The following is a 57,671-nucleotide window of genomic DNA, read 5'->3' as shown; positions in this document are numbered from 1 at the left end:
TGTGTCTCCCGAATTTGTCAGAGATGAGGTAGCAAGCGGCCGGGCGATCATTCCTTCAAATATTAATCATCCTGAAAGCGAACCGATGATTATCGGCCGGAATTTTCATGTGAAGATTAATGCGAATATCGGGAATTCAGCGGTTACGTCATCTATAGAAGAAGAAGTGGAAAAAATGACGTGGGCCATTCGCTGGGGAGCGGATACGATGATGGATCTTTCTACCGGAAAAGACATTCATACGACGCGTGAATGGATTATCCGCAATTGCCCCGTGCCTGTGGGAACTGTTCCAATTTATCAGGCGCTTGAAAAGGTAAACGGCATAGCGGAGGATTTAACTTGGGAGATTTATCGTGATACGCTGATCGAGCAGGCAGAGCAGGGAGTGGATTATTTTACGATTCACGCGGGTGTTTTGCTGCGATATGTGCCGTTAACCGCCAAACGGACAACGGGAATCGTGTCACGCGGGGGAGCGATTATGGCACAGTGGTGTCTGGCTCATCATCAGGAAAGCTTTTTGTATACTCATTTTGAAGAAATCTGTGAAATCATGAAAGCGTATGATATTGCTTTCTCTCTAGGGGATGGGCTTCGCCCCGGATCAATCGCTGATGCCAATGACGAAGCGCAGTTTGCTGAATTGGAGACTCTCGGAGAATTGACGCAAATTGCCTGGAAGCATGATGTTCAGGTGATGATTGAGGGACCAGGGCATGTGCCGATGCATAAAATTAAAGAGAACGTCGATAAACAAATGGACATTTGTAAAGAAGCGCCTTTTTACACCTTGGGACCGCTGACGACAGATATTGCGCCGGGCTATGACCATATTACTTCAGCGATTGGAGCGGCGATGATCGGCTGGTATGGAACAGCCATGCTTTGTTATGTAACGCCGAAGGAGCATTTGGGGCTGCCTAATCGTGATGATGTACGTGAAGGAGTCATTACATATAAAATTGCTGCACATGCCGCTGATCTTGCCAAAGGGCATCCCGGAGCGCAAAAACGGGATGACGCTTTATCGAAAGCCCGCTTTGAATTCCGCTGGCGTGACCAGTTTCATCTATCTCTTGATCCGGAAAGAGCCCTTGAATACCATGATGAAACCTTGCCGGCAGAAGGAGCGAAAACCGCTCATTTCTGTTCAATGTGCGGTCCGAAGTTTTGCAGCATGAGAATTTCTCAGGATATTCGGGACTATGCGAAGGACAAAGAGCTTAGTGAATGGGATGCCATCGAAGAAGGGATGAAAGAAAAAGCAGAAGAATTTGTGAATCAAGGCAGCCAGCTTTACAAATAAAAGATTGCCAGCGAACTAATTACAGCATTTCTGATCGAGGCACCGAAGGCCCTTATCTTTTAGATAAGGGCCTTTTTTTGTATTAATGGAAATAAGATTTTGTCGTTTAAGCTCTGATTTTGAAAACAAACGAGAGGTTATGAAGTGCGATGCTCATGGAGGAAATTGATATGAAGCATACGAAGTGCGTAACTAAATAAAAAACCCGCTAATTGCACAGCGGGTTTTTGCATCTCTATTAAGCATCTTTTTTAATCGGCAATCCAAGGCCTTCTGCCACGCGTTTTCCGTATTCAGGATCGGCTTTGCAGAAATGCTCGATTTGGCGAAGTTTGATTTCTTCTTTTTCTACCGGCTTCATGGCGTTTACGATATTTTTAACGAGGCGGGCACGCTCATCCTCGCTCATCAAACGGTAGAGGTCACCGGCTTGTGTGTAGTGATCGTTGTGATCATAGCTTACGCTGTCAGCGATTCCTTCTACCGGATATGCTGCTTGTTTATCCTCAGGTGACTCTTTCGGGCCGCCGAAGCTGTTAGGCTCGTAATATACAGATCCGCCGCCGTTGTTATCAAAACGCATTTGTCCGTCACGCTGATAATTGTTCACTTCGTTGCGTGCGCGGTTGATTGGCAGCGCTTGATGGTTTGCGCCAACACGGTAGCGGTGTGCATCATGATAAGCAAACAGCCGGCCTTGAAGCATTTTATCCGGAGAAACATCAATGCCAGGCACAAGTGTTCCAGGTGAGAATGTCGCTTGTTCTACTTCTGCAAAGTAGTTTTCCGGATTTCTGTCGAGAACCATGCGTCCGACTTCGATTAACGGATAGTCTTTTTGAGACCAAACTTTTGTGACATCAAACGGGTCGAAGCGATACGTATTTGCATCTTCTAAAGGCATGATTTGCACATATAGTTTCCATGCGGGGAAATCACCGTTTTCGATCGCGTTGAAAAGATCTTCTGTATGATAATCTGGGTTTTCACCGGCAATTTTTGCAGCGGTACTAACATCAAGGTTTTTCACGCCTTGTTCTGTTTTAAAGTGATATTTAATCCATACGCCTTCGCCTTCGGCATTGGTCCATTTGAATGTATGGCTTCCGAAGCCGTGCATGTGGCGAAGTGTCGCAGGAATCCCGCGGTCAGACATCAGAATCGACACTTGGTGAAGCGATTCTGGTGAAAGTGACCAGAAATCCCATACAGCTGTAGGGTTTTTTAAGTGTGTTTTTGGATCTCTTTTTTGTGTATGGATGAAATCAGGGAACTTAATCGCATCGCGGATAAAGAATACCGGTGTATTGTTACCGACGATGTCATAGTTTCCTTCTTCAGTATAAAATTTAACGGCAAATCCGCGCGGGTCGCGAACTGTGTCAGCCGAGCCAAGTTCACCGGCAACTGTTGAGAAACGGATGAACAACGGTGTGCGTTTGCCGACTTCAGAAAGGAAAGCGGCTTTCGTGTATTTTGTTACATCGTTTGTTACTTCAAAATATCCGTGAGCGCCTGCTCCTTTGGCGTGAACAACACGCTCAGGAACACGTTCTCTGTTGAAATGGGCCAATTTTTCGAGTAAATGTACATCTTGGATTAAAGTTGGTCCGCGAGAACCGGCAGTCATTGAATTTTGGTTATCTCCAACCGGAGCGCCCCAGCTAGTTGTCAGTTTATTTGAACTCATGTGATCACCTCTTGGAATTTATAAGAACATAATATCATCTCTAATTAAAAAGTCAATATTATTTTATAATTATTATAAAATAGTTATCTGTATTAAGCGATATCTAGTATTGAAAATGATGATAAACCCCTGTCATAACAGGCTTTAAAACAATGAAAATTTGTGTATAATGATTTTTTCTTTTCTATTTGCGAAACAAGCAGAGTAAGTGATAAACAGGCAGACAAAATCTCGCTTAAATAGAGTTGGTTTATGACCGGTATCCTCACTTAGAAAAGTGTTTATTTTGCAGACTTGGCTTTTGCTTCTGCCATTTGAAAATGAGCGAACGAGAAAGCTTTAGAACAAAAGGGGATAAGGCGCCGGTTTAAGTAAAACACAGCCCTTGAACACATGGTATGATATGTAAAGAAGGGAGCTGATTTTCTGAAAACATTGATAAGCACAACAATCATTTGCCTGATTGCTATGCTGTCAGCATGCGAAGATACAAAACAAATGGAAATCAAAGAGGCGGATATGTCAGATCTCGAAAAAAATAGAATGGATGTTGCAGCCTCGCAAACCTTCACTGCCGAGGTCGCAAATATCAGCGATAGCATTTCTGGAGCTGAAATGTATATAGAGCATTATCAAAATGGAAAGCTTGTTGAAACCATTGGACCGGTAAGTGCAGATTACTCGGAGGAAAAACCCGATTCATTACAATTTGTTTGCTTTGAGAATGAGGAGGGAGAAGGTAAGAATAAACTGAGCACCGCTCATTTTGGAATAGTGGATAAACAAGGAAATATTGCGGCTGATTCGTCGTTTCGGCGTGATGATAGCGCGGCACAGGAAGTGACTCAGAAGATTTCGTCGGCTGAACCGATTTCTTTCGAAAAACCTGTATTGATCGGCAGCAGTATTAAAGGGACTGACGAACCAATGCACACCTCTGAACACAAAAAAGAGCTCATTAAGCATCAAGATGCGCTACTGTATTATGTGGAATTGCATCATTAGAAACGGGCGGCTTCAGGCCGTCTGTTTTACAAAGCGGTATACTTGCTTTTTTGAATCGTGCGTGATAAATTTTAAATCGTAATAATTTCGATTTGAAAAGGAGGCTATGTGACTTGGCTAAAAAATCAAAAGTGGCAAAAGAGTTAAAACGCCAGCAGCTTGTTGAACAATACGCTGATATTAGACGCGAGCTGAAAGAAAAAGGAGATTACGAGGCACTCAGCAAGCTGCCGAGAGATTCAGCACCGGGAAGGCTCCACAATCGCTGCATGGTAACAGGGCGCCCGAGAGGATATATGAGGAAGTTTAAAATGTCCAGAATCGCTTTCAGGGAGCTGGCTCATAAAGGCCAGATTCCGGGTGTGAAAAAAGCAAGCTGGTAAGAAAAACTCCGGCCGATTACAGCGCGCCGGAGTTTTTTTCGTTTTTCTTGAAAGCGATGACGTAGGATAGGTGCTGGATGATCATGATGATAAACACAATAATAATAGGGAAAAACGGAATATGCGATTGAAAAAGCGGATAAAAAATGAGAAGAACCGCTGCGGCAGGAAGCGAGAAATAGACGGCGATATAAGACGCGCGGCATGCTTTTGCCGTCATCATCTGCTCTCTTTCATCCTGCTCTTCAAATTCATCAGGCAGGAGAAGCTGCTTTCTGGCAGGGCGGCTTTTCTTATGCAAGTACATATAAACCGCAGCCGCCGCAATAAACAGAATAAAGGGAGTGAGGTTTAATTCAAACACCATCTCGCCGCTCTTTGTACGGGAAAAGGCCGCTATGCCTTCAGAGGCTTTAAAGTATGAAATCAGCGTCCAGCATGCAAGGCCAAACAAAACTAGTTGAAAAGCTGCTTTTGTTTTCATGCTCATCTTAGTATTCCTCCTCTAACCAAAAGACATCCTCCATTTTCATGGAGAAAGCTTTGCAGATTTTTAGTGCTAACAACAGTGAGGGAACATAGTCGCCTTTTTCGATAGCTGCCACCGTTTGTCTTGTGACGCCGACTGTTTCTCCGAGTTTTTCCTGAGAATAGCCCAAACGTGCCCTCAGCTCTTTCACTTTATTTTTCATCATGACGTCTGTCCCCTTCACAATCTCATTTGATTATATTGTATAGTATACTTAACATTATGTAAATGCAACTTAACAACTTTGCAAAAGAAAACATTTTTTCGACAAAATTTTCATACTCCCTTGACGAAAAATCAATAAACGTGTAATATAAAAAAAGTCAGAGCAATACTGTTACTGACTATCACAAATGCGGGTGTAGTTTAGTGGTAAAACCTCAGCCTTCCAAGCTGATGTCGTGAGTTCGATTCTCATCACCCGCTCCATACATACGTTATTAACGCAGTGTTTCGTTTCTTAGATAAACGAAGTATTGCGTTTTTTTATGTAAAAAAGAACACATTATCTGTGTTCTTTTACGTAAGCCAATGTACTGTATGGGCGCCGCCATGAATTTGTTCAAACATTTTCGTTAATGATGATAAGAGTTTAACAGCGCTGCTTTTTTTTATGGATGGCGGGAAAAAGATGATTTGCAGCATGTTTTTGGTCTCGTTAGTAACGGGAAAGCGATTGACGCTGTTTTTTAAATCGCCAAATATGCCGTTTTCATCAGAGAAAAGCAGGATGTTTTCTTTTTCTCCCAATGAGATTCGGACTGGCTCATGAAGCTTTCCGGCGTCATAAATCATAATGGGCAGAGAATATTTTAATGCGAAAAAATCGATGGTGTCATGGGCTGAATCCTTGCTTTCCAGGAATTGTTCTTTGGATATCGGGATCAGCATGTCCTCTATTGGAGTTGTTTCTCCCTCAAATGAAGGGGTGAGCTGTTTAAAGAGTTCTCGCCATTCCTTGACGAAGGGTTCATCGGATATTCCGCCGTCCGCATAATCAAAAAACAAGGATTCTTGAAATAGGCGAAGCCTGCCTTTCAGCATTTGCGGAGAGGAACCAACTTCGATATTCTCATAAATCACAGCCGCCGCATGTAAGCCGGCCGCACGTTCAGTAATAACAGAATCAAGTTTGATAGTCACAAGCATTCACTCCAGATACGGGATATCAACTTATTATAAACGCTGTATCGTTTTATCACAAAGAAAGGAGGCTGTGCAAAACATGAACATTTATCAGCTCAAAGAAGAATTAATTGCATACGCGAAAAGCATTGGCGTGGACAAGATTGGTTTTACGACCGCTGATACTTTTGACAGTTTAAAAGACCGTTTGATTCTTCAAGAATCACTCGGCTATCTCTCCGGCTTTGAAGAGCCGGATATCGAGAAAAGGGTGACGCCGAAGCTGCTTTTGCCAAAAGCGAAATCAATTGTGGCGATTGCCCTCGCATATCCTTCCAGAATGAAGGATGCGCCGAGAAGCACGAGAACTGAGCGCAGGGGCATTTTTTGCAGAGCCTCCTGGGGCAAAGACTATCACGATGTGCTAAGGGAAAAGCTCGATCTGCTGGAGGAATTTCTGAGAAGCAAGCATGAGGATATCCGAACGAAGTCAATGGTCGATACAGGTGAATTATCTGATCGGGCGGTTGCAGAGCGGGCGGGTATCGGATTCAGCGCGAAAAACTGTATGATCACAACGCCTGAGTATGGTTCTTATGTGTATTTAGCGGAAATGATCACAAATATACCTTTTGAACCCGATGTGCCGATTGAAGACATGTGCGGCTCCTGCACGAAATGTCTGGACGCCTGCCCGACGGGAGCACTGGTCAATCCGGGACAGCTGAATGCGCAGCGCTGCATCTCTTTTCTGACCCAGACGAAAGGATTTTTGCCTGATGAATTCCGTACAAAGATCGGAAACCGTCTGTATGGGTGCGATACGTGTCAAACGGTGTGTCCTCTTAATAAAGGGAAGGACTTTCATCTTCATCCGGAAATGGAGCCTGATCCTGAGATTGCTAAGCCGTTATTGAAGCCGCTCTTAACCATCAGCAACCGGGAATTTAAGGAGAAATTCGGGCATGTCTCAGGTTCTTGGCGCGGGAAGAAACCGATTCAGCGAAACGCTATTCTCGCCCTTGCCCATTTCAAAGATGCTTCCGCATTGCCTGAATTGACTGAACTGATGCATAAGGACCCGCGTCCTGTTATCAGAGGAACAGCTGCATGGGCGATCGGTAAAATCGGAGACCATTCATACGCGGAAGAGCTTGAAAAAGCGCTGGAAAAAGAGAAGGATGAAGAGGCAAAGCTGGAAATTGAAAAAGGAATTGAGTTGCTAAAAGCTTCTGACATGACTAAACAAGGCCTGTCCTGACATACGTATAGAACAGAAGGCAAAAACACTTGAGATGCATCCAAGTGTTTTTTCTCTATAAAAAAGTATGGCGGGTGGGGTGAGCTTGAAGCACATTTTAGAACAATTAGCGGAGGAGCGGCTGAGCTATCTGGTTAACGGGCATGCTATGAGACAGGAGTCTGAAGTCGGAGACCTTGAAGTTATGGAGCGAAAGAAGAAGCTTCTGGAAAAGCGTAAAGTTGAAATCGTAAAAGCGAAAGCGAAGGCCGTCATCGGTCATGCGCGGGTTGAGGATGACGGAACGACCTGCATGACGTATACCATCCATTATGAATACGTGTGTAAGGAGCAGGACGACAGCTTGTATATAGAAGAACACATAGAGGAGCGGGTGGCTTTCCTTTATGATCACATGTTAATTAGTGATCAGGAAATTGAGAAAAAGCCGGCTGGATTTCATGAAGGGACCAGCATTATTGACTATTCTCAAGAGGAAAGAGAAGCGTTTGGCAGGGCCTTTCAATACGATCGTCTCGGTGCTGTGCAATATGCCGAGAAATTTTGGAACAAGCGCAACCCGGCTTATAAAAATTTCAGCGATAACTGCACGAATTTTATTTCTCAGTGTCTTCATGCGGGAGACGCACCGATGCGCGGCCATCCAAACAGAGGGTCAGGCTGGTGGATGAAACAAAGTTCATGGAGCTACAGCTGGACGGTGGCTCATTCTATGAAAATGTTTTTGTCGAATTCAAAGGCCGGCCTGCGTGCGGTGCGGGTGAAATCAGCGGAAGAACTGATGCCGGGTGATGTGATTTGCTATGACTTTGAAGGAGACGGCCGGTTTAATCATACAACAATTGTCGTGGCGAAGGACAAAGGCAATATGCCGCTTGTTAACGCCCAGTCGTATGACAGCCGGATGAGATTTTGGTCGTATGAGGATTCTACGGCATACACGCCGTCAATACGATATGCCTTTTTTCATATCGTTGATGATACGACAAAAGCGTAATTAATGATATAATGATGGGCGGATAAGAAAAACAGAGGTGAACATTGTGGCATTACATGTCGTTTTATATCAACCAGAAATTCCCGCTAACACAGGGAATATTGCACGTACTTGTGCAGCAACCAATACAACGCTCCACCTGATTCGTCCGCTCGGCTTTTCAACAGATGATAAAATGCTGAAGCGTGCTGGGCTCGATTATTGGGAGTTTGTTAACGTTGTCTATCATGATTCGTTGGAAGAATTGTTTGAGGCATATCAAAAAGGCCAGTTTTTCTTTATTACGAAATTCGGCCAGCAGCCTCATACATCATTTGATTACACTGAGCTTGACGAAGATTATTTCTTCGTGTTCGGAAGAGAAACAAGCGGTTTGCCAAAGGATTTAATTCAAAATAATATGGACCGCTGCCTGCGTCTTCCGATGACAGAGCACGTCAGATCATTAAACCTGTCCAATACCGCGGCGATTCTTATTTATGAAGCGTTGCGCCAGCAAAATTACCGTGATTTGAAATAGAAGTAAATCCGCTCATTCATATGGGCGGATTTTTTTGCTGTGAGAGATGCTATGTTTTGTTTTTTTGGGCTTAACAACGTAACAGTGTTATGTTACAATGTACCCATCAAAGGAGCTGGACTTATGGAAGAACAATTAATCTCTAAAAAAGAATTACTTGAAAGAACATCGATTTCATACGGTCAGCTGTATCGGTGGAAGCGGAAAAACTTAATTCCTGAGGAATGGTTTATTCGCAAATCCACATTTACAGGGCAAGAGACGTTTTTTCCGAGGGAGGATATATTACAACGTATTTCTATGATTCAAAAGATGAAGGAAAATTTGTCTCTGGATGAAATGAGGGAAATGCTGTCGCCAAAAATGAAGGCTGTCAGCATGACCGCTGATGAATTGCTTCATAAAGGTTTGATTTCAAGGCCTGCGCTTGATGTCTTTTCGGAAGGAAGAGAAGATTCGGTTTATTCTTCTCGCGATCTGCTTTCGCTGTATGTGCTTGAAGGGCTGCTGAAGTCTGGGAATGTCAGCTTGGCGGAAGCCAAAATGGCGGCAGAGGTGTTAAAACGGCATGATACGGAAGAGATCAAGAAACAGACAGAGCTGATTATGCTGCGGAAGCTCGGTGTCACAACTTGTTTTATAGCGGCCGCGGCGGACAGCATTCTATTTGAGTCATCCGTCAAGGTTGTGGAACGGGTAGATTTAGCTAAGGCGTCAGAGGAATTAAAAACAACATATATGCAGGAGGTCCATCAATGGATGTAATGGAAAAGCTGGTGATAAACGGATCAGGAAGTTCAAAGGGAGGAACGTTTCAATCAGTTGAGATTAACGGCAGCGGAACAGTGGCAGGGGACGTGGAGTGTGAGACTTTTTCTTTTAACGGAACTGGAAAAGCTGACGGCAGCGTCAAGGCGAAAGCGGTAACCATCAGCGGTTCAGGAAAGATACATGGAGACGTTGACACAGAATCTATTCGAATAAACGGAACAGGTTTTATTCAAGGAGATGTATCTACAAAACAATTGAATATCGCTGGATCATCGACATTTGGCGGCACAGTCAAGGCTGACGGTATTGTCATTAGCGGAAAAGCGGTCATGGAAGCCGATTGTGAAACGGAAACCTTTCAATCGGAAGGGAAATGCAAAATCAGCGGGCTTTTAAACGCTGACCAAGTGATGATTAAGCTTTCTGCCGGGGAAAGTGATGTGCGTGAGATTGGCTGCCGCCATCTTCAAGTGACTGGCAGAAAAGGTATGCTTACCTTGCTCAGACTGTTGCCGCAGCCTGTTTTAACGGCTGAACTAATTGAAGGTGACGTCATTGAGCTGACAAATACAAAGGCGAAAACCGTGCGAGGAAATAAAGTGATCATCGGTCCGGATTGCCAGATTGAAACAGTCGAATACAGCGGGGACTACACTTGTGATCCGAGCGCATCGGTAAAGACTTGCACGAAGATGTGAGGGGGACCATAATGGAGAAAACAAAAATTGGAAATTTAAAATTGTATGGCGCTGGACACGCTGCAGGAGGCGCATATCACCGTGTCAGCATCAAAGGTGAAGGCGTGGTCAGTGAAGGGCTGTCTGCTGCGGGCTGCCGCATATTCGGAACAGGCTGTTTTCTCGGGAAAGCAGAGACTGAGCGTCTGCGTGTGTTTGGAGAAAGTGAATTTAAAGACAATCTGACAGCCGGCAGAATCAATATATATGGCACAATGAAAGTCAGCGGTTCACTTCAATTTGATCGATTTAATTTGAAAGGCCTGACTGAAATTTGCGGGAATATGGCTGGAGAATTGTGCGATGTGAAGGGGAAGCTTAGCGTCAAAGGCAACTGTGAAACGGAAAGATTTCATGTTACAGGCTGCGTTGATGTATCTGGTTTATTAAATGCGGGTGATATCAAGCTCGAGTTGAGCCATGATTTGAGCCATGTGCGGGAAATCGGCGGAACATCAATTACAGTGAAAAGACGCGCAAGTTTTTTTAACCGGAAGAAAGTGAAACTGATTGCCGATCTCATTGAAGGGGATCAAGTTTATTTAGAGAATACCGAAGCGGCAGTTGTCCGGGGGAAAGAAGTGATGATCGGTCCGGGATGCAGCATTGGAACAATTGAGTACAAAAACAAATGCGAATGTGATGATCATTCAAAGGTTGAAGAAAAAACTAAAATATAAAACATTGTTCTGTTACAAGGGTGCTCTTGTCAGGAGCACCCTTTTTTATTCTTTCCCCGGCTTGCTTTCGTACCCTGCGGTAAAAATTGATACTAAAAAAGTGACAATGACACCCATCATGATGATTGTATTCACCGTCTCTCCCCCTCTTCAATTTTTCCGTGCTGCCTGAGTCTGGATGATTCTGTTATTTTCTTTATTATGAACGGTCGCGGTCTGCCTTGTCAACGCCCGTGTAAGTATCTTTATTTTAAGAAACCAAAGCATGTATCACGAGATGGCGGCATAGATTGTATCAAAGTACCTTATTTGTATAGCGCATCAAACATGATGGAGGAGGTCCTTATGGATATATTAAAGAAAATTGAACAGTACAGAGAGGAAGAGCAGCGGCTGAAATGGGAAGGAACATTCGCCGATTATTTGGAGATTATTAAAGAAAATCCAATGGTCGCGCAATCTGCTCATTCTCGTGTTTTTAATATGATAAAAGACAGCGGGATAGAGGAGGTTGACGGGCGGAAGAAGTACAGCTTTTTTGACCGTGAGCTGTTCGGGCTTGAGGAATCACTGGAGCGTCTTGTGGAAGAGTATTTTCATCCGGCCGCGAAACGGCTTGATGTCAGAAAGCGGATTCTATTGCTGATGGGGCCTGTGAGCGGCGGTAAATCAACGCTGGTCACGATGCTTAAAAAAGGTCTCGAAGCGTACACCCTGACGGATAATGGGGCTGTCTATGCGATTAAAGGCTGCCCGATGCACGAGGACCCTCTACATTTAATCCCCCATCATTTGCGTGATGACTTTTACAGAGAATACGGCATTAGAATAGAAGGAAGTCTTTCTCCGCTAAATGTCATGAGGCTGGAGGAAGAGTACGGAGGAAGAATTGAGGATGTGAAGGTGGAACGCATCTTCTTTTCGGAAGATAAGCGTACAGGAATTGGAACATTCAGTCCGTCAGATCCGAAATCTCAAGATATTGCCGATTTGACGGGGAGTATTGATTTCTCAACAATTGCCGAGTACGGTTCTGAATCGGATCCGCGCGCTTATCGGTTTGACGGGGAGCTGAATAAAGCGAACCGCGGGATGATGGAGTTTCAGGAGATGCTGAAATGTGATGAGAAATTTCTCTGGCATTTGCTTTCATTGACACAGGAAGGGAATTTTAAAGCCGGGCGATTTGCGTTAATTTCTGCTGATGAGCTGATCGTGGCTCACACGAATGAAACGGAGTATCGCTCATTTATTTCTAATAAGAAGAATGAAGCCCTTCACTCAAGAATCATTGTGATGCCGGTCCCTTATAATTTGAAAGTGTCTGAGGAAGAGAGAATTTATGAAAAAATGATCGCGGAGAGTGATGTGTCGGATGTTCATATTGCTCCGCATACGTTGAAGGTCGCTGCAATGTTCTCGATTCTCACCCGATTAAAAGAGCCTAAAAGGTCGGATATTGATCTGGTTAAAAAAATGAGACTGTATGATGGAGAAAGTGTGGAAGGATATAATTCTGTCGACGTTGAGGACATGAAAAAAGAATATCATGATGAAGGCATGAGCGGCATTGATCCGCGGTACGTGATCAATCGGATTTCTTCAACGATTATCAGAAAAAATATGGAATCGATTAATTCACTTGATGTTCTCCGTTCCTTAAAAGAAGGTCTTGATCAGCATCCTTCGATTTCAAGCGAGGACAGGGAGAGATTTTTGAATTTTATTTCTGCCGCCCGCAAGGAATATGACGACATTGCGAAAAAGGAAGTTCAAAAAGCGTTTGTGTATTCATATGAAGAATCAGCAAAAACACTTATGGACAATTACCTTGATAACGTAGAGGCTTATTGCAATAAAAACAAGCTGCGTGATCCTTTGACGGGAGAAGAAATGAACCCTGATGAAAAGCTGATGAGATCAATCGAAGAGCAGATCGGCATTTCGGAAAACGCCAAAAAAGCGTTCCGTGAAGAAATCTTAATTCGCATCTCGGCCTATGCGAGAAAAGGAAAGCGGTTTGATTACAATTCTCATGAAAGACTGCGTGAAGCGATTCAGAAAAAGTTGTTTGCTGATCTGAAGGATGTCGTTAAAATTACGACTTCAACCAAAACGCCGGATGAGCAGCAGCTGAAAAAGGTAAATGAAGTCGTGGCCCGTTTAATTGATGAGCACGGCTACAACTCGACGAGCGCCAATGAACTGCTGAAATATGTCGGCAGTCTGCTGAACCGATAAGCAACGTGACCCGTCCGAATAGGGCGGGTTATTTTGTCCCATTTTCTAAATAGTTTGTCAATTAACGTGCTTTTGTGCATATGATGAATATAAATCTTTTCGAAAGACTTGTTTCATAATCCCGCACAAGCAGGAATACGTATGTATCACGACCACAAATGGTTAAGGAGGGGAATTCATGTCCCAAAATGACAGCGGCCATTTTTTGATTTCTGAGGAAAACTGGTCCCTCCATCGCAAAGGCTTTGATGACCAGCAGCGTCACCAGAAAAAAGTGCAGGAAGCGATCAAAAACAATCTTCCGGACCTTGTGACTGAGGAAAGCATTATTATGTCCAACGGAAAAGATGTAGTGAAGATCCCGATCCGTTCACTGGATGAGTATAAAATTCGTTATAACTATGATAAAAATAAACACGTAGGCCAAGGAGAAGGCGACAGCCAGGTTGGAGATGTCGTGGCCCGGGATGGATCAGACAAAAAACAGGGACCTGGAAAAGGGCAGGGCGCCGGTGACCAGGCAGGCGAAGATTATTATGAAGCAGAAGTTTCATTAATGGATTTAGAAGAAGCGCTTTTTAAGGAATTAGAACTCCCAAATCTCCAGCAAAAAGAGCGGGACAATATCATTCATACAGATATTGAGTTTAATGATATCCGTAAGACAGGGTTAACCGGTAATATAGATAAGAAAAGAACAATGATGTCAGCTTTTAAACGAAACGCGATGTCAGGAAAGCCGTCGTTCTATCCGATTTACCCGGAGGACTTGAAGTATAAGACATGGAATGACATAACAAAGCCCCAGTCAAAGGCTGTCGTCTTAGCGATGATGGATACAAGCGGCAGTATGGGTGTTTGGGAAAAATACATGGCCAGAAGCTTCTTTTTCTGGATGACCCGTTTTTTGCGGACAAAATATGAGACTGTAGAAATTGAATTTATTGCCCATCATACAGAAGCGAGAGTCGTTTCGGAAGAGGACTTTTTCTCAAAGGGAGAAAGCGGCGGAACAATCTGTTCTTCCGTATATCGAAAGTCGCTTGAGCTGATTGATGAAAAGTACAATCCCGCCCGCTATAATATTTACCCGTTTCATTTTTCTGACGGTGACAACCTGACATCTGATAACGCGCGCTGTGTGAAATTGGTCAATGATATTATGAAGAAAGCGAATCTTTTCTGCTACGGCGAAGTCAATCAGTACAACAGGCATTCAACGTTAATGTCTGCATACAAAAATGTGAAAGACGATAAATTTAAGTACTATATTTTAAAACAGAAGTCTGACGTTTTTCAGGCCTTGAAGAACTTTTTCAAAAATGAAGAATCTGGCGTAAGCCACCAATTTTCGTAATGAAAAGCCCATTTAAGGGCTTTTTTTAATTTAATAAAAGTAAGAAAACGGTTGCGGAAAAAATACGAGAAAAAAAGATATTTTTCCTTTGACAAATCTCCTTTCATTTATTAATATTTTATCTTGTGAACTATTATTGAGGATTGAGGTGAAAAGGAGTTGACTGAATCAGAACGTGCTTTGCTCACTTTTGAACAGCTCTTCGATACGTCTCGGGCAATATATAAAAAACAGAAGAAGATATTGGAGATTGTGCTTGAGCCTTTTGATATTACAGTCCTTCAATACTTGCTGATGTTTAAAATTCATCAAAGCGGAAGCACCCCGTTAAGCAAGCTGGCAATGTCGCTTGATCTTAAGCCTGCTTCTGTGACGCGGATGACGGATATTCTGTATAAGCGCCAATTGATGAATCGATATGACAGTCCTGATGACCGCCGTATCGTCATGATTCAGTTAACCGAAGAGGGGGAAGAACTGCTAGAAAAAGCCGCTGTACATTATGCGAAAATGGGTGCGGGGTTGTACCAAAAGCTTGATACATCCCAGCTTCAATATTTGCGTAAGCTTGCCGGAAGCTTAACGAAGATTGCTGAAGGCTGTTCAGAAAAGCGGTAATGAAAAACTTCTCACATATTTTCACCACCATTCCGCAAAATGATAGAGGATGAAACGAAAGGAGAAAACAAAATGAACAGAGGACGTTTAATTCTGACCAACATTATCGGTTTGATTGTTGTTCTTGCAATTATAGGCGGAGGTGCTTATTACTATTATCAAAGCACTAACTTTATAAAAACAGACGAAGCGAAAGTAGCCGGCGATATGGCTGCTATTACAGCTCCAGCAGCAGGCAAAGTATCTGACTGGGATCTTGAAGAAGGAAAAACAGTCAAAAAAGGCGACACAGTTGCAAAAATCAAAGGTGAACAATCTGTTGACGTAAAATCCATCATGGATGGAACAATTGTGAAAAACGAAGTGAAAAACGGACAAACTGTACAAGCTGGCACAACAATTGCCCAAACCATTGACATGGATCACCTGTACATCACTGCGAATATTAAAGAAACAGATATTGCGGATGTTGAAGTAGGCAATAGTGTAGACGTTGTCGTTGATGGAGAACCTAACACAACATTTGACGGTACTGTAGAAGAAATCGGTTATGCGACAAATTCAACTTTTGATATGCTTCCATCTACAAATTCAAGCGGTAACTATACAAAAGTAACGCAAAAAGTTCCAGTGAAAATTTCAATCAAAAACCCATCTGATAAGGTGCTTCCTGGTATGAATGCATCTGTTAAAATTTCTGAGTAAAACAGATCAGTCATCAAACCATGAAAGGAGGTTGTCTTAGATGGCCACAGGCAAAGAAAATAATGCAAAAAGCCCCATGTCATTGCTAATTGTGCTAATGGCGGGTTTATTTCTGGCAATATTAAACCAAACATTGCTTAACGTCGCAATGCCGCACTTAATGACTGAATTTGGTGTAAGTGCCACGACGATTCAGTGGCTCACAACAGGTTACATGCTTGTTAACGGCGTTTTGATCCCGTTATCCGCCTTCCTGATCACACGGTTTGGCCAACGGAGTCTCTTTCTCGTCGCCATGTTCTGTTTCACACTCGGTACGTTAGTCTGCGGTATCGCACCTAACTTCTCCACAATGCTGATCGGCCGTTTGATTCAGGCTGTGGGCGGAGGAATCTTGCAGCCGCTCGTTATGACAACTATTCTGTTTATCTTCCCGCCTGAAAGCAGGGGGAAAGGAATGGGGATCTTCGGACTCGCGATGATGTTTGCTCCAGCGGTCGGCCCGACTCTTTCCGGGTGGATCATTGAGAATTATACATGGCGCATTATGTTTTACGGCCTTGTGCCGATCGGTGCCATTATTATTATTGTGGCTTTCTTCATCTTTAAAAACATGGTGGAGCCGCAAAAAATCAAACTCGATACATTTGGAGCGATTCTTTCCATTGTCGGATTCGCCTCCTTATTATATGGAGTCAGTGAGGCTGGTTCTGACGGCTGGACTGACCCGATTGTCCTGTCTACAGTTATTATTGGTGTCATTGCAATTGTTGCTTTTGTTGTTCAGCAATTGCGTCATGACGATCCGATGCTTGATTTCAGAGTGTTTAAATACGACATTTTCTCACTATCAAGTGTCATTAATATCATTATTACAGTAGCGCTGTACACTGGTATGTTCCTGTTGCCGATTTACCTGCAAAATCTGGTCGGCTTTACGGCATTGCAATCCGGGCTGCTTCTGCTTCCGGGTGCGATCGTTATGCTGATTATGTCACCGATCTCTGGTATTTTGTTTGATAAATTCGGTCCGAGACCGCTCGCGATTATCGGGCTTCTCGTGACAGTGGTGACAACATACCAATATACGCAATTAACGATTGATACATCATATACGCATATCATGCTGATTTACGCAATTCGTGCCTTCGGTATGTCGCTCTTAATGATGCCGGTGATGACAGCGGGGATGAACCAGCTTCCTGCCCGTCTGAACAGCCACGGTACGGCGATGAGCAACACGCTTCGCCAAATCAGCGGGTCAATTGGCACAAGCTTAATTACGACGATTTATACAAACCGTACGACATTCCATTATTCACAAATTGCAGATAAAACGAGCACGGCGGACCCGAACTTCCTTCATGCGTTCCAAAATGCGGTTTCGAATATAATGGTGAATATGAATGTATCCTACGAAACAGCGAAAACGTATGTTTACTCTCATATTTATAAACACGCAACCCTCGACTCAAACGTTATGGGGATTAATGACGCTTTTATGTGGGCAACATTGTTCTGTGTGGCAGGTTTAATTCTAAGTCTGTTCCTGCGTGACGTTAGAAAAGATAAATTGCGTAAAAAGAGAAAAGAGGAGCTTTCATTACTCCCGGCTCCTAAAGAAGTGAAGGAATCTTAATCTGTGTAAGGAGGTTTCCTGAATGAAAATTTATGTAGTGTATGACAGTGAAGGTGAACATACAAAAGTTCTTGCGGAAGCGATTGCTGAAGGTGCGAGAGAAAACGAGGCGGCTGAGGTACTGATCGACCATGTCGATCAGGCTGATATCCGCAAACTGAAAGAGATGGATGCGATTATTTGGGGGTGCCCTGGGCATTTCGGAACAATCAGCTCCGGTCTCAAAGCTTGGATCGACAGACTTGGCTATTTGTGGGCTGAAGGCGAGCTGATCAACAAAGTCGGCGCTGTTTTCTGCACAACGGCAACAACACACGGCGGTTTAGAAATGACAATGCACAACCTAATCACGCCGATGTTCCACCAAGGCATGATCGTTGTCGGCCTGCCTGGCAACGTGCCTGAAAACGCACTGTACGGCTCCTATTACGGGGCAGGCGTCACTTGTCCGGTTGACAGTGATGAGTTAATGTCTGAGGAAGGTATTCAGCTTGGCCGCGCCTTAGGAAGACGCGTCAGCCAAGTTACAGGAAACCTAACAGCAGGACAGTAAGGAGAGGTTGAAATGGCCATTATTATAGCAATTATTGCTGCTGTCATTGTCATCGCGGGTCTTATTGCATTTAACGTCCGTAACGCCTCTCCTGGACCTGAGAAGAAAGAAACAACCGAAAGAATCGCACCTCCAGAAGAGGAAAAAAACGAAGCGAAATACCCTGCTGAAGCAAGGGCGGCCGAGCATATGCCAGCTGTTGTGAAAAACGATTCCCCAAAAGAGAAACGTGACGCAATGGGTGATGATATCTACAGGCAGGCGCTGCAAAAATTTAAGCATTCTGATACAGATCAGGCAGAGGAAGAGGTCACTGGGGAAAGTGACAAAATGCAGGACAGCAGCTATCGTGATGCGCTGCTCTCCATGAAAAGTAAGAATAAGTAATAAAAAGGCAAATCCGTTTACTCATGGCGGATTTGCCTTTTTTATGCTGTTTGCATGTGAGTATGATGTTTTTTTATCTAATAAACCCATGGAATATGTTGTATTCAGGTTTGATCTAGTGTACTATGGTACTCATACACCGAAGAGGCTTCCGGGAGGGAAAGACATGGATTCTTTTTTAGGTCTGTTAAAGAAAGATATAAAGCTTTCGAGAATATGGTTGCTAGTATGGATTTGCGGAATCATTTTCTGTTTGGTGACAGGTCATATCATAGCTTCTCGTACGAAAGAACCACTTGTCATTTTTGGTTTCTTTGTTGCAGTTGCTGTTTTTCTGCTGTTCTTAACCCCTGTTTTTGTGTTTTATCATCTTCACAAAGAGGGGAAATCACAGCTTTGGCTGTATAATCCAAATGGCGGTTTCAGGCTGCTTTCTTCCAAATTGGCAGCGTCTTTGCTCTATCAATTTCTGATTCAATTGGCATTAACCGCTTATGGCATATGGATTCATCATATGCTCTTTGTAAAAAACCTGCTGGAGCATCAAATTGATTTAACAAATACAGCGGTTTTGCTGAATATATATGGGCTTATTTCCTCGTTATATATGTCAGTGACAGTAGTTGTATTCTGGACTGTTTATCACTCTGTAAGGAATTGGCGCGGAATGCGATGGACTGCGATGGGGCTGCTGGCCACAGTGTGGTTCTTTCTCGATAAATACCTCATAAGCCCATTATTAGAATCTCAAAAGCATTTCTGGCCTGTAACAGTTTATTGTAATTTTGATTTTCACTTCCGTGACGTTTGGAGATTGGAATTAAAACCGATACATCTATCTGTGCTTGGGTTTCCTATCGCTATTGTCATCACAATCATGCTGCTTATCGCGGCTTCAAAACTGCTTGATCGTAAAGTAGAGGTGTGAAGATGGACAATCATTTCCAATCCTCAAAACCAATTTATCTGCAGATTGCTGACCAGATCTTCTATCGGCTGGTCAGGAAGGAACTGCTTCCGGGAGACAAGCTTCCTTCTGTAAGAGAAATGGCGATTCAAACCAAGGTAAATCCCAATACAATTCAAAGAACATACAGTGAGATGGAAAGGCTGGGTATTGTGGAGACAAGAAGAGGTCAAGGGACGTTTATTGCGGAGAAAGCAGCCATCGTAGATGAGCTGAAAGACAGGCTGACACGAGAAGTGTTGGAAGGCTTTGTGAAGCAAATGACAGAGCTGGGGTTAACGAAAGAAGAAATGGTTGAAGGGATTAAAACATTCACTGAGGGAGGCTGAAATGGAAATCACTTTAGAATGTGTATCAAAAAAATACGGCAGCCACACGGCCGTTCAAGATGTATCGATCTCCTTATCAACCGGACGGATTTATGGTCTGATCGGTCCGAACGGCAGCGGCAAATCAACGATTTTAAAAATGATGGCCGGCCTTCTGTTTCCTACATCAGGGTTGGTTAAAGCGGATGAAAAGCAGGTTACGAGAGATATGGTGCGCCACACGGCTTATCTTACAGAGCTTGATATGTTTTATCCGCATTTTACTGTAAAAGACATGGTGAAGTTCTATCAGTCTCAATTTTCTGATTTTCAAGAAGACCAAGCTTATAAGCTGTTGAATGAGATGCAGCTCGATCCGGAAAAAAAGATCAAAAAGCTGTCAAAAGGAAATCGGGGCAGGCTGAAAATCGTTCTTGCTTTAGCAAGAAGGGCATCCGTCATCTTGCTGGATGAACCCTTTTCCGGGCTTGATCCGATGGTGAGGGATTCCATCGTAAACAGCTTGGTTTCGTACATTGATTTTGAGCAGCAAATTGTCGTGATCGCTACGCACGAGATTGATGAAATAGAAACCTTGCTTGACGAAGTCATCGTGCTTGCAAATGGTGCGAAGGTTGCGCAGCGTGACGTGGAGGATATTCGTGAGCGGGAAGGCATGTCTGTTTTGCAATGGTTTAAATCGAAAATGGAAGTTTACTAGAAAAGAAAGAGGAGGAACATGATGAAGACTGTGTTGGAATTGAAAAATGTGACAAAGAACATCAGAGGGCGAACGATCATTGATCATCTTAGTTTTACAATTCGAGAAGGCGAAGTATTCGGTTTTTTAGGACCGAACGGAGCAGGGAAAACGACAACTATCAGAATGATGGTAGGTTTAATAAAACTGTCAAAAGGTGATGTGCTCATTTGCGGCCAATCGATCACGAAAGAGTATGCCAAGGCGATTAAGCATATTGGGGCGATCGTAGAAAACCCAGAGCTGTATAAATTCTTAAGTGGATATAAAAATCTCCAGCAATATGCAAGGATGGTCAAGGGCGTCACGAAGGAAAAAATTGATGAAGTCATTGAACTAGTCGGTTTAACAGACAGAATCCATGACAAGGTGAAAACATATTCTCTTGGGATGAGACAGCGTCTCGGCTTGGCACAATGCCTTCTGCACGATCCGAAAGTGCTGATTTTGGATGAACCGACAAACGGCCTTGACCCGGCGGGAATCAGGGAAATCAGAGATCATTTAAAAAAGCTGACGCGAGAAAGAGGAATGGCTGTCATTGTTTCAAGCCACCTGCTCTCAGAAATGGAACTGATGTGTGACCGAATTGCGATTTTACAAAAAGGGAAGCTTATCGATATTCAAAATGTAAAAGATGAAATCACTGATGAAAAAGATACATATTTCTTTAACGTTGAGCAGCCGAATGAAGCCGCTTCTGTTCTAAAGGAGTATGATGTGGTGGGCAAGACAAACGGTGTAGAAGTCAAGCTGTCTAAAGACGAAGTCCCTGCGGCCATTGAATTGCTGGTGATGCAGCAAATCCGGATTTATGAAGTAAAAGTAATGGCAAAATCATTAGAGGACCGTTTCTTAGAAGTAACAGGTGAAGCAAAAGAGGAGGTTCAACATGCTTAATTTGATTTATAATGAATGGGTCAAAATTTTCAGCCGTGCCGGAACATGGGTGATGATCGGGATTCTGGCTTTGACCATGATTGGCTGGGCGTTCTTAACAAACCATTTTACGCCCGATGAAGCAAATCCGAAATGGAAACAAACGCTTCAAGCGGAAAATGCCGCATTGAAGAAAGAAATCAAAGAAGATCCTTCACTGAAAGATGGCTATGAAGAAACTATTACAGTCAACAACTATCGTATTGAACATAACATCCCCGATGACACTGGGTATACTGTATGGTCTTATGTAACAGATTCAGCGAATTTTACGATCCTGACCGGTCTATTCACCATTATTATCGCAGCTGGAATTGTCGCGAACGAATTTAATTGGGGGACGATTAAGCTGTTAATGATCCGCCCGCTCAGCCGTTTTCAGATTTTGCTCTCTAAATATATTACAGTTCTCCTGTTTGGGTTCTTATTGCTGTTTATTTTATTTATGGGGTCTGCTTTATTAGGATTAATCTTTTTCGGGACAGGCGGTGACACTGCTGCGAATGTTCATTTAATCTACAAGGATGGCCATATCTTTGAACAAAATATGATGGGATATTTGGCAAAAACATATCTCTCGGAATCTGTTGCAGCTTTAATGATCGCAACGATGGCATTTATGCTGTCGGCTGTCTTTAGAAACAGCTCGCTGGCAGTAGGTTTTTCCATCTTTTTATTGGTAACGGGTACGACAGCCACTGCATTTATTGCGATGAAGTTTGACTGGGCAAAGTATATTTTATTTGCCAATGTCAGCTTAATGCAATATGTAGAGGGATCACCGTTGGTAGAAGGGATGACGATGACTTTCTCCGTTGTTATGCTGGCAGTTTACTTTGTTGTCTTCCTGTTGCTGGCTTTCGGAATCTTTATGAAACGGGATATTGCGAACTAATGTAAAAAGCTGTTTTGCTTAAGCAAAACAGCTTTTTTATCGAAAAAAACTGCAGGCGCAAACCTGCAGTTTTTCATATCAATTTATGCTTACGCTTCTTTAGTAACGTTAGCAGCTTGTGGTCCACGGTTGCCTTCAACGATTTCGAAAGAAACTGATTGGCCTTCTTCTAAAGTTTTGAAGCCTTCGCCTTGAATAGCAGAGAAATGAACGAATACATCGTCTTGACCTTCTACTTCGATGAATCCGAAACCTTTTTCAGAGTTGAACCATTTTACTTTACCTTCTAACATGAAATTTCCTCCTAAAGCGATCATAACGCTTAAATTCACTATTCTTGCTCTTAACAAACTTTCAAGACGAAAACTCTTACAAAACTTTCTTCTTAAAGATAGTTCGAACAAAAATAATTACCTTTACTCTACCAGTAATCTTCAGAAAAAACAACTGCTAAACGAAATTTTTTCGTGAAATACCATATTTATTTTTCAATTTGATATTTATTCACTGAAATTCATCTGCTTTCTCGATACGTGATCATACGTTTGCCTGAGATATTCCTTCTTTTAGGGAAGAGAATATAATAGGAATTGACAACCCTACTGGATATGAGTAAGGTAAAACTTATCAATATTACAAATGACAATGTTTATCAACTAAAGAGAGCGTTTGATTTTTATGTCTATTATTGCTTGCATGCTCTAATACATAGATAGGAGTATGGTCACAATGAAAAAGTGGCTTATATGCAGTTTTGTTTTTATTCTACTCGTTTCATTCACTGCATGCTCACCGTCGGCAGAACATGAGTCGATAAAAATCGGAATTGCTGAGTCTGACGAGGCAATATGGAACTATATTGCTGAAAAGGCAGAAGAGACGGGGCTGGATATTCAACTGATTCTTTTTTCTGATTATGCGGAGTCTGATATCGCGCTTGCAAATAAAGAAATTGATGCCAACGCCGTGCAAACCATTTCATATTTTCAGTCGTTCACTGAAAAATACAAACATAAGCTGGCGCCGCTCGGTACGACATACATAACGCCTATGGGCATTTATTCAAAACGATATGACCGAATCCAAGATATACCGCGAGGAGCTATTGTTTCCGTTCCAGATAAAGTGTTTGATTTTGGAAGGGCGCTTACGATGCTTCAGGAGGCGGGGTTGCTAACGCTGAAAAACGGATTTAACGGAACAGGTTCAGTCGATATGATCAAAGACAATCCGAGACACCTGAAATTGAAAGCAGTCCGGCAACAGGGTGCTGTGAGAGGCGCCGACGTGTTTGTCATGAAACCTTCTGAAGCAAAAAAAGCGGGGCTGAGCCCGGAAAAACATGCCATAAAGAGCGGCGGGCTCATGTCCAAGGAAGAGATGAATTTGATTGTTGTCAGAGCGGAGGATCAAGATCGGGAGGCACTGCAAACTATTATCGAGCTCTATCAAGCTGATGATACAGCGGCATTTATAGAAAATAAGTATCGGGGAGACCTTGTCCCGGCTTTTCTGCCTTTGAAACGTCTTTCAGATTGGAAGAATGAATTCGAACATTGAATTCATTCTTTTTTTTCTGAAAAACACACTTTGTTCCGTCCCGCTTCTTTCGCCTTGTACAACATTTGATCGGCAAGAATCGGCAAAGATTCTGGATGCTCTGTATTATTGGGATAATGAGCAGCCCCCAGTGATATCGTAACTGACAGCTCTTCGCCGTTTGTTAATGCAATCGGTGTATCACTGACAGCGCGCCTGATCCGTTCCGCGATTTGGGCTGCTTTATCAAGCGTACAGTTTGGCAGGAACACGGCAAATTCTTCACCGCCAATCCGTGCGGCAGGATCAGAATTTCGGATGCTCTGCTTCAGCCGTGAACCCAGCTCTTTCAGCACCTGATCACCTTCATGATGTCCGTACTGGTCATTGATGGTTTTAAAATGGTCGATATCTATATAAATCAGTGCGAATTGGAAATGCGGGGTATTGGCCGCCTGTTGATACAGGGCTTGTGAGATTTCTTCAAATTTTCTTCGGTTATAAATGCCTGTTAAAAAGTCAAAGTGCGCCTGAAACTTATATTGTTTAAAAAGAAGATGTGCATTTGTTTCATGATCAATGATATATAAACTGAGCATGCCGCCCGCTAATGAGGTGGCCCAAAAATACAAGTGAAGTTCAAAGGAATGTAAATCTATAAGAAAATAAAAGGAAAAGGAAATCATACTGTTTGTGATCATTAAAAGATAGAAAGCATGTTTTAATTGAACTTTTTTTCTTCTGGAAACAATGAGTGACGGGATGGCAGCGATACAAATGATAATAACCGAGTATATTGCAGATGTGTTCATCGTAATCAGCATGCGGCCTGCGGTAATCATAATCAAGGCCGTTGCCGTTGAAACCCATCCTCCATAAAGAGCGGCAATCATAATAGGAATATTTCGAAGATCAATGATTGAATGCTGATAGATCAATCCGAAAAACATCAGAATAACCCCGAGCAAACCGCAGGCCAGTCCTTTAACAGCTTGGAAGGGCATGCTGTCTTTTTTATGCACTAACCTTTCTTTAAACAGGTGGGTGAAGAGATAATTGAATGTGATTAAAATGGTCAAGTTTACAAACAGTTCTTTCAGCAAATGTTATCACCTTTATATAAGGTACTAAAGATGGAAGAGAAAGAAAAGAACAAAAAAGGGATTATATAAGGTTTTTTTACTGGAATCATAAGCTGGAATAATTCGCACTTGACCTATCGGAATTAGTGTAATATAGTAAAAAAGAAAATTTGAAGGGAGAGTTTACCTGCTTTGGAGACTTTACTAGTCGTATTACACGTATTTATTTTATTGTTACTTATCTTAGGGCTTTTTGCTATGCAGAAAAAACACGTTTCCTTCTCCAAACGTGTATTTACTGCGCTGGGGCTGGGGATTGTATTCGGATTTGCGCTTCAGCTGATTTACGGCCCGACTTCAAATATAGTCATTCAAACAGCCGACTGGTTTAATATTGCCGGGGGCGGATATGTCAAATTGCTTCAAATGGTTGTTATGCCGCTCGTCTTTATTTCAATTCTCGGTGCATTTACAAAGCTGAAGCTGACAAAAAATCTTGGGAAAATCAGCGGTTTAATTATCGGGATTTTAGTTGCAACAACAGCTGTAGCTGCAGCTGTCGGTATTGCGTCCGCGCTCTCTTTTGATTTACAGGCGATCCAAGTCGACCAAGGAGATACTGAACTTTCGCGGGGACAGGAGCTTGAGCAGAAATCAGAGGATATGGCAGCTAAAACATTGCCGCAGCAGATTGTTGAACTGCTGCCGGGAAACCCGTTTTTAGATTTTACAGGAGCTAGACCGACTTCAACGATCGCTGTCGTTATTTTTGCCGCTTTCCTTGGAATGGCATTCCTCGGCGTAAAACGTAAACAGCCGGAACAGGCGGAAACATTTAAAAAGCTTGTTGATGCTGTTTATGCCATTGTCATGCGTGTCGTCACCCTCATTTTGCGGCTGACGCCTTATGGAGTGCTGGCGATTATGACCAAAACGATCGCGACGAGTGATATTGACAGCATTTTAAAACTAGGTATGTTTGTGATTGCTTCATATGCCGCGTTAATCGCAATGTTTATCATTCATTTGCTGATGCTGACGCTCAGCGGCTTGAACCCGATCGTTTATTTGAAAAAAGCACTCCCTGTACTTATCTTTGCGTTTACATCACGATCCAGCGCGGGTGCTTTGCCGCTGAATATTAAAACACAGAGAAGTTTGGGTGTGTCGGAAGGAATCGCTAACTTTGCAGGTTCGTTCGGTCTTTCGATCGGCCAAAATGGATGCGCCGGCATTTATCCTGCGATGCTTGCGATGATGATTGCTCCGACGATCGGCCAGAATCCGTTTGATCCGGTGTTTCTCATCACAGTTATCGCAGTCGTTGCCATCAGCTCCTTCGGTGTTGCCGGAGTTGGCGGCGGAGCGACATTCGCGGCGCTTCTTGTTTTATCATCATTAAATATGCCTGTCGCGCTCGCCGGTTTATTAATCTCAATCGAACCGTTAATCGACATGGGGCGTACTGCTCTGAATGTCAGCGGCAGCATGACATCAGGTCTTATTACGAGTAAGATCACAAAGGAAATTGATTCAAATGTATTCAATGATCAATCCAGAGTGATTGAAGCTGAAGAAGCGTAACAGCGTGTAACCCGCTTCGTTTTGATGTTCATTTCAATAAAAGACCCATGAACCCTGTAATGTAAAGGTTTCATGGGTTCTTTTTTATGCTTTTATTCCACTGTCCAAAAGTAACTGGGTTCAGAAGGATTTCCTCTTGACCATGATCAAGACATTCTTGAAGAGGCTTTCGGCGATATGTTGTAATTTCTAAATTTCGGCCACGAATGAAAGAAAAGCGCCTGACTGTGGTAAATACATGTCCTCATTATTTTTCTTTTAACATTAAATACTTTCGATACGCTTTATAGAAACTGATGGCAAAGAAAGCAAACATAAGGGCGGGAAGCGACCTCAAAAGAGCAAATGGAGTTTCAAATAAAAATGCTTTCCAAAACCATGCACCTTTCATACTCCAAAGACCTTCAGTTAAATATAAACCTGAATCCTTGTAAATCATATAAGAAAAAAACAAACACAGTAAACCTAAACCAGAAGTATAATTCATCAATCTTTTATAATAATGACACTTTGATTGGCGATCCGAGAAGATTTCATTTTGACCATCATCCTCTTTTTGCCAATATCGTATTCCGCTAAGCCAGGATCCATTTATATACATCCAACCGAAGTCTTCATATATCCCTTTGTAATCTTTGAACTTTTTCTTTAATAAAATATCTTGATAATCCAGTCGCATCACATAGCTCTTGTCAGTTTTTTCGAAAGTGTATATGCCTAATCCACTAATATTGGTACAACGATAACCCTTTTGTAATTGCTCGTTCAGCCATTGCTCCTCTTTTTCAATATCAAAAAACATCTTAATTTTCTTCATTCGATTCACTTCCTTCGTACAGGGATAAAATATGCAATAACCTGTTTTGTTCCATTTTCAAAATGGTGCTTCCTTCCGCAGTGATCATATAAACTTTTCTCCGGCCTGACTCTCCAACAGGTTCAATCCAACCATGTTTATTCAAGTTTTCAATCGCACCGTATAGTGTACCGGCTGCTAACATAACAGTCCCGTTACTTATCTTTTCTATTTTCTGCATTACGGCATAGCCATGGAGTGGTTCACGCAGAGCTAATAAAATATAATGCATCGTTTCAGACAACGGTAATAATTTATGTTTCATACCCTCACCCTCTCTTCAGTTTAACTGTATAGTTCAACTTAATAACAACATAATACAGTTCAACTGAATAGTCAACACATTTTCAAAAAGTAAAAAGCTTGATACTAAGGGGGATTCAATCTAAAAAGTCGCTTTCCTTACGTAAGGGAAAGCGACTTTTTGTATGAATTATTTAGCGGGCATATGTATATTTTGATTCAATGAAAATGAATGAAAATTTAGAATGCGATTGAAGTGCGCAGTTTTTCATCAGAAACAGGACTTCCAACGTCAAGTGAATATTATATATTGAGTGTTGAAGCAAGAAACAACATAAAAAAGGACAGATTATTAATGAACAGACGGGTTATATTAGCAGTAACAGTGTTAACTAGTTTCTTGCTTCACCTTTTGATGTGGGGAGTAACATCAATCAATAAAGATTGCTTTGGATTCAGTGGCAGCATAAATAAAAAATCCTTCAAACGTTCATTTCACGCAAGAAGGATTTTTAAGTGCTACCAATTGTACTCCAAAACAGGCAGAAAAATAAAAAACAAGAAAAATGAAAAGCAAAATTAACCATTTGAACCATTATGCAATCCATCTTGGATGACACGTTGTTTTAACGGCCAGGTTCTAAGTCCTCCAGGATTCCCATCATGGTGTTATCATCCATAACGTTCATTGCGCTTTGGTCAAAATGAATGGGTTCAGCATAATGAGACTGTCTTTTTTTCGCAGCTGACTCGGTTTGACTCGTTTGAGACTGTGTGTGCTGGTGCTGTGTTTTTTGCTGTTCGGCATGCTGATGCTGCCGGCCATTTTGCTGCTGGCTTTGATGTTGTGAACGTTGCTGTTTATCGCCGCCGCCCAATACTTGTTTGACCATGTTTCCTACATTAGAAGCATCAAACATCTTATTATCAGAATTCCGTCTGTTCATTTGTCCTGTGATAAACCCGCTGAATCTTTTGCGGATCTGAGGCGATAAAGCAGCAATAAGCATAGTTGAGCCTATCACCAATGCTGCGGGACTGATTCCTTTTCGCTGATTGAACAACATAATCCCTCCTTCTTAGTGTATTCATATTTTCCCCCTCATTAGACAAATTAACCGTTTTATTTCCCGGGAAAGCATTTCCTTCAGATTTACATGCATATTTAAAGCTATTTAGAAAAACCTATAGGTAAAGTGATAAAGGAGGAATTCACATGCTTGGAAAAAAACAAGTCCTTGCGTCCATGCTTCTTGTCCCTTTGCTTATGACTGGCTGCGGTATGGCCAATCAGGGTGAGGGCAGACGTGATAATGCAAATCCAGAAAACGTTAACTACCGCAATCCAGTGAACGATAACGGCAGAGGAAATATTAACGACGTCAATAACAATCGCGACAATGTCGATAATAATGTAACCGATAATGGCAATAACAATGGTAATGAGAATCAACAATTAGAAGTTGCTGACGATGCTGCTGATAAAATTTCTGATATGAAAGAAGTAGAGCAAGCAAATGTGATCGTTGCAGGAAATCAAGCGTATGTTGCAGTTGTATTGAAAAATGGAAAAGAAGATGTTGGACAGGATCTGAAAAAGAAAATTTCCGATAAAGTAAAAGACACTGATAAAAATATGGATAATGTTTATGTTTCTGCCAATCCAGACTTTGTTGACCGAATGCAGGGATATGGCGATCGGATTCAAAATGGCGATCCGGTTGCAGGATTCTTTGATGAATTCAGTGAAACTGTACAGCGTATATTCCCGCAAGCCGAATAAGGATGAACAAAGCAGCCGCACAATTTGTGCGGCTTTTTTGGCGTTAATGGCACACCGCAAACTCTTGCTGCATAGAGTGAAAATAAAAGGTACAAGACGGACCGGCTCAGGGAGGGAGACGTTTGCGGGGTGGCATAGAAAAGCGTGCGGCATCCGCTCTATTCCTGTGCGGAGTCCTTGTGATGCTGGCTGTAAGCTCGGCCATCGTATCCAGCACGTTGTATATACTGTCTTTGCCAGGGCAGGCATCTGGTATAACGAAAGAACAAGTGACGAAGCACATGAAGAAAGAGTCATTCAAACAAACCGATATTTATTACACTTCCAAGGAAAAGCCCTTACTGCCATTGACGAAAGAAACGCTTGAATATGCGGTCAGTATTAATCAGATAATGATTGGATATTCGAATCAAAAGCCTGTTGATATTATTTTTTTTCCTAATGAAAAACAGATGGAGGATTACTCAGGTTTATTGGATGTCGTCGGTTTTTATTCTGAACGGGAGCAGCTGATCGGATTGTTGCCTGAAGAAAAAAAGAAGCTTTTAGAAGGTGACGAGGTAGCGGTTTATTTGTATCAGAGATTGTTGATCCATGAATATACGCACCATGCGTTTCACCAAAAATTGAAGGAGCTTGAGGCAGATCCTGCTGAGTTTCCGTTATGGTTTCATGAAGGGTTAAGCGAGTGGGTCGCGAACTATGAATTGCTCATAGATCCGGTCACGTTTTCTGTCGTGCCCTTTGACCGTTTGCAGACAGATCAAGACTGGCAGGAAGCACGAGTCGAATATGACACTGATGTCTATTTGCAAAGCTTTTATATGATCAATGAGCTGACGGGCAAATACGGGGAAGGCGTTATCTCAAAAATGATAAAGGAAACGGCAAAAAAAGGAGACTTTACAGAAGGGTTTAAATCGGCAACAAAGGAAAGTCTTGATCAATTTGAAAAAGATTTTAAGAAAACATTTGATGAAAACAGTGAGGCATTGGATAGATCCTATCCAATGCCTTTGTTATTAATGAAGTCCTTGCTGGCCCATACCGCCTTGAGTTGGAGGCATTTGTCCTTGTGCCGGAGCAAATGAATTTTTCATTTGTTCCATGTCCTGCGCATCTAGCTGAGGAACTTGGTAATAGCCGTGTTTGTTTTGGTATAGGAAAATTTCGAAAGCCATTTCAACATATTGTTGAATCTGCGCTGACAATACGCGTCTTACGGCTGGATTCGTCATTTCCAGAGAAGCCATCGTCAGCATAGAAGCTTGTGCTTTAACAGTGCAAAGCATTTGTCGGCTGATAATGCTGTCATCAATATCATTCATGGATTGAACAGGTTTTTTAGGCTGTGATGGCTGCATGCCGTAAACAGTCTGATTGTCCTCCTTCATCATATAAGTTGCTGTTTTTTGTGAAGGCTCGTTTCCTGTTTTAAAGCATTCAGCAGTTAAGTTATATTGAGACGCAATGAATTGATGTTGTCGATCAAGGATGTTTACTAATTCCTGATCCTTACAAAATTGTTTTAGCATCGTAAACTGGTCAAGGACATTAAGTGTTCCTGAAAGCACCTCATGCATATCAAACATTTCATGTCCGCCGTGGTTTTTATGCGGTTTGCCAGGGATGCCTTTGTTCATTTGGGATTGCTGCTGCTGATTTAACTGATCCAAACCGAATTCCTCCTTTTTTTTCAGATCAGCTGTATTTTGTATCAGTCTGCCGCGTTTTATGCAGAAGCCTGAAAGGAATTATATGGTGCCTGTCGAAATGATAAGCTGTAATGTGTTTATTAAGGGAGGAAAAATGATGAGGCGTATTCTGCATATAGTGTTAGTCGCGGCATTGATGTTCTTAAATGTGATGTACACGTGCGAAGCTGTAAAGGCGGCTGATCCGCAACATCCGATATCGGTTGATATGGCGGTACAGCAAAAAGAAGGACAGGCGCTTGTTGAAGGATATGCTGTCGGCCAGGCTGTTTCCCCGCAGCGGTATAAACTGACAAGCCCTTTTTCAAATGATTATAATGTTGCGCTGGCGGACAGTAAAAATGAGGCATCGCCGGAACACATCCTTCCTGTGCAAATCCCCTCCGACTTTAGGAGCCAATTTGGGCTGCAAACCAATCCGCTTCTTCTTGGAAAAAAGATAACTGTTCAAGGACAGCTTGAAGAATACTTTAACACGACAGGACTTAAGAACGTTCAGTCGATGAACTTAACTGATGACATGAAAACGCCGCCGGCTGAACAGCTGGTGACGATAAATGAAGCGCGGGGTCGTCTGAATAAAGAAGTAACAATAAAAGGGATCGTCACTGCTGATCAAAGCTCGGTCGGAGGCGGGAAGCTGTCGACCTTTATGCAGGATGAAACCGGAGGCATTAACATTTATTCGTCTTCCCCTGAACTGTTTCCCGAGTTAAAAGAAGGCATGGATATCACGGTAAAAGGAAAAATCACGACATACCAAGGGCTGACAGAAATCGTTCCAAACTCATCAGGCATCAAAATCAACCAGTCAAACCAATCTCTCCCCGCTCCCATACATTCAACAATCAATGAACTGGTTAACAGCAGTCTGGGTGATCAGTTTGAAGGCCGGCTTGTGACACTAAAAGCGTTTGTTTCCTCAATTCCAAATTCTCCAGCCGGCGGCGGCTATAATGTAACGATGATTGATGGAGACCACCATGCTATGATACTTCGGGTTATGAATGAAACAGGGGCCATAGGCGAACTTGATGAGGGAAAATGGTATGAATTTACCGGTGTGTTAAGCAGGTACCAATCCCTTCAGCTGCTTCCGCGAAAATCGTCTGACCTGAAGCTGCTCGAAGAACAGCCAGCTCCTCCGTCTGCGGAGGGTGAATATGAAGGTATTGTTGATCGGGTTGTTGACGGTGATACCATTCATCTCAAATCTCCGATACTTGGAACGACAAAAATCCGGTTTGTAAATGTAGATACACCTGAAACGTATCACACACCAAAAAATGAAGCAGACGAAAATCAATTAAGGTTTGGCAAAAAAGCATCTGACTATCTAAAAACAATTTTGTCTCCGGGAGATGACATTACTGTTAAAGTCGGAAGTGAAGCCAAGGACAGCTATGGCAGACTTCTCGGGCAGGTCATAACAAAGCCGGGTTCAAATGTGAACTTAGAGCTTGTCAAAAATGGCTATGCCCCGACGTATTTTATTTGGCCTGTAGACAATGAAGAGGATTATCAGCAGTTTCAGGCTGCCGCAGCCGCTGCGAAAAAAGCACAAAAAGGATTATGGAATGAAAACGACCCCCTTATGGAAATGCCGTTTGAGTTTAGAGCCAGAGAGCAGGGGAAAGGCCTGACAAGATATGTGGGAGATTCGTCAAATAAAACGTATGTGGAGCCGGCTGAATGGAAGCGGGTGGCTGTGGAAAACAGAATTTTCTTCTCCTCAGCAAGTGAAGCGGAAAGTGCAGGATATAAAAAGAGGCAAACGGCACCGCAAGAACATGTGTCGCTTAGTATTCTCAGTATGAACGACTTGCATGGCAAGATTGATCAGCAATATGAGCTTGACCTTGATGGAAACGGAACTGCAGACGGCGTCTTTGGACGCATGGACTATGCGGCTGCATATTTGAAAGAAAAAAAGGCTGAAAAGAAAAACATGCTGATTGTTCACGCTGGTGATATGATCGGAGGCAGCTCTCCAGTTTCATCTCTACTACAAGATGAACCAACTGTAGAATTGATGGAGGATATCGGATTTGATGTCGGAACTGTCGGCAATCATGAGTTCGATGAAGGTGCGGATGAACTGCTGAGGATTTTAAACGGCGGAGATCACCCGAAAGGCACAAGCGGATATGATGGACAGAACTTTCCCCTTGTGTGCGCAAATTGTAAGATGAAATCGACTGGAGAGCCCTTTTTGCCGGCATATGACATCATAAATGTGGAGGGCATACCGGTTGCTTTTATCGGGGTTGTCACACAGTCGGCAGCGGGTATGGTCATGCCTGAGGGAATAAAAAACATCGAATTTACCGATGAAGTGACAGCGGTGAATGAGGCGGCCGAAGAGCTGAAGAAAAAAGGCGTGAAGGCCATCGCGGTTCTCGCACATATGTCAGCTGAACAAAATGGCACTGCAATTACAGGTGAATCAGCAGATTTAGCAAACAAAACAGATTCTGAAATAGATGTGATTTTTGCAGCGCATAATCACAAGATTGTTAACGGCGAAGTGAACGGAAAACTGATCGTTCAGGCTTTTGAATATGGAAAAGCGATAGGTGTTGTTGATGTAGAGATCGATAAAACGACAAAAGACATTGTGAAAAAGTCGGCGGAAATTGAATATGTCGATCAGAGTAAAATAGAACCGGATCCAAGCGCCTCAGCTATTTTAAATAAATATCAAACACTAGCCGAACCGATTATCAGTGAGGTTGTCGGTGAAGCGGCTATTGACATGGAAGGCGGTTATTCGAATGACGGGGACACGCCACTTGGAAATCTGATTGCGGATGGCATGAGAGCGGCCATGAAAACGGATTTTGCCCTTATGAATGGCGGCGGAATACGGGAAGCGCTGAAGAAGGGCCCCATTACGTGGGGAGATCTTTACAATATCCAGCCTTTCGGTAATGTGTTAACGAAGCTTGAGATTAAGGGAAAAGATTTAAGAAAGATTATTAATGCGCAAATCTCGCCGGTTTTTGGGCCTGACTACAGCATCAGCGGGTTTACGTATACGTGGGATAAAGAAACCGGAAAAGCTGTCGAGATGAAAATGGCAGATGGCGCCGAGATTCAGCCTGATGCGACATACACACTGACCGTTAATAATTTTATGGCGACGGCGACAGGGACCAAATATCAGCCAATCGGATCGCTTGGGAAAAATCCTGTGACAGGTCCCGAGGATTTGGACGCGACAGTTGAGTACGTAAAAAGCTTTGATGAGCCTATTTCTTATACAAAAGAGGGAAGAATTAAGCTTGCTGAAGCCAGTGACATTGAAGACCCTGTAACAGAAGACCCGGGAAATGGACCGGGGATGGATCAGCCGGTTAAAGACGTCCCAGAGCCTGGGGAGGATCATACTGATATAAAAGAGACTCCGGGTACTGTACCGGTTCATCAGCTTCCGCCTTCAGCCAGTTTGAGAATCGACGAAATACCGAAAAAAACCGCTGATACTGCGGGCGGTATCAGCACATTGCCAGTGCCAAACGGGATTGCCGAAAGCGGGTCTGATCATCAGCTTCCGGATACATCAGCGGGCTACTATAACTTTATCGTGATCGGTGCGGCGGCGGCACTGTTCGGAACTTATCTATATGTCAGAAGAAAAAGGAGCGCCTCCAAAACGTGAAAAAGGTTATTCCACTCGTCATCATTGCGGCCGGCCTAGTGATCGCAGGCTATGGTGGCCTTAAATTGATCGATACCAATATGAAGACCGAACAGACATTAAAAGAAGCGAAACTGGCGGCTGAAAAGCAGCGGGTAGCTTCGCGCGAGAAAAAAAGCGCTGTTCAAGCAGAGAACAAAGCATCATTTAAGCCTGAGACCGGACAAGCGAGCGGCATTTTGGAGATACCCAAAATTAAGGCTGAGCTTCCGATCGTGGAGGGCACCGATGCAGATGATTTAGAAAAAGGTGTCGGGCATTACAAGGATAGCTATTATCCTGATGAAAACGGGCAAATTGTACTGTCGGGACATCGGGATACCGTGTTTCGCCGGACGGGAGAGCTGGAAAAAGGGGACAGGCTTCGTATTTTCCTGTCATATGGCGATTTCACGTATGAAATAGTAAAAACAAAAATTGTCGATAAAGACGACACATCCATTATTACCCTCCAGCATGAAAAAGAGGAACTCATTCTGACGACCTGCTATCCGTTTTCATATATCGGCAATGCCCCGAAACGCTATATTATATATGGAAAACGGGTTACTTAAAAGCCGCGGGCGATGCCTGCGGCTTTTTCTTCAGGAAAAATAAGAGTGGAAAAGGTTTTCTATATCAGCTGGGAAAGGCGCCTCGACAACAATCAGCTCGTCGGTTATTGGGTGAACCGCTTGTACCTTTCTGGCATGCAGCGCCTGTCTGTTTAGCAGCGTGCTTCCGCCTCCGTAAAGCGCATCTCCTGCCAGCGGATGGCCGATGCTCGCCATATGAACACGAATTTGGTGTGTCCTGCCTGTTTCCAGCTCTAACTCAACCAGTGACAGCCGCTCCTTCGCATTGCCGGCAATCACCTTGAAATGAGTGACGGCTGCTTGCCCGCCTGGTGAAACCCGGCGTCTTGTCGGGTGTGATCTGTCTCTGCCGATCGGTGAATCAATTGTCCCTTTTTTTGTCTTTAGCTTTCCTTCAGCGATGGCGGTATACGTGCGTTTCAGCGTCTTTTTCTCTAACTGCTGATCCAAAATGGCGTGTGCCAAACGATGTTTGGCAAAAACGATGGCGCCAGATGTATCCTGGTCAAGGCGGTGGACATGCCGCACCTTGCATGTTTCGCCATTCACCTGATAATGGTATGCGATCAAGTTAGCCAATGTGCCGGTTTGGCCATCCTCATTCGGATGTGTCGCTATGCCCGCAGGTTTATTCACGATGAGCACGTGATTGTCCTCAAATAAAATATCAAGTTCTCCATATTCCGGTATGACGGAAGATTCTTCATTTTCCTGAAGATCAATGAACAGGCGGTCTCCCTTTTTTACGGTTATATTGTGTAAGACGGATTCGTGATTGACCTTTATCCGATGATGGGACACCCAGTCTTGAAGCACGGGTTTAGAGGCTTTGAGCGCTGTGTTCAGTACAGAAAACAGCCATTGGCCATCCTGTTTTTCATTGATGAGGAGCTCAAGCCCTCTGCCTTTTTGTTTCATGTCAAATGGCTCCTTTTCGAAGCGGAAGGCCGCATTTCTCATAGGAAACACTTACCTTAGCATTCGGGTTTTTTTCTGTGCTATTCTTGATAAAGAGTTAGGATATTCGATGGCAAGAAAGGTGATTGACTTGAGAATTGTGAACGCAGCAACTGCAGAACAAGAGAGCTTTATCAAGGAGCTGTCAATGGAGATTTTCCATGATGTATTTCCTTTTTATTTCTCCGAACTGGACATTCAGCGCTTTAAAAAGAAAGGCGTTCTGTCTTTAAATAACCATTATTACCAAGGAACATTAAAAGAAGCATTTCAAATTATGGCTTGTCTGCAAATGATACATATTATTCTGACAAAGCCTTCACCGCATGCTGATATAAGTAATCAGGCGATTTTTGAGAAAAACAGCAAGATGCTGAATGATTTTGGGATTTATTTTCCGTTTGCTTTTTCTGACTTTCAAACGAAGACAAATAAAGCCTTTTCCGGTCACAGAAGGCTGATATAATCCGGCGGCAGGAGCTTTTCTGTTTTCAGAAAAGCTCTTTTTTGCATCAAAGAAATCATATCATAAAACCTTTCCTCTAACTCCCTTTTTAATCAGCGCGTGTCTGAACATACTAATGGATGAAAGGGGTGCTGACAATGAGTTCAGTTAAAAATACAATGACAACGCAGGTGGCAACCGTTTCTCCGAATCAAACGATTCAGGAAGCGGCTTCTCTCATGAACCAGTATAACGTCGGGGCGATTCCTGTTGTAGATCAAGGTGTTTTAAAAGGAATGCTGACTGACCGCGACATTGCATTAAGAACTACAGCTCACGGCCGAGATGGCCAGACACCCGTTTCAGAAGTGATGTCAACAGACCTCATATCAGGAAATCCCAATATGAGCCTGGAAGACGCGTCGCAGCTGATGGCCCAGCACCAAATCCGCCGCCTTCCTATTGTAGATCAAAACAATCTAGTCGGGATCGTTGCGCTTGGAGACCTGGCAGTCAATCAGATGTCGAACGAGTCTGCGGGAGTAGCGCTGACAAACATTTCTCATCAAAACATTCATTAATAAGAAAGAGCTTGCGGTGTGCAGGCTCTTTCTCACATTAACCCTTACTTTTTGAAAGCAGACACGTTTCGGGGTATAGTGTATACATATGTCTCAATTCGGACTAAAGGAGTTGTACGCAGTGATTAAAGCGTTAATTTTTGATTTTGACGGGCTTATTCTCGATACAGAAACACATGAATATGAAGTCCTTCAGGAAATATTTGAGGAACATGGCTCGGTCCTTCCGCTATCCGTCTGGGGAAAGGTCATCGGAACAGCCGCGGGATTTCAGCCTTTTGAATATTTAGAAGAGCAGATCGGCCAAAAGCTGAACCATGAAGAGCTGACAAAACTGAGAAGAGAGCGGTTTACGAAACGCATGGAAACAGAAAAAGCGAGACCGGGTGTCGAAGCGTATTTGAATGCGGCAAAGGATTTAGGCTTAAAAGTAGGCCTTGCCTCCAGCTCTGACTATAAATGGGTGTCCGGCCATTTGAAGCAAATCGGCCTGTTTGATGATTTTGAGGTCATTCAAACGGCGGATGATGTGGAAGAGGTGAAGCCGAATCCAGAGCTGTATGTATTGGCGGCAAAGAACCTTGGGGTATCGCCATCTGAATGTCTGGCGTTCGAGGATTCTGTCAATGGTTCGATTGCTGCGAAAAGGGCGGGGATGAAGTGTGTCATCGTCCCGAATAAAGTGACCGGCACCTTGATGTTTGAAGACTATGATCACAGGCTTGAATCAATGGCGGAGATGGAGCTCGCCCTATTGCTTGATCATCTGAACGCACAACACTAAAAAGGAGCGAGTAGATTGTCTGAGAAATTAGATTTGAGCCGTTTTGAAAAGAAAATGGCCATTCGCAATATCGAAGAGAAAGATATCGACAAGATTATTGATCTTCAAAAGGACTGTTTTCCGGGGATGGACCCTTGGAAGCGGGAGCATTTAATCAGCCACTTGGAGCATTTTCCCGAAGGGCAGTTTTGTGCAGAATTCGAAGGTGAAATAATCGGTTCGTGCTCAAGCCTCCTGATTAATTTTGATGAATATGATGACCGCCACACCTGGCAGGACATTACAGATGACGGTTATATCACCAATCATAATCCTGATGGCTTGAATATGTACGGCATTGAGGTCATGGTGCATCCGGAATACAGACGAATGAAGATCGGCCACCGTTTGTATGAGGCAAGAAAGGACTTGGCCAGACGTTTAAATCTGAAAAGCATCATCATAGGCGGACGGATTCCGAACTTTCACAAATATGCAGATGAAATGACGGCGAGAGAGTATGTTGAGCAGGTGACACGCCACCAAATTTACGATCCGGTCCTTTCTTTTCAGCTGATGAATGGTTTTACCCTTATGCGGATTAACCCGAATTATCTCCCGGACGATACAGCTTCGATCAAGTATGCGACGCTGATGGAATGGAATAATGTCGATTATCTTCCTCAGCAGACAAAACGCTATTATAAATCGGCGTTCCCTGTGAGAATTTGTGTTATCCAATACGAAATGAAGAAAATTTATTCCTTTGAGGAATTTGCCAATCAAGTAGAATACTATGTCGATGTCGCCTCAGACGCGCGATCTGATTTTGCTGTGTTTCCGGAAATTTTTACAACCCAGCTGATGTCTTTCCTTGAGGAACGGTCACCGAGCTTGGCGGTTCAGAGAATTACCGAGTATACAGAAGATTACATCAGCTTATTTACTGATTTGGCTGTGAAGTATAATGTCAACATCATCGGCGGGTCTCATTTTGTCGAAGAGGAAGACAAGATTTACAATATCGCTTACTTGTTTAGACGGGACGGAACGATCGAGAAACAATACAAACTCCATATTACGCCGAATGAACGCAAATGGTGGGGAATCAGCGCAGGAGACCAGGTTCGCGTGTTTGATACGGACTGCGGGAAAATTGCGATTCAGATCTGTTATGACATAGAATTTCCTGAGCTCGCCCGGATTGCGGCGGATAAAGGCGCAAAAATCATTTTTACGCCATTTTGTACAGAAGACCGCCAAGGATACTTGCGTGTCAGATACTGTTCGCAGGCAAGAGCGGTTGAAAATCAAATTTATACGGTCATCTCCGGGACGGTTGGAAACCTTCCGCAAACGGAAAATATGGATATCCAATACGCTCAGTCAGGCATCTTCGCACCATCCGATTTTGAATTCGCCAGAGACGGCATTGTCGGTGAAACAAATCCGAATATCGAAATGGTCGTCATCGGTGATGTTGATCTTGAAATTCTCAGAAGACAGCGCCAAAACGGTACGGTGCGCCAGTTAAAAGACAGACGGCGTGATATTTATCATATTCAATATAAAAAATAATTCTGAAACCCGCCTGAATTGGCGGGTTTTTTATCATAAGCGGAATTGAAACGGTTACGCGCTTTCTTTAAAATAAAAGGAAATTGTATTCTGGAAAAGAAGGTGCCTGATGGAGTTTCTGCTTGTTTTAGTTCCTGTATTCGGAATTTTTGCAATTGGCTATATCGGACAGAAAACGCTCGGCTTTGATATACAAACACTGTCCAAAATGTCCTTATACTTAATGTCTCCTTTTCTGGCGTTTGATACGTTTTATACGAACAAGCTCACGATGGATTATGTCTATCTCTCTATTTTTGTGCTGGGGCTTTGCTTAGTCCTTATTCTATTTGTCTCCTTTTTATCTTTTTTTCATAAGTACCCGAACCAAGATCGCTGCGCCATGATTCTGTCATCCGCTTTTATGAATAATGGGAATTACGGAACGCCTGTTGTCCTGCTGGTGTTTGGAACAGCCGGGCTGGATACGGCTGTGGTGTTAATGGTGCTGCAGCAGTTAATCATGAGCACGATCGGCTTGTATTATGCGGCAAAAGGAGGTTCGGAGGAAGGCGGATTTAAAACGGTCATAACCCGGGTCATCCGTATGCCTGTTGCGTACGGAGCACTTTTTGGGTCAATACTTCAGCTTATGCATATTTCAATCCCTAAAGAGTTAATGACGGGGATTGAGCTGGTCGGAAATGCTGCCATTCCGACCATTATGATCATTCTTGGCATGCAGCTTGCAGTGATCTCTTTTAAGAATATTGAATACAGAAAAATTTCTTATTCATTGCTTTTGAAGCTGATGGTATCTCCGGTGATTGCGCTAGGCTTCACATTGATATTGCCGGTGGATGACATGACAAAACAAATCATGATTCTCGTCGCGGCTATGCCGACGGCTGCCAATACCACTTTAATGGCTGTCCAGTTTAATACAAGGCCGGAAGTCGTTTCGAGCGCGACTTTTATCAGTACGATGCTGAGCATTGTTACCTTGCCTATTTTGCTTTGGATGCTGCATCCTCTTTCTTCTTGAGATAGAGGGTGTTTTATTCATTCCGCGGTTTATTGACTCGAACCCCGTCTGGCTTTATATTGAAGGCAGGGAAATCATCACCAAGACATCACATAAGAAAAGGTCTGTTTCAATTGGATTGGCAATGTAGCGAACGCTAATGAAATGGAGATGATGGGGATGGAAAACAGTCAGCAACTTCAGGGATTAAAGCAAAAAGATGAGCAATTTGTGTGGCATGCCATGAAGGGAGCGCATCAAGCGGACAGCCTGATTGCCCAAAAGGCCGAGGGGGCTTGGGTGACGGACATAGACGGACGCCGCTATTTGGATGCGATGTCAGGATTGTGGTGCGTCAATATAGGTTATGGCAGAAAGGAGCTTGCTGAGGCTGCCTATGAGCAACTAAAGGAGCTTCCATATTATCCGTTAACGCAAAGTCACGCACCGGCAATTCAACTGGCGGAAAAGCTGAATGAATGGCTCGGCGGCGATTATGTCATCTTTTTTTCCAACAGCGGATCGGAAGCAAACGAAACTGCTTTTAAAATCGCCCGCCAGTACCATCTGCAAAGCGGCGGCCACAGCCGTTATAAATTCATCTCGAGATACAGGGCATACCACGGCAATACATTGGGAGCGCTCTCGGCAACCGGACAGGCGCAGCGGAAATATAAATATGAGCCTTTAAGCCAAGGGTTTCTGCATGCAGCCCCGCCAGATGTATACCGGAACCCGGAGGATGCCGACACGCTTGAAAGCGCAAATGAAATTGACCGCATCATGACATGGGAATTAAGCGAAACGATTGCCGGGGTCATCATGGAGCCTATCATAACAGGCGGGGGCATCCTAATGCCGCCGGACGGATATATGAAGAGGGTGGAGGATATTTGCCGCCGCCATGGCGCTCTTTTGATTTGCGATGAAGTCATTTGCGGGTTTGGACGGACAGGCGAGCCGTTCGGATTTAAGCACTACGGCGTGAAGCCTGATATCATTACGATGGCAAAGGGAATCACAAGCGCGTATCTGCCATTGTCAGCGACTGCTGTTAAACGGGATATTTTCGAAGCGTATCAGGGGGAAGCGACTTACGACCGTTTCCGTCACGTGAACACGTTCGGCGGAAGCCCGGCTGCCTGTGCAGTGGCGTTGAAAAACCTGCAAATTATGGAGGACGAACAGCTGATTCAGCGATCCCGCGACCTTGGAGCAAAACTTTTGGGTGAGCTTCAGGTTTTGCGAGAACACCCGGCAGTCGGAGATGTAAGAGGAAAAGGGCTGCTGATCGGAATCGAGCTCGTCAAAGACCAATTGACAAAAGAGCCGGCAGATGCCGACAAAGTAAACCAAGTGGTTGCAGCGTGCAAAGAAAAAGGGCTGATCATCGGCAAAAACGGGGATACAGTCGCCGGCTACAACAACGTCATCCAGCTCGCGCCGCCATTTTGCCTGACAGAAGAGGACCTTTCCTTTATCGTGAAAACGGTGAAAGAAAGCTTTCAAACGATGTAATATAAAAGTGATTTATTAAAGGAGCACATGATGAGTTTTCACAATCAGCCGATTTTACCGGCTATACGAAATATGAAACAATTTGATGAGTTTTTGAACAGTTCATTTTCCTACGGTGTTATTCTTGATATTCATCTCGGCCAGCTGAAGGGCGTGATCAGAGAAGCGCAAAAGCACGGAAAGAACATGATGGTGCACGTCGATCTCATTCAAGGGATCAAGCATGACGAATACGGAGCAGAGTTTATTTGCCAGGACATCAAGCCAGCCGGGATTATTTCAACAAGGTCAAGCGTGATTGCCAAAGCGAAGCAGAAGAAAATTTATGCGATTCAGCGCCTCTTTCTGCTTGATACAAGCGCGATGGAGAAAAGCATGGAGTTTGTCGGCAAGCATAAACCTGACTTCATTGAAGTGCTGCCAGGCATCGTTCCGTCACTCATTCAAGAAATAAAAGAGAAAACGGGGATTCCTATCTTTGCCGGCGGTTTCATCCGTACGGAAGAGGATGTGGAACGGGCCTTGAAAGCGGGGGCTGTGGCCGTCACAACGTCAAATACCAAATTATGGAAGAAATATGAAAACTTTTTGACAGAAAGTGATTGACACCGCTTACATAAACTGATACAATTGCACTAGGTTAATACATTGTGATGGAGAACTCGGAGACCACAGCAGCTCTTTACGGTACATGTCTATGCACCAGTAAAGCGGTTTGTTGTGGTTTTTTTATTCGCTTCTTCTCTATCATACTTCTTAATCGTGACTTTAGGAGGAATGTGCTATGACAGCATTTTGGGGAGAAGTCATCGGTACGATGCTGCTGATCATTTTTGGGGCAGGTGTTTGTGCAGGTGTCAATTTAAAGAAATCGCTTTCATTCCAGTCTGGCTGGATTGTTATTGTATTTGGATGGGGATTGGGTGTTGCCATGGCGGCTTATGCGGTTGGCGGCATCAGCGGAGCCCATTTGAATCCGGCGCTAACGATAGCGCTTGCATTTGTTGGAGATTTTCCATGGAAAGAGGTTCCGGTTTATATTGCGGCGCAAATGATTGGAGCGATCATCGGTGCGGTGATAATCTATCTGCATTACCTTCCGCATTGGAAGTCAACGGAAGATCCCGCTGCCAAGCTGGGTGTTTTCTCAACAGGACCCAGCATTCCGCATACATTTTCAAACGTTTTAAGTGAAGTGATCGGGACATTTGTCCTTGTGCTCGGCATCTTGTCCATTGGGGCAAATCAATTTACAGAAGGGCTTAATCCTTTAATCGTCGGTTTTCTCATTGTGGCGATCGGTATCTCTCTTGGGGGCACCACCGGCTATGCGATTAATCCGGCCCGCGACTTAGGCCCGCGGATTGCCCACGCTTTTCTTCCGATTCCGGGGAAGGGCCCATCAAACTGGAAATACGCATGGATACCGGTAGTCGGTCCCATTTTAGGCGGATCGTTCGGCGGCGTATTTTACAACGCTGCATTTAAGGGGCATATCACAAGCAGTTTCTGGATTGTAAGCGTTATATTGGTTGTGTTATTGTTAGGACTCTATGGCTATACGAAAACACATTCAGCTAAAACATTATCAAATTCAAAATATATTTAATCAAAGGGGAGACATCTTATGGAAACATACATTTTATCCTTAGATCAAGGGACGACAAGTTCAAGAGCGATTCTCTTTAATAAAGAAGGCAAAATCGTTCACTCCGCTCAAAAGGAGTTTACACAATACTTCCCGCATCCAGGATGGGTTGAGCATAATGCGAATGAAATTTGGGGCTCTGTCCTCGCTGTTATCGCATCAGTGATTTCTGAATCAGGAATCAGCGCCTCTCAAATTGCCGGCATCGGTATCACGAACCAGCGCGAGACGGCGGTTGTGTGGGATAAGGATACAGGAAAGCCTGTCTATAATGCGATCGTTTGGCAGTCCAGACAGACGTCCGGCATTTGTGAGGAGCTTCGTGAAAAAGGACATAATGATGTATTCAGAGAAAAAACGGGGCTTTTAATCGATCCGTATTTCTCCGGCACGAAGGTAAAGTGGATTTTAGACAATGTGGAAGGCGCGAGAGAAAAAGCGGAAAAAGGCGAGCTGCTGTTTGGAACGATTGATACATGGCTCATTTGGAAAATGTCCGGCGGGAAAGCGCATGTGACCGATTACTCCAATGCGTCCAGAACGCTGATGTTTAATATTTACGATTTGAAATGGGATGATGAACTGTTAGACATTCTGGACGTACCGAAATCCATGCTTCCTGAGGTAAAGCCGTCCTCCCATGTGTATGGGGAAACTGTTGATTATCACTTCTTCGGAAAAAACATCCCGATTGCGGGAGCGGCAGGCGACCAGCAGTCCGCACTGTTCGGCCAGGCGTGCTTTGAAGAAGGCATGGGGAAAAACACGTACGGCACAGGATGTTTCATGCTGATGAATACAGGGGAAAAAGCAATTAAGTCCGAACACGGGCTTTTGACGACAATCGCATGGGGCATCGACGGAAAAGTTGAATATGCTTTAGAAGGAAGTATTTTTGTCGCAGGCTCTGCCATCCAATGGCTCAGAGACGGATTGAGAATGTTCAAAGATTCCTCGCTAAGCGAATCTTACGCGGAGAAAGTGGATTCAACTGACGGCGTATATGTTGTTCCCGCATTTGTCGGCTTGGGAACGCCTTACTGGGACAGCGACGTGCGCGGTTCGGTTTTCGGCCTGACAAGAGGCACAACAAAAGAGCATTTTATCCGCGCGACACTGGAGGCATTGGCTTATCAGACAAAAGATGTGCTTGACGCAATGGAAGCTGATTCAAACATTTCATTAAAGACGCTTCGTGTAGACGGAGGCGCCGTGAAAAATAATTTCCTGATGCAGTTCCAAGGAGATCTTCTGAATGTGCCTGTGGAGCGTCCGGAAATTAATGAAACAACTGCGCTTGGCGCGGCCTATTTGGCAGGTATTGCTGTGGGATTCTGGAAGGACCGTTCTGAAATCGCGAACCAGTGGAATCTGGATAAACGGTTTGAACCTGATTTTGAAGAAGAAAAACGAAATGAGCTGTATACAGGCTGGCAAAAAGCCGTGAAAGCAGCTATGGCTTTTAAATAGAATAAGAGTATGATATAATGGTTACAAGTTAATAAGAACGGTCCTGAGATGAGGAGAGACCACAGCACCAAAGTGTAAGTATGCACTTTGGATGTTGTGGTCTCTTTTTCTATTTACACACCGTGACAACAAGGAGGAGCAATAATGAAACATCAATTTTCAAGTCTGGAAAGAGATCGCATGCTGACAGACATGACGAAAAAAACATACGATCTATTTATTATCGGCGGAGGAATTACAGGAGCGGGAACAGCTCTTGACGCGGCATCAAGGGGTATGAAGGTCGCGCTCAGCGAAATGCAGGATTTTGCGGCGGGAACATCAAGCCGATCAACGAAGCTTGTTCATGGAGGCTTGCGCTATTTAAAACAATTTGAAGTGAAAATGGTTGCCGAGGTAGGGAAAGAACGGGCGATTGTTTATGAAAACGGCCCGCACGTCACTACACCGGAATGGATGCTGCTTCCGTTTCATAAAGGCGGCACATTCGGTTCGTTTACAACATCCATCGGTTTAAGAGTTTATGACTTCTTAGCAGGCGTGAAAAAATCAGAACGAAGAAGCATGCTTTCAGCAAAGGAAACGCTGCAAAAAGAGCCATTGGTGAAAAAAGACGGCTTAAAAGGCGGCGGGTACTACGTGGAATACCGCACTGACGATGCGAGACTGACAATCGAAGTCATGAAGGAAGCGGTGAAATTCGGAGCAGAGCCTGTGAATTATTCGAAAGTGAAGGAGCTTCTTTACGAAAAAGGCAAAGCAGTCGGCGTATTAATTGAAGATATGCTGACAAAGAAAGAATATAAAGTGTACGCGAAAAAAATTGTCAATGCGACAGGCCCTTGGGTCGATCAGCTCAGAGAAAAAGACCATTCGAATAACGGAAAGCATTTGCAGCATACGAAAGGCATTCACCTTGTATTTGACCAGTCTGTTTTTCCGCTGAAACAGGCGGTATATTTCGATACGCCTGACGGCCGTATGGTATTTGCGATTCCTCGTGAAGGAAAAACATACGTGGGGACAACAGACACCGTTTACAAAGAGGCGCTGGAGCATCCGCGAATGACAACGGAGGATCGAGATTACGTCATCAGTTCAATCAATTACATGTTCCCAGAGCTGAAAATCACAGTGAATGACATCGAATCCAGCTGGGCGGGGCTGCGTCCGCTGATTCATGAAGAAGGCAAAGACCCTTCTGAAATTTCACGGAAAGACGAGATTTGGACATCTGACTCAGGCTTGATCACCATCGCCGGCGGAAAACTGACCGGATACAGAAAAATGGCGGAGCATATCGTCGATCTTGTGAATGATCGCTTAAAAGAAGAAGGCGAAAAGGATTTCGGGCCATGTAAAACGAAAAACATGCCAATCTCAGGGGGACACGTCGGCGGTTCGAAAAATCTCATATCCTTTGTCACGGCGAAAACGAAAGAAGGAATCGCAGCCGGCTTATCAGAAAAAGACGCAAAACAGCTGGCGATCAGATACGGCTCCAACGTAGAGCGAGTCTTTAACCGAGTGGAAGCGCTGAAAGATGAGGCCGCGAAACGCCACATTCCGGTTCATATTCTTGCTGAGGCAGAATACAGTATAGAAGAAGAGTTGGCCGCAACACCTGCTGACTTCTTTGTCCGCAGAACGGGACGTTTATTTTTTGATATCAATTGGGTAAAAACATATAAAGATGCCGTTATTGATTTTATGAGCGAGCGATTCCAATGGAATGAGCAGACGAAAAACAAACATACTGAAAATCTCAACAAGCTTTTACACGATGCGGTTGTGCCGCTCGAACGATAAATCATAACGGGCTGTCTCTCAGCCCGTTATTTCTTTTTACGGGCCGAAAGCGCCGGATCCAAGGATTTCAAGTGACAGAAGCACTCGCTTCATATTAAAATAACGGCATAAGCTAATACATAGGAGGACGAATATGACTTGGAGAAAAAGTTATGAACGCTGGAAACAGACAGAAAATTTAGATCCGGAACTAAAAGAACGCCTTACTGAATTAGAGGGGAATGAAGAGGCTCTTGAAGACTGCTTCTATAAAAACCTTGAATTCGGCACTGGCGGTATGCGCGGAGAAATCGGCGCTGGGACGAATCGGATGAATATTTACACGGTGCGCAAAGCATCAGCCGGGTTTGCGGCATACATCTCAGAGCAAGGTGAGGAAGCGAAAAAACGGGGCGTTGTCATTGCTTATGATTCCCGCCATAAATCGCCGGAGTTCGCGATGGAAGCGGCAAAAACACTTGCGACACAAGGCATCCAATCATACGTATTTGATGAGCTTCGCCCAACGCCGGAGCTGTCATTCGCTGTCAGACAGCTGAACGCCTACGGGGGAATTGTGGTGACGGCAAGCCATAACCCGCCTGAATATAACGGCTACAAAGTATACGGAGATGACGGCGGCCAGCTGCCTCCAAAGGAAGCGGACATCGTCATTGAGCAGGTAAACGCGATTGAAAATGAACTGACGATCACAGTCGACACTGAAAATACATTAAAAGAAAAAGGCTTAATTAAGATCATCGGTGAAGATATTGATAAAGCCTATACAGAAAAACTGACGTCCATTTCCGTCCATTCTGAATTACCCGAAGAAGTTGATGTAAATGTTGTTTTTACACCGCTGCATGGAACGGCCAATAAGCCGGTCAGACGCGGTCTTGAAGCACTCGGCTACAATAATGTAGCGGTTGTCAAAGAACAGGAGCTGCCCGATGCAAACTTCTCTACTGTTCCCTCTCCAAACCCGGAAGAGCATGCGGCTTTCGAATATGCCATTAAACTCGGGGAAGAGCGGAACGCAGATATTCTCATCGCAACAGACCCTGACGCTGACCGTCTTGGCATCGCGGTGAAAAACGAACAAGGCAAATATACAGTGCTTACAGGAAACCAAACCGGTGCGTTGCTGCTTCATTACCTGCTTTCAGAAAAGAAAAAACAAGGCATCCTGCCTGAAAACGGTGTTGTTCTCAAAACAATTGTCACAAGTGAAATCGGGCGTGCTGTCGCTTCTTCGTTCGGTCTTGATACGATTGATACGCTCACAGGCTTCAAGTTTATCGGTGAAAAGATTAAGGAATACGAGGCAACAGGCCAGTACACCTTCCAATTCGGTTATGAAGAGAGCTACGGTTACTTAATCGGGGATTTTGCCCGCGACAAGGATGCCATTCAGGCGGCGCTCTTGGCAGTTGAGGTTTGCGCGTTCTATAAAAAACAAGGAATATCATTGTATGAAGCGCTCATCAATCTCTTTAACGAATACGGTTTTTATCGTGAAGGGCTGAAATCCCTGACGCTGAAAGGAAAACAGGGAGCAGAACAGATTGAAGCGATTTTGGCTTCCTTCAGACAAAATCCGCCGCAAAAAATGGCCGGCAAACAGGTTGTGACAGCCGAAGATTACGCAGTAAGCAAACGGATGCTTCTGACGGAAAACAAAGAAGAAGCGATCGGCTTGCCAACATCAAATGTACTGAAATACTTCTTGGAAGACGGGTCTTGGTTCTGCCTTCGTCCTTCCGGAACTGAGCCGAAGGTGAAATTCTATTTCGCCGTAAAAGGAACATCTTTAGAAGACAGTGAAAAGCTTCTTGCCGCGCTTTCTGACGATGTAATGAAGACGGTAGACGAAATTGTAGAGGCTACAGCTAAATAGTTCAAGAAAAGCTGGGTCATTTATGTGATCCGGCTTTTTTCTCATTCAAAAGTCTGAAAGAAAATCATCCCTCAAGCGAAGTAATGAATGACATAAAACTGGTATAATCTTAAATAACAGGAGATGAATGCCGGAGTGAGTGACGTGAGCAAAACGAGGATGGAAAAATTAAAAACGCTGAAAACGATTGCGGAAACCTTAAATCAAGGACACGATGTCAAAGCAACACTGGATGAAGTGTTAAAAGAATTGCTGAGTGTAACGAACCTTCAATCGGGATGGATTTTTCTAATCGAAGAAGACGGCTCCTATACGTTAGCCGCAGACGCCTATCTGCCCCCCGCTTTAAGCCGCAAGGAAAAAGTGCTGATGTGCGAAGGAGAGTGCTACTGCCTGACGAAATTCAATAACGGAGGGCTTAGAAGGGCGGCTAATATCATGAACTGCAAACGCATAGAGTCGGCCGAAGAGCTGCACTGTTTTGACACAGAAGGGATTACGCATCATGCAACTGTGCCTTTAGAAGACGGAGACAGGAGATTCGGATTGTTAAATGTAGCCGCGGCCGGAAAAACCATGTTTGATGAGGGAGAGCTGCATTTACTCGAGTCTGTCGCCTTTCAGATCGGAACCGCGATCCAGCGCATGAAGCTTTCTGAATATAAACAAAAAAATGCGCTATTAATGGAGCGCAACCGCCTCGCTCAGGAGCTCCATGATTCTGTCAATCAAATGCTGTTTTCCGTTAGTTTAACAGCCAGAGCGGCAAAGACACTAACAAAAGATGAGAATTTGCAGCAGATGATTGATTTTATTCAAAACCTATCACAGGACGCGCTCGCAGAAATGAAAGCGTTAATTTGGCAGCTTCGCCCCGGAGGGTTGGAAAAAGGGCTGCCTGAAGCCATTAAAAGCTATGGCGCGCTCATCGGATTGAATGTCATTTTCACACAAAAAGGCTGTCCGGTTCTTATTGATGAGCAGGAGCATATGCTGTGGCGTGTCGTACAGGAAGCTTTAAATAACTGCAAAAAGCATGCCGGAACTGGTACGGCGTATGTCAGTCTGACTGCTTCTTCATGCCATGCGGAGCTGGATATAATCGATCATGGGGCAGGGTTTCGCTATGAAGCGCATGCCGGTCTGCCTTCACTTGGCATCAAGGGTATGAAAGAACGGGCGGAAAAAGCCGGCGCGGAGTTTTTGATTGAGTCAGAGCTTGGAGCGGGGACAAAGGTGTCCGTCAAGCTTCCGCTAGCCAATCAGAAAGGAAGGACAGTGCAATGAAAATTGTAATAGCGGATGATCACCATGTTGTCAGAAAGGGGCTTCGTTTTTTCTTTGCCATCCAAGATGATATTGAAGTTGCCGGAGAGGCCGCAACCGGAACAGAAGCTCTTCGTATCATCGGAGAAACAAAGCCCGACCTTGTGCTGATGGATCTGTCTATGCCCGAGATGGACGGAATACAAGCCATAAAAAAAGCAGTTCAGCAATTTCCGGGGGTCAAAATCATTGTACTGACGAGCTATTCTGATCAGGATCATGTCATCCCCGCGCTTCAGGCAGGAGCGAAGGCGTATCAATTAAAGGATACGGAGCCCGAGGAATTGGTGAAAACACTTAGACAAGTGCATGCTGGAGAATACAAGCTTTCTTCAGCTATTATGCCCCATGTACTGACACATATGAGAAATCAGCGCGATCCGGAAAAAGAAAAATTTTATCAATTAACACGAAGAGAAAAGGACGTTCTGAACGAAATTGCGAACGGAAAAAGCAATAAAGAAATCGCGGCGGCCTTGTTTATTTCAGAAAAAACAGTGAAAACCCATGTGTCAAATCTTTTAGCAAAACTTGAAGTGGCTGACCGCACGCAAGCAGCGCTTTTCGCAGTAAAATATAACCTGAATGGAGAGATCGCGAAATGAACATGTTAGTTATAAATGGCACGCCCAGAAAACATGGCAGAACAAGAATTGCCGCATCCTGCATTTCAGCGCTGTACCACACGGATTTGATTGATCTAAGCGAGTTTATCTTGCCGATTTTTAACGGTGAAGCAGAGCAATCAGAACTTTTGCAGGTACAGGAGCTCAAGCAGCGCGTCACTAAAGCGGATGCGATTGTCTTATTATCGCCTGAATATCACAGCGGGATGAGCGGCGCTTTAAAAAATGCCCTGGATTTTCTAAGCAGCGAACAATTTAAATATAAGCCCGTTGCTTTATTGGCAGTGGCGGGAGGCGGAAAAGGCGGCATCAACGCGCTGAACAATATGAGAACTGTGATGCGGGGTGTCTACGCCAATGTGATTCCGAAACAGCTTGTACTTGATCCAGTGCACATTGATATTGAAAAGGCTGCGGTTACGGAACCTATAAAGATCAGCATAAAAGAGCTTGTCGAAGAACTCAACATGTTTGCAAAAGCAGGAAATCCCGGCGTCTGAACGCCGGGATTTGTTTATGTGAGCAGGGCTAATTGATCTTCGTAAGTCAGCTCTGTGGCATGATCAATATAACGGAGAAGGGAATACAGCATCTTTTCAAGAACAGCGTAATCCTGTTCAAAATGATACGCGTGCAGAAAATGCTCGATTCGTTTTGATAACAAATCATCCTCTGTACGCACCATTAAAATTAATAAATTATCCCATTGGGAACGGTGGGTGTAATACAGCGCTTTATCGTAATCGGCATAATCCATGAATCGCTTCTCCTTTCTTGTATGAGAAGTTCATGATTAGTTTATGCCGCATCCTATGTAATTGACGTTGCAAAACTTGGCGTCTGCGGCAGTACAGGGTAGCAATATGAGGGAGACATAAAATCAAAATGACTGAATGAAGCCATCGCTTTTGGAAAACCTATGAGAGAACAAATCTGGGTACAGGAGACTGAAAATATGAAATCTCTGCCGTATTCAATTGCGCTTCTTTTTTGCGGATTGATCATTGTGTCAATGGCTGCAAAAGGGCATTCAGCGGACACAAACGAGTCTGTTCAAAAGTGGGAACAGCTCGCTTGGAGCAGAATTCAGGATGAATATAAGGGCGCTTCATTTTCTGATTACGCTTATATGGGGAGAACCGAGGTGAATGATCATCAAACAAAAGATGTCTTTCGCGTGACGGTCAGACAGAATGACGACACCTTTTCTGTTCGGGCCGAAGTCTATTTTCACCCGGTGACAAAACATATGATCAGCATTAACGTTTTTCGGCTCTAATTAAAAAACTGTACAGCCGTTAAGGCCATACAGTTTCTGCTTTAGAAATATCGTTTTGCACCGAGATAGCGCTGTTTCCAGTAAGAGTTATTCATACTGGAAATAACAACTCCGGAATCATTGGCATTAATGAATTCTCCGTTCCCGAGATAAATCCCGATATGAGAAGGGCCGGCTTTATATGTTGAAAAGAAAACGAAGTCTCCGACAGCAGGCTGGCTGACAGATTTCATTGTGTTCCAATATCCGGCTGCCGTTAATCTTGATACGGATGTGACTTTGTTTAGCGCATAATAAATGAAACCGCTGCAGTCAAATCCGGCCGGTGTCGTGCCTCCCCAGCGATACGGAACCCCAAGGTGCTCTTTAGCGGCGGCAATCATTGTGTTAATCTTCGCGCTTGATGAGCTGGACGTGCTTGAAGTTCCAGATGAGGATGAAGATGAAGCTTTTCCGGTAATGACCAATTTTTGGCCAACCTGCAAGACATCCGTTCTCAAATTGTTTTTCTCCCGAATCTGCTGAGCTGCTACATTGAACTTCTGAGCAATTACCCACAAGGAATCGCCGCTTTTCACCGTGTATGTAGTCGTCGTCGATCCAGAGTTCGTATTTGACGGAGAAGACGATGAAGAAGTGCCTGAAGATGCTTTACCTGTCAGCTTCAGCACTTGTCCGACGTATATCACATCTGATTTCAGGCTGTTGCTGTTTCGGATTTGCTGTACGGTCACGTTATAGCTGTTTGCGATTTTCCAAAGTGAATCACCGCTTTTTACAGTGTATTTCGATGTTACCGAAGTTTGGTTTGAATGAGATGAAGTGTCTTTGGAAGACGTATCAGAACCGCTTGATTTTGTTTTCAACACTTGATTCACATAAATGGTATCTGATTTTAAGCTATTCAAGACCTTCAATTCAGCAACGGACATGTTGACTTTGTTTGCGATTTTCCAAAGCGAATCTCCAAGCTGCACCTTGTATGTTCCGGCAGAAGATGAAGAGCTAGAGCTCTTTTTGGAACTGCTTTTTGTATTAGAACTAGAGCTGGAACTTGAGCTTGAAGAAACCGTGCCGGACACCTTTAATTTCTGCCCTGCACGAATCATATCGCTGCTGAGTCCGTTTAACTTTTTCAGTTCCTGCACCGTCATTTTATACTCAGTTGCGATCAGCCAAAGTGAATCGCCGCTTTTCACTGTGTAAACAGAACTTCCGCTCTTCTTGGTTGTTGAGCTTGAAGTAGATGAAGTGCCGGACTTGCTGCCTGGAATGGTAAGCGTCTGGCCGACCGACAGAACGGTAGTCGAAAGATGGTTGGCGGATGTGATGACCGCCACGCTTGTGTTGTAGTTTTGGGCCAGTTTCCATAAAGAATCTCCGCTTTTGACCTTAATCGTAGCTGCTTCAGCTGGTGTGACTGCTAGAGTTGTACTGACAATCGCAGAAGCTGTCAGCCCTGCTGCTAATTTCTTTTTCATCTGAGCTCTCCTTTTTCCCCCAATGATTTGAATTTACTGTTTCTTTTTTATATCGGCAGCTTCGTCTCATCGTTTTGCCTTTTTTTAAAAACAGCCTAAATTTCTTATCTATAATAGGGAAAAAGGGCATAAAAAAAGAAGGAATCTTTAGCTATTCCTTCATTCTCAGAAGCTTCATGATATCTTCCTTGTTTTTGACTAGATCGCGCAGTGTATATTTGTCTAAAACCGCAAGATAGGCCATAAGTGCTTCATTAAGTACATGTTTCAAGCCGCACACAGGGGAAATGATGCAGAGGTTCTTGTTCACATCAAAACACTCAACAATATTAAAATCATCTTCCGTTTTTCTGACAACCTCACCGATGTTGATGTCTTCAGGTTCCATGCCTAAGCGTATGCCGCCGCCTCGTCCGCGTATCGTTTCTACGTAGCCGAGCTGGCCAAGTCTGTATATGACTTTCATGAGGTGATTTTTTGAAATAGAATACGTTTCGGCAATCTGCTTTATGTTTGAAAGTTCTCCCGGACGTTCTGCAGCCAGAAAAATCAGCACTCTTAATGAATAATCTGTATAATTTGTTAACTTCATAATAAGACCTCGGAATAAGACATTTTCTATATCTTATCATAATCGATTGAAAAATGAAAAAAAAGGAATTTAAAAAACGTGCGCCCAGTTGGGTGCACGTTTTTTGTTTACATGTTATTCGGCGGATTTTGGTTTTTACGGTTTTTATCGATTTCGGTGTTTTGCATTTTGCGTTCAAATGCAGACAGATAACGTGATGCAAAATCCTTTCCGCCAAGGCCGAAGGATAAACCGAAAGCGAGTGCGAAGCCGCTAAGCACGATGATGAACGCGGAATTGACGATCGTTTCAGCAACACCCAGCTGATCTAGGGCCATAAAGAGAGCAAGTGCGATAATCGTATATTTGGCAATCGCCGCCAAAGACTTGAATTCTTGGCCTTTAATGATGCTAGAAAGCACTTTTCGAACCAATTCTCCAGCGTAAAGACCGATTCCGAGAATGAATACGGCGACAAGGACATTCGGCAGATACGCGATAATGCCAGTCGCAATCTCTACAAGGAAGTGCAGCTGAACAATTTGTAGCGCCTCGGCTGTGAACAGCAGAATGACAATGACTTGCGCGATCATGCCGACAACTTGAGATAGGGACAGCTTTGCAGGTGTTCCTGTTTCCATCCCCATTTTTCCTAACACAGAATCAAAGCCTGCGCGATGGAGCAGTCGGGACACCATGTTGTTCACCCATTTTCCTGTCCATATACCCGCTATAACAAGCACGATTGCAATGATGATGTTCGGAAGCATATTTAAAATAGTATTCAGCATAGAGACAGCCGGTTTCGAAATGCCGGCGACATCCAGCTGATCAAGTGCTGAAATGACAACCGGTATTAAAATCAGCACATAAGCGATTGTTCCGATGACTGCAGAAAGGCTTGTATCTTTTAAGTAAACTGATAAACCCATACGTGCGGCTAATCTTTCCGTGCCGATGCTTGCAAGGAAATTTGTTATGATATCACGTACAAGACGGGCAACAAGCCAGCCGATTAAAACGATAAGTGCGGCAGCAAATAATTTCGGCAGAAAAGCGAGCACGCTTTCCATCATATTCGTAAACGGACCCGAAATGCCGCTGATGTTCAAAGAAGATAAGACCCCTGGCAGGAAAACAAGCAGCACGAGATAAAAGACAACTTGTGAAGCGGCATTAACTGCCTGATGAATATCTTTTCCTTCAGACACGACATTCCACTTGCGCAGCTTGTCACTTGTGTTCAGCTTCATCCCGATTTTTTTGACAAGGAAGCTCAAAACAGAGGCTGCAGCCCATCCTAACAGCAGAATGAGCCCGGCCTTCAGCACGCTCGGGATAGCCGCGGTAATGGCGGAAAGCATGCTGACAAACGGTGATGCCACTGTTGTCAGGTGCAAAATGTTAAAGAATAAAATAAAGACGATAATCAATGCGATAAAATAAACGACCTTGCTTATGACTTTTTCCGAGGAATAGCGTGATGGCTTTTTCCCAGCAAACAGCTTATCGTCAATTTTTGTTTTTCTGAGCCCTTTGTATACCGCTTTTTCAATGATTTTAGCGATAGCCCATCCGATTAATAAGACGAGTAAAGCAATGATTAAGTTTGGCAGCTTACTGAGATAAGAAGAAAGCATGTCTGCTACATTCAATTGGTATCGCTCCTTTTTTTCATAATATGGTGTGTTTTTACCCACTGGCACAATCGGTAAACAGCTGAATGTGCCGGGGGAATTTTTTTCTTGCCCAAGTGCGGCTATCATCTTTTGTCAGGCGGGCTCATACATTATAGATAAGTCCAAGTAGGGGGGATTCGGTTGAACGCGGAGGAGAAGAAGGGATTACAGCGGGCAATTGAGGAGATTACCGAAATTGCAAAAGGATTCGGCCTTGATTTCTACCCGATGAGATATGAAATCTGCCCGGCTGAAATTATTTATACATTCGGCGCGTACGGGATGCCGACAAGATTCAGCCACTGGAGCTTCGGCAAGCAGTTTCACAAAATGAAGCTGCATTACGATCTTGGTTTAAGCAAGATTTATGAGCTGGTCATTAACTCGGATCCATGCTACGCTTTTTTGCTGGACAGCAACTCACTGATCCAAAATAAATTGATTGTCGCTCACGTTCTCGCCCATTGTGATTTCTTCAAAAACAACTGCCGTTTCCAAAACACGAAGCGCGATATGGTGGAAAGCATGGCGGCAACAGCCGAGCGGATTAAGTACTATGAACAGGTTCACGGGATAAAGGAAGTAGAGGCTTTTTTAGACGCGATCCTATCGATTCAGGAGCATATCGATCCTTCTTTGGTCCGTCCGAAGCTCCTATGGAGTGTGGATGATGAGGAAGATGAAATGGAAGAGGCAGCGACGCCGTACGATGATTTATGGTCTTTGGATGAAAAGAAACCGAAAAAATACGTGAAAAAATCAAAAAAACCTTTCCCGCCGCGGCCGGAAAAAGATATTCTGCTATTTATCGAGGAGCATTCCCGTGAGCTGGAGCCGTGGCAGCGTGATATTTTAACGATGATGAGAGAGGAAATGCTTTATTTCTGGCCTCAGCTGGAAACAAAGATTATGAATGAGGGCTGGGCTTCCTATTGGCACCAGCGAATTATACGCGAGCTTGATTTAACCTCTGATGAAGCGGTCGAGTTCGCCAAGCTGAATGCTGGTGTCGTCCAGCCGTCCAAAACAGGCATCAATCCTTATTATTTAGGGCTGAAAATATTTGAAAACATTGAGGAGCGGTACAATAATCCGACGGATGAAATGAAGAAAGTGGGCGTACAGGCTGACTCGGGCCGGGAGAAAATGTTTGAGGTCAGGGAAATTGAATCCGATATCTCTTTCATCCGCAACTATTTAACAAAAGATTTAGTGATGCGCGAGGATCTTTATTTGTTTCAAAAACAGGGCAGAGATTATAAAATCGTCGATAAAGCGTGGAAGTCGGTGCGCGACCAGCTTGTGAGCATGCGGGTAAACGGCGGGTTTCCGTATTTGACAGTAAACGACGGCGATTATATGAAAAATAACGAGCTCTATATTAAGCATTGGTATGAGGGCATAGAGTTGGATTTGAAATATTTAGAGAAAGTGCTCCCTTATTTATTCCAGTTATGGGGTAGAAGCGTGCACATCGAGTCTGTGCTTGAGGATAAGGAAGTCATGTTTTCGTACGACGGAAAAGGTGTTCACCGCAGGTATCTATAAAAAAGAGGATGCAGCGTTCTGCATCCTCTTTATTTTCCCGCTTTCAAAATCTTAAAT

General features: G+C 43.8%; 59 protein-coding genes and 1 tRNA gene (2 of these 60 only partly in view). 44 read left to right on the top strand and 16 right to left on the bottom strand.

All coding sequences use genetic code 11. The annotated features are described in order from the left end of the window. On the top strand, positions 1-1,309 hold the 3' portion of the coding sequence (thiC, locus tag V6D41_RS12280) for a phosphomethylpyrimidine synthase ThiC (protein WP_333518381.1). It extends 464 nt beyond the left edge of the window; 1,309 of the gene's 1,773 nt are visible here — the last part of the coding sequence; its start codon lies beyond the left edge, outside the window; the stop codon is at positions 1,307-1,309. Positions 1,310-1,547: 238 nt separating this feature from the next. Here the strand turns inward: thiC and katA are convergent, their stop codons facing one another. Continuing rightward, positions 1,548-2,999: a catalase KatA gene (gene katA / locus V6D41_RS12275; protein WP_333518380.1), complete on the bottom strand. Its 1,452-nt coding sequence runs from the start codon at positions 2,997-2,999 to the stop codon at positions 1,548-1,550. Positions 3,000-3,467: 468 nt separating this feature from the next. Between katA and V6D41_RS12270 the strand changes: the two genes are divergently transcribed. Together V6D41_RS12270 and rpsN are read left to right on the top strand one after the other, a co-directional pair. After that, positions 3,468-4,004 (top strand): hypothetical protein, encoded by a 537-nt coding sequence (locus V6D41_RS12270; RefSeq protein WP_333518389.1) that lies wholly within the window; start codon positions 3,468-3,470, stop codon positions 4,002-4,004. A gap of 113 nt (positions 4,005-4,117) precedes the next feature. Beyond that, complete coding sequence (gene rpsN, locus V6D41_RS12265) at positions 4,118-4,387, top strand: 30S ribosomal protein S14 (protein ID WP_061188229.1); 270 nt, start codon at positions 4,118-4,120, stop codon at positions 4,385-4,387. Positions 4,388-4,403: 16 nt separating this feature from the next. Here the strand turns inward: rpsN and V6D41_RS12260 are convergent, their stop codons facing one another. After that, positions 4,404-4,877 carry a hypothetical protein gene (locus tag V6D41_RS12260; protein WP_148964354.1) on the bottom strand — a complete coding sequence of 158 codons (474 nt, stop codon included), beginning with the start codon at positions 4,875-4,877 and terminating at the stop codon, positions 4,404-4,406. Position 4,878: 1 nt separating this feature from the next. Next, a complete protein-coding gene (locus V6D41_RS12255; protein ID WP_087993737.1) occupies positions 4,879-5,079 on the bottom strand; it encodes a helix-turn-helix transcriptional regulator in 201 nt (66 codons plus the stop codon). Positions 5,080-5,271: 192 nt separating this feature from the next. Here V6D41_RS12255 and V6D41_RS12250 point away from each other — a divergent pair. Then, positions 5,272-5,345 (top strand) — tRNA-Gly (locus V6D41_RS12250). Positions 5,346-5,435: 90 nt separating this feature from the next. On the opposite strand, the gene V6D41_RS12245 is transcribed toward V6D41_RS12250, so the two are convergent. Next, the gene (locus tag V6D41_RS12245) at positions 5,436-6,059 is read right to left on the bottom strand and encodes a B3/4 domain-containing protein (RefSeq protein ID WP_333518379.1); all 624 of its coding nucleotides are present in this window, start codon (positions 6,057-6,059) and stop codon (positions 5,436-5,438) included. An 82-nt stretch (positions 6,060-6,141) separates the two neighbouring features. On the opposite strand from V6D41_RS12245, the gene queG reads away from it, so the two are divergent. The 18 genes from queG (at position 6,142) to V6D41_RS12155 (ending at position 22,376) form a co-directional block, all read left to right on the top strand. After that, positions 6,142-7,302 carry a tRNA epoxyqueuosine(34) reductase QueG gene (gene queG / locus V6D41_RS12240; RefSeq protein ID WP_333518378.1) on the top strand — a complete coding sequence of 387 codons (1,161 nt, stop codon included), beginning with the start codon at positions 6,142-6,144 and terminating at the stop codon, positions 7,300-7,302. Between the two features lie 67 nt (positions 7,303-7,369). Further along, positions 7,370-8,299 carry an amidase domain-containing protein gene (locus tag V6D41_RS12235; protein ID WP_333518377.1) on the top strand — a complete coding sequence of 310 codons (930 nt, stop codon included), beginning with the start codon at positions 7,370-7,372 and terminating at the stop codon, positions 8,297-8,299. 37 nt (positions 8,300-8,336) lie between these two features. Then, positions 8,337-8,819 carry a tRNA (uridine(34)/cytosine(34)/5-carboxymethylaminomethyluridine(34)-2'-O)-methyltransferase TrmL gene (gene trmL / locus V6D41_RS12230; RefSeq protein ID WP_087993706.1) on the top strand — a complete coding sequence of 161 codons (483 nt, stop codon included), beginning with the start codon at positions 8,337-8,339 and terminating at the stop codon, positions 8,817-8,819. 123 nt (positions 8,820-8,942) lie between these two features. Further along, positions 8,943-9,584, top strand: a complete 642-nt coding sequence (locus V6D41_RS12225) for a YhbD family protein (protein ID WP_333518376.1) — start codon at positions 8,943-8,945, stop codon at positions 9,582-9,584. After that, positions 9,575-10,288, top strand: a complete 714-nt coding sequence (locus tag V6D41_RS12220) for a bactofilin family protein (RefSeq protein WP_148964359.1) — start codon at positions 9,575-9,577, stop codon at positions 10,286-10,288. Before V6D41_RS12225 ends, V6D41_RS12220 begins: the two co-directional genes overlap by 10 nt. 11 nt (positions 10,289-10,299) lie before the next feature. After that, entirely contained in the window at positions 10,300-11,007 is a 708-nt protein-coding gene (locus V6D41_RS12215) for a hypothetical protein (RefSeq protein ID WP_333518375.1), read from the top strand. 345 nt (positions 11,008-11,352) lie between these two features. Next, positions 11,353-13,248, top strand: a complete 1,896-nt coding sequence (prkA, locus tag V6D41_RS12210) for a serine/threonine protein kinase PrkA (RefSeq protein ID WP_148964361.1) — start codon at positions 11,353-11,355, stop codon at positions 13,246-13,248. 178 nt (positions 13,249-13,426) lie between these two features. After that, complete coding sequence (yhbH, locus tag V6D41_RS12205; protein WP_289346754.1) at positions 13,427-14,605, top strand: sporulation protein YhbH; 1,179 nt, start codon at positions 13,427-13,429, stop codon at positions 14,603-14,605. Positions 14,606-14,764: 159 nt separating this feature from the next. Continuing rightward, complete coding sequence (locus tag V6D41_RS12200; RefSeq protein WP_087993711.1) at positions 14,765-15,223, top strand: MarR family transcriptional regulator; 459 nt, start codon at positions 14,765-14,767, stop codon at positions 15,221-15,223. Between the two features lie 39 nt (positions 15,224-15,262). Next, positions 15,263-15,928 (top strand): HlyD family secretion protein, encoded by a 666-nt coding sequence (locus V6D41_RS12195; RefSeq protein ID WP_333518374.1) that lies wholly within the window; start codon positions 15,263-15,265, stop codon positions 15,926-15,928. A 40-nt stretch (positions 15,929-15,968) separates the two neighbouring features. Next, a complete protein-coding gene (locus V6D41_RS12190) occupies positions 15,969-17,567 on the top strand; it encodes an MFS transporter (RefSeq protein ID WP_333518373.1) in 1,599 nt (532 codons plus the stop codon). A gap of 22 nt (positions 17,568-17,589) precedes the next feature. Then, positions 17,590-18,120: an NAD(P)H-dependent oxidoreductase gene (locus tag V6D41_RS12185; RefSeq protein ID WP_333518372.1), complete on the top strand. Its 531-nt coding sequence runs from the start codon at positions 17,590-17,592 to the stop codon at positions 18,118-18,120. 12 nt (positions 18,121-18,132) lie between these two features. After that, positions 18,133-18,507 (top strand): hypothetical protein, encoded by a 375-nt coding sequence (locus tag V6D41_RS12180; RefSeq protein ID WP_333518371.1) that lies wholly within the window; start codon positions 18,133-18,135, stop codon positions 18,505-18,507. Positions 18,508-18,673: 166 nt separating this feature from the next. Continuing rightward, the gene (locus V6D41_RS12175; RefSeq protein ID WP_333518370.1) at positions 18,674-19,435 is read left to right on the top strand and encodes a hypothetical protein; all 762 of its coding nucleotides are present in this window, start codon (positions 18,674-18,676) and stop codon (positions 19,433-19,435) included. A 2-nt stretch (positions 19,436-19,437) separates the two neighbouring features. Then, positions 19,438-19,803, top strand: a complete 366-nt coding sequence (locus tag V6D41_RS12170; RefSeq protein WP_333518369.1) for a GntR family transcriptional regulator — start codon at positions 19,438-19,440, stop codon at positions 19,801-19,803. Position 19,804: 1 nt separating this feature from the next. Next, entirely contained in the window at positions 19,805-20,503 is a 699-nt protein-coding gene (locus V6D41_RS12165; protein ID WP_333518368.1) for an ABC transporter ATP-binding protein, read from the top strand. A gap of 21 nt (positions 20,504-20,524) precedes the next feature. Further along, positions 20,525-21,442, top strand: coding sequence for an ABC transporter ATP-binding protein (locus V6D41_RS12160; RefSeq protein ID WP_333518367.1), 918 nt, complete (start codon positions 20,525-20,527; stop codon positions 21,440-21,442). After that, on the top strand, positions 21,435-22,376 hold the full coding sequence (locus V6D41_RS12155; protein ID WP_333518366.1) for an ABC transporter permease: 942 nt from the start codon (positions 21,435-21,437) through the stop codon (positions 22,374-22,376). The genes V6D41_RS12160 and V6D41_RS12155 overlap by 8 nt, the downstream gene beginning before the upstream one ends. A gap of 89 nt (positions 22,377-22,465) precedes the next feature. Here V6D41_RS12155 and cspB read toward each other — a convergent pair whose 3' ends face one another. Then, positions 22,466-22,669 (bottom strand): cold shock-like protein CspB, encoded by a 204-nt coding sequence (gene cspB / locus V6D41_RS12150; protein ID WP_010333511.1) that lies wholly within the window; start codon positions 22,667-22,669, stop codon positions 22,466-22,468. 436 nt (positions 22,670-23,105) lie between these two features. Between cspB and V6D41_RS12145 the strand changes: the two genes are divergently transcribed. Then, entirely contained in the window at positions 23,106-23,936 is an 831-nt protein-coding gene (locus V6D41_RS12145) for a MetQ/NlpA family ABC transporter substrate-binding protein (protein WP_333518365.1), read from the top strand. A gap of 2 nt (positions 23,937-23,938) precedes the next feature. Here V6D41_RS12145 and V6D41_RS12140 read toward each other — a convergent pair whose 3' ends face one another. Continuing rightward, positions 23,939-25,018: a GGDEF domain-containing protein gene (locus V6D41_RS12140; RefSeq protein ID WP_333518364.1), complete on the bottom strand. Its 1,080-nt coding sequence runs from the start codon at positions 25,016-25,018 to the stop codon at positions 23,939-23,941. A gap of 171 nt (positions 25,019-25,189) precedes the next feature. Here V6D41_RS12140 and tcyP point away from each other — a divergent pair, with 171 nt between their 5' ends. Then, on the top strand, positions 25,190-26,581 hold the full coding sequence (gene tcyP, locus V6D41_RS12135) for an L-cystine transporter TcyP (protein ID WP_087993724.1): 1,392 nt from the start codon (positions 25,190-25,192) through the stop codon (positions 26,579-26,581). A gap of 247 nt (positions 26,582-26,828) precedes the next feature. Here tcyP and V6D41_RS12130 read toward each other — a convergent pair whose 3' ends face one another. The 3 genes from V6D41_RS12130 to V6D41_RS12120 form a co-directional block, all read right to left on the bottom strand. Continuing rightward, positions 26,829-27,398 (bottom strand): DUF2812 domain-containing protein, encoded by a 570-nt coding sequence (locus V6D41_RS12130; RefSeq protein WP_333518363.1) that lies wholly within the window; start codon positions 27,396-27,398, stop codon positions 26,829-26,831. Continuing rightward, complete coding sequence (locus tag V6D41_RS12125) at positions 27,385-27,702, bottom strand: PadR family transcriptional regulator (protein ID WP_333518362.1); 318 nt, start codon at positions 27,700-27,702, stop codon at positions 27,385-27,387. Before V6D41_RS12125 ends, V6D41_RS12130 begins: the two co-directional genes overlap by 14 nt. 604 nt (positions 27,703-28,306) lie before the next feature. Continuing rightward, positions 28,307-28,747, bottom strand: coding sequence for a hypothetical protein (locus V6D41_RS12120; protein ID WP_333518361.1), 441 nt, complete (start codon positions 28,745-28,747; stop codon positions 28,307-28,309). Positions 28,748-28,896: 149 nt separating this feature from the next. Here V6D41_RS12120 and V6D41_RS12115 point away from each other — a divergent pair, with 149 nt between their 5' ends. After that, complete coding sequence (locus V6D41_RS12115; RefSeq protein ID WP_333518360.1) at positions 28,897-29,463, top strand: YhcN/YlaJ family sporulation lipoprotein; 567 nt, start codon at positions 28,897-28,899, stop codon at positions 29,461-29,463. 122 nt (positions 29,464-29,585) lie between these two features. Then, entirely contained in the window at positions 29,586-30,554 is a 969-nt protein-coding gene (locus V6D41_RS12110) for a hypothetical protein (protein ID WP_333518359.1), read from the top strand. Here V6D41_RS12110 and V6D41_RS12105 read toward each other — a convergent pair. Further along, on the bottom strand, positions 30,486-31,139 hold the full coding sequence (locus V6D41_RS12105) for a spore coat protein (protein WP_148964385.1): 654 nt from the start codon (positions 31,137-31,139) through the stop codon (positions 30,486-30,488). The two genes, V6D41_RS12110 and V6D41_RS12105, sit on opposite strands and share 69 nt — an antisense overlap. 82 nt (positions 31,140-31,221) lie before the next feature. Between V6D41_RS12105 and V6D41_RS12100 the strand changes: the two genes are divergently transcribed. Beyond that, entirely contained in the window at positions 31,222-34,839 is a 3,618-nt protein-coding gene (locus tag V6D41_RS12100) for a 5'-nucleotidase C-terminal domain-containing protein (protein ID WP_333518358.1), read from the top strand. Beyond that, a complete protein-coding gene (gene srtA / locus V6D41_RS12095) occupies positions 34,836-35,432 on the top strand; it encodes a sortase SrtA (RefSeq protein ID WP_333518357.1) in 597 nt (198 codons plus the stop codon). The genes V6D41_RS12100 and srtA overlap by 4 nt, the downstream gene beginning before the upstream one ends. Positions 35,433-35,462: 30 nt before the next feature. Here srtA and V6D41_RS12090 read toward each other — a convergent pair whose 3' ends face one another. Next, positions 35,463-36,371 (bottom strand): RluA family pseudouridine synthase, encoded by a 909-nt coding sequence (locus V6D41_RS12090; RefSeq protein ID WP_333518356.1) that lies wholly within the window; start codon positions 36,369-36,371, stop codon positions 35,463-35,465. A gap of 109 nt (positions 36,372-36,480) precedes the next feature. Between V6D41_RS12090 and V6D41_RS12085 the strand changes: the two genes are divergently transcribed. The 14 genes from V6D41_RS12085 (at position 36,481) to V6D41_RS12020 (ending at position 51,556) form a co-directional block, all read left to right on the top strand. Then, a complete protein-coding gene (locus V6D41_RS12085) occupies positions 36,481-36,876 on the top strand; it encodes a YhcU family protein (protein WP_333518355.1) in 396 nt (131 codons plus the stop codon). A gap of 137 nt (positions 36,877-37,013) precedes the next feature. Then, complete coding sequence (locus V6D41_RS12080) at positions 37,014-37,436, top strand: CBS domain-containing protein (RefSeq protein WP_148964390.1); 423 nt, start codon at positions 37,014-37,016, stop codon at positions 37,434-37,436. A gap of 121 nt (positions 37,437-37,557) precedes the next feature. After that, positions 37,558-38,220 (top strand): HAD family hydrolase, encoded by a 663-nt coding sequence (locus tag V6D41_RS12075; protein ID WP_148964391.1) that lies wholly within the window; start codon positions 37,558-37,560, stop codon positions 38,218-38,220. Positions 38,221-38,235: 15 nt separating this feature from the next. Next, positions 38,236-39,777 carry a bifunctional GNAT family N-acetyltransferase/carbon-nitrogen hydrolase family protein gene (locus V6D41_RS12070; protein WP_148964392.1) on the top strand — a complete coding sequence of 514 codons (1,542 nt, stop codon included), beginning with the start codon at positions 38,236-38,238 and terminating at the stop codon, positions 39,775-39,777. Between the two features lie 109 nt (positions 39,778-39,886). Continuing rightward, positions 39,887-40,801 (top strand): AEC family transporter, encoded by a 915-nt coding sequence (locus V6D41_RS12065; RefSeq protein WP_333518354.1) that lies wholly within the window; start codon positions 39,887-39,889, stop codon positions 40,799-40,801. Between the two features lie 144 nt (positions 40,802-40,945). Next, positions 40,946-42,298: an aspartate aminotransferase family protein gene (locus tag V6D41_RS12060; RefSeq protein WP_333518353.1), complete on the top strand. Its 1,353-nt coding sequence runs from the start codon at positions 40,946-40,948 to the stop codon at positions 42,296-42,298. 27 nt (positions 42,299-42,325) lie between these two features. Next, positions 42,326-42,904 (top strand): glycerol uptake operon antiterminator GlpP, encoded by a 579-nt coding sequence (gene glpP / locus V6D41_RS12055; protein WP_087991178.1) that lies wholly within the window; start codon positions 42,326-42,328, stop codon positions 42,902-42,904. Positions 42,905-43,082: 178 nt separating this feature from the next. Further along, entirely contained in the window at positions 43,083-43,907 is an 825-nt protein-coding gene (gene glpF / locus V6D41_RS12050) for a glycerol uptake facilitator protein GlpF (protein ID WP_087991179.1), read from the top strand. An 18-nt stretch (positions 43,908-43,925) separates the two neighbouring features. Next, positions 43,926-45,416 (top strand): glycerol kinase GlpK, encoded by a 1,491-nt coding sequence (gene glpK / locus V6D41_RS12045; protein ID WP_333518352.1) that lies wholly within the window; start codon positions 43,926-43,928, stop codon positions 45,414-45,416. 141 nt (positions 45,417-45,557) lie between these two features. Continuing rightward, entirely contained in the window at positions 45,558-47,225 is a 1,668-nt protein-coding gene (gene glpD, locus V6D41_RS12040) for a glycerol-3-phosphate dehydrogenase (RefSeq protein ID WP_087991181.1), read from the top strand. A 133-nt stretch (positions 47,226-47,358) separates the two neighbouring features. After that, positions 47,359-49,104 carry a phosphoglucomutase gene (pgcA, locus tag V6D41_RS12035; RefSeq protein WP_333518351.1) on the top strand — a complete coding sequence of 582 codons (1,746 nt, stop codon included), beginning with the start codon at positions 47,359-47,361 and terminating at the stop codon, positions 49,102-49,104. Positions 49,105-49,248: 144 nt separating this feature from the next. Next, positions 49,249-50,391, top strand: a complete 1,143-nt coding sequence (locus V6D41_RS12030) for a GAF domain-containing sensor histidine kinase (RefSeq protein ID WP_148964398.1) — start codon at positions 49,249-49,251, stop codon at positions 50,389-50,391. Beyond that, positions 50,388-51,035 (top strand): response regulator transcription factor, encoded by a 648-nt coding sequence (locus V6D41_RS12025; RefSeq protein ID WP_333518350.1) that lies wholly within the window; start codon positions 50,388-50,390, stop codon positions 51,033-51,035. Before V6D41_RS12030 ends, V6D41_RS12025 begins: the two co-directional genes overlap by 4 nt. Then, positions 51,032-51,556 carry an NADPH-dependent FMN reductase gene (locus V6D41_RS12020; RefSeq protein ID WP_333518349.1) on the top strand — a complete coding sequence of 175 codons (525 nt, stop codon included), beginning with the start codon at positions 51,032-51,034 and terminating at the stop codon, positions 51,554-51,556. Before V6D41_RS12025 ends, V6D41_RS12020 begins: the two co-directional genes overlap by 4 nt. 14 nt (positions 51,557-51,570) lie before the next feature. Here the strand turns inward: V6D41_RS12020 and V6D41_RS12015 are convergent, their stop codons facing one another. After that, positions 51,571-51,813: a YhdB family protein gene (locus V6D41_RS12015; RefSeq protein WP_003224139.1), complete on the bottom strand. Its 243-nt coding sequence runs from the start codon at positions 51,811-51,813 to the stop codon at positions 51,571-51,573. Between the two features lie 198 nt (positions 51,814-52,011). Here V6D41_RS12015 and V6D41_RS12010 point away from each other — a divergent pair, with 198 nt between their 5' ends. Beyond that, positions 52,012-52,335, top strand: coding sequence for a YqzG/YhdC family protein (locus V6D41_RS12010; protein ID WP_333518348.1), 324 nt, complete (start codon positions 52,012-52,014; stop codon positions 52,333-52,335). A gap of 41 nt (positions 52,336-52,376) precedes the next feature. Here the strand turns inward: V6D41_RS12010 and V6D41_RS12005 are convergent, their stop codons facing one another. The 3 genes from V6D41_RS12005 to V6D41_RS11995 form a co-directional block, all read right to left on the bottom strand. Then, positions 52,377-53,816: a C40 family peptidase gene (locus V6D41_RS12005; protein ID WP_333518347.1), complete on the bottom strand. Its 1,440-nt coding sequence runs from the start codon at positions 53,814-53,816 to the stop codon at positions 52,377-52,379. Positions 53,817-53,967: 151 nt separating this feature from the next. Continuing rightward, the gene (gene nsrR / locus V6D41_RS12000) at positions 53,968-54,408 is read right to left on the bottom strand and encodes a nitric oxide-sensing transcriptional repressor NsrR (RefSeq protein ID WP_333518346.1); all 441 of its coding nucleotides are present in this window, start codon (positions 54,406-54,408) and stop codon (positions 53,968-53,970) included. 107 nt (positions 54,409-54,515) lie between these two features. Then, complete coding sequence (locus V6D41_RS11995; protein ID WP_442893061.1) at positions 54,516-56,042, bottom strand: mechanosensitive ion channel; 1,527 nt, start codon at positions 56,040-56,042, stop codon at positions 54,516-54,518. A gap of 165 nt (positions 56,043-56,207) precedes the next feature. Between V6D41_RS11995 and spoVR the strand changes: the two genes are divergently transcribed. Then, positions 56,208-57,614, top strand: coding sequence for a stage V sporulation protein SpoVR (spoVR, locus tag V6D41_RS11990; RefSeq protein ID WP_333518345.1), 1,407 nt, complete (start codon positions 56,208-56,210; stop codon positions 57,612-57,614). Positions 57,615-57,643: 29 nt separating this feature from the next. Here the strand turns inward: spoVR and phoA are convergent, their stop codons facing one another. Continuing rightward, positions 57,644-57,671 carry the 3' portion of an alkaline phosphatase PhoA gene (gene phoA, locus V6D41_RS11985; protein ID WP_333518344.1) on the bottom strand. 1,358 nt of this gene lie beyond the right edge of the window, so 28 of the gene's 1,386 nt are visible here — the last part of the coding sequence; its start codon lies beyond the right edge, outside the window; its stop codon occupies positions 57,644-57,646.

The sequence above is a fragment of the Bacillus sp. 0102A genome, from assembly GCF_036765155.1.
Lineage (GTDB): Bacteria > Bacillota > Bacilli > Bacillales > Bacillaceae > Bacillus > Bacillus subtilis_G.
Note: the sequence above shows the minus strand (reverse complement) of the source record. Positions and strands in the feature narration are given on the sequence as shown.

Bases quoted from the DNA above. Each gene is read 5' to 3' on its own strand.
- katA (WP_333518380.1), bottom strand. From the start codon at position 2,999: ATGAGTTCAAATAAACTGACAACTAGCTGGGGCGCTCCGGTTGGAGAT.
- V6D41_RS12270 (WP_333518389.1), top strand. From the start codon at position 3,468: ATGCTGTCAGCATGCGAAGATACAAAACAAATGGAAATCAAAGAGGCG.
- V6D41_RS12260 (WP_148964354.1), bottom strand. From the start codon at position 4,877: ATGAGCATGAAAACAAAAGCAGCTTTTCAACTAGTTTTGTTTGGCCTT.
- V6D41_RS12255 (WP_087993737.1), bottom strand. From the start codon at position 5,079: ATGAAAAATAAAGTGAAAGAGCTGAGGGCACGTTTGGGCTATTCTCAG.
- queG (WP_333518378.1), top strand. From the start codon at position 6,142: ATGAACATTTATCAGCTCAAAGAAGAATTAATTGCATACGCGAAAAGC.
- V6D41_RS12235 (WP_333518377.1), top strand. From the start codon at position 7,370: ATGGCGGGTGGGGTGAGCTTGAAGCACATTTTAGAACAATTAGCGGAG.
- V6D41_RS12225 (WP_333518376.1), top strand. From the start codon at position 8,943: ATGGAAGAACAATTAATCTCTAAAAAAGAATTACTTGAAAGAACATCG.
- V6D41_RS12220 (WP_148964359.1), top strand. From the start codon at position 9,575: ATGGATGTAATGGAAAAGCTGGTGATAAACGGATCAGGAAGTTCAAAG.
- V6D41_RS12215 (WP_333518375.1), top strand. From the start codon at position 10,300: ATGGAGAAAACAAAAATTGGAAATTTAAAATTGTATGGCGCTGGACAC.
- prkA (WP_148964361.1), top strand. From the start codon at position 11,353: ATGGATATATTAAAGAAAATTGAACAGTACAGAGAGGAAGAGCAGCGG.
- yhbH (WP_289346754.1), top strand. From the start codon at position 13,427: ATGTCCCAAAATGACAGCGGCCATTTTTTGATTTCTGAGGAAAACTGG.
- V6D41_RS12195 (WP_333518374.1), top strand. From the start codon at position 15,263: ATGATAGAGGATGAAACGAAAGGAGAAAACAAAATGAACAGAGGACGT.
- V6D41_RS12190 (WP_333518373.1), top strand. From the start codon at position 15,969: ATGGCCACAGGCAAAGAAAATAATGCAAAAAGCCCCATGTCATTGCTA.
- V6D41_RS12185 (WP_333518372.1), top strand. From the start codon at position 17,590: ATGAAAATTTATGTAGTGTATGACAGTGAAGGTGAACATACAAAAGTT.
- V6D41_RS12180 (WP_333518371.1), top strand. From the start codon at position 18,133: ATGGCCATTATTATAGCAATTATTGCTGCTGTCATTGTCATCGCGGGT.
- V6D41_RS12175 (WP_333518370.1), top strand. From the start codon at position 18,674: ATGGATTCTTTTTTAGGTCTGTTAAAGAAAGATATAAAGCTTTCGAGA.
- V6D41_RS12170 (WP_333518369.1), top strand. From the start codon at position 19,438: ATGGACAATCATTTCCAATCCTCAAAACCAATTTATCTGCAGATTGCT.
- V6D41_RS12165 (WP_333518368.1), top strand. From the start codon at position 19,805: ATGGAAATCACTTTAGAATGTGTATCAAAAAAATACGGCAGCCACACG.
- V6D41_RS12160 (WP_333518367.1), top strand. From the start codon at position 20,525: ATGAAGACTGTGTTGGAATTGAAAAATGTGACAAAGAACATCAGAGGG.
- V6D41_RS12155 (WP_333518366.1), top strand. From the start codon at position 21,435: ATGCTTAATTTGATTTATAATGAATGGGTCAAAATTTTCAGCCGTGCC.
- cspB (WP_010333511.1), bottom strand. From the start codon at position 22,669: ATGTTAGAAGGTAAAGTAAAATGGTTCAACTCTGAAAAAGGTTTCGGA.
- V6D41_RS12145 (WP_333518365.1), top strand. From the start codon at position 23,106: ATGAAAAAGTGGCTTATATGCAGTTTTGTTTTTATTCTACTCGTTTCA.
- V6D41_RS12130 (WP_333518363.1), bottom strand. From the start codon at position 27,398: ATGAAGAAAATTAAGATGTTTTTTGATATTGAAAAAGAGGAGCAATGG.
- V6D41_RS12125 (WP_333518362.1), bottom strand. From the start codon at position 27,702: ATGAAACATAAATTATTACCGTTGTCTGAAACGATGCATTATATTTTA.
- V6D41_RS12120 (WP_333518361.1), bottom strand. From the start codon at position 28,747: ATGTTGTTCAATCAGCGAAAAGGAATCAGTCCCGCAGCATTGGTGATA.
- V6D41_RS12115 (WP_333518360.1), top strand. From the start codon at position 28,897: ATGCTTGGAAAAAAACAAGTCCTTGCGTCCATGCTTCTTGTCCCTTTG.
- V6D41_RS12100 (WP_333518358.1), top strand. From the start codon at position 31,222: ATGGTGCCTGTCGAAATGATAAGCTGTAATGTGTTTATTAAGGGAGGA.
- V6D41_RS12090 (WP_333518356.1), bottom strand. From the start codon at position 36,371: ATGAAACAAAAAGGCAGAGGGCTTGAGCTCCTCATCAATGAAAAACAG.
- V6D41_RS12085 (WP_333518355.1), top strand. From the start codon at position 36,481: ATGGCAAGAAAGGTGATTGACTTGAGAATTGTGAACGCAGCAACTGCA.
- V6D41_RS12080 (WP_148964390.1), top strand. From the start codon at position 37,014: ATGAGTTCAGTTAAAAATACAATGACAACGCAGGTGGCAACCGTTTCT.
- V6D41_RS12065 (WP_333518354.1), top strand. From the start codon at position 39,887: ATGGAGTTTCTGCTTGTTTTAGTTCCTGTATTCGGAATTTTTGCAATT.
- V6D41_RS12060 (WP_333518353.1), top strand. From the start codon at position 40,946: ATGGAGATGATGGGGATGGAAAACAGTCAGCAACTTCAGGGATTAAAG.
- glpP (WP_087991178.1), top strand. From the start codon at position 42,326: ATGATGAGTTTTCACAATCAGCCGATTTTACCGGCTATACGAAATATG.
- glpF (WP_087991179.1), top strand. From the start codon at position 43,083: ATGACAGCATTTTGGGGAGAAGTCATCGGTACGATGCTGCTGATCATT.
- glpK (WP_333518352.1), top strand. From the start codon at position 43,926: ATGGAAACATACATTTTATCCTTAGATCAAGGGACGACAAGTTCAAGA.
- pgcA (WP_333518351.1), top strand. From the start codon at position 47,359: ATGACTTGGAGAAAAAGTTATGAACGCTGGAAACAGACAGAAAATTTA.
- V6D41_RS12025 (WP_333518350.1), top strand. From the start codon at position 50,388: ATGAAAATTGTAATAGCGGATGATCACCATGTTGTCAGAAAGGGGCTT.
- V6D41_RS12020 (WP_333518349.1), top strand. From the start codon at position 51,032: ATGAACATGTTAGTTATAAATGGCACGCCCAGAAAACATGGCAGAACA.
- V6D41_RS12015 (WP_003224139.1), bottom strand. From the start codon at position 51,813: ATGGATTATGCCGATTACGATAAAGCGCTGTATTACACCCACCGTTCC.
- V6D41_RS12010 (WP_333518348.1), top strand. From the start codon at position 52,012: ATGAAATCTCTGCCGTATTCAATTGCGCTTCTTTTTTGCGGATTGATC.
- V6D41_RS12005 (WP_333518347.1), bottom strand. From the start codon at position 53,816: ATGAAAAAGAAATTAGCAGCAGGGCTGACAGCTTCTGCGATTGTCAGT.
- nsrR (WP_333518346.1), bottom strand. From the start codon at position 54,408: ATGAAGTTAACAAATTATACAGATTATTCATTAAGAGTGCTGATTTTT.